This is a genomic window from uncultured Shewanella sp., from assembly GCF_947497935.1.
GTDB lineage: Bacteria > Pseudomonadota > Gammaproteobacteria > Enterobacterales > Shewanellaceae > Shewanella.
In genome coordinates this window covers 1-57,671 of record NZ_CANMIO010000020.1, presented here as the reverse complement: position 1 = coordinate 57,671, position 57,671 = coordinate 1, and the positions used below count along the sequence as shown (strand labels likewise).

The following is a 57,671-nucleotide window of genomic DNA, read 5'->3' as shown; positions in this document are numbered from 1 at the left end:
ATAAAGTAGCGCAGGTAAGCTTGATAGCTTTCACCTTGCCACCAAGGTAACGGTTCAAATTCGGCAATTTTTACTGGGGCAAAATTGAAGCTACTAATGCTGAACTGATCACCACGAGCTGCTGAGAAACCAATAGCATCCTGTACCATACTGCTCATCTGATCGAGTTGAGGTTGACTCCAACCCGTTTCGCCTGCCGCTTGGTTATTGAGTAGTACTGAGATAGACAGGTTTTCTAATTGCATCTGCTGATAGCGGGTGTGTTTGACTGAGCGACCGACCTCGAATTGACGGCTCTCTTGTTGGTTTAGGTTGCTTGTGCTGTTGTTTGTAGCCGGATCAGCTACTGGAGGCTGGTTACTGAGAGCCCCTGGGATCCCAAGAGCCATATCGCCACTGGTTTGATTGGTGCTTTGTTTCTCTTGGCTAACAACAGTTTGTGGATCGAGTGATTCGCGTGTCTCTTCCACCTGATTAAAGTTCACCAATGCCGCTACTTGTACTTGAAAGTTGTCTCTTCCAAGGATAGGTAGCAGCATGCTAGAGGCTCTACTAATAAGGCTTTGCTCTAGTTCATGGGTATATTTGAGCTGCTTATCTCGTGACTGACTCATGTCTTGGCTAGCATTGATTTCAGAGCTTAAATGATTACCTTCTTGATCGACGATTTGCACGCGTGCAGGTGTCATTCCGGTTACGCTGCCTGCGACTAAATTAGCGATTGAGGTGATTTGCTCTGGCTGTAGGTGTTGTCCAGCGTAGAGATCTAGCATCACAGAGGCTGAAGGTAATTCAGGTTGCTGACGAATAAATAGTGTTTTCTTCGGGATAGCTAAGTGGACTCGAGCGGTTTTTACCGCTTTTAGTGCCATGATGGTGCGAGATAGCTCACCTTCTAGGCTATAGCGATACTTGGCCTGTTCCATGAACTGGCTAGTACCTATGGTTGATGCATCGAGCGATTCCATCCCAGAGGGGACTTTGGCTTTGACACCACGAGCGGCCAGTACCATGCGAGCATTACCGACTTTATCTTCAGGAACAAGTACTAGGCCTGAGGTTGGATCGAGGCGGTAACTAATGCCCTCGGCTTCGAGAACCTCAATAATTTGCGAAGTCTCAACATTTTCTTGGTTGCCATATAACGGGCTATAACCTTGGCCAGTGCTCCAAAGCATCAACACTATCACGCAGGCTGCGACTATTGCGAGAATGCCCAGGGTTGCTGCATGTCGGTCTCCTCGACTGAACTGGTGCCATTTCTGCTTCAACGAGTTAAGACGATCATTCTTGCCATTTACATCTGTCATGACAGGGCTGGTTTGAGTCAATGTGGTTGACATGCTTTCGTTATCCTTGCTCAAAGGCTTATTAGTTTTTGGGCGTAATTACAATAGTGGTTGATGGGTATGGCATGATTTAGATCGGCATCTTCATTACGTCATCGAACGCTTGCACTAGACGGTTTCGAATTTGGATCATGGCCGAGAAAGACAAGCTCGCTTTTTGAGAGGCGACCATGGCTCCGACTAAGTCGTCACTCTGCCCGCTATCGACTGCACGTACTAATGCCGATGAGGCATTCTGGTCTGCATTGATGCTGGCGACTTTATGCTTCATTAATTCTGTGAATGAGGCGGGTTGTAGGCCAAAGTCTCTCGGATTCGGACCGACTTTAATTGCTCCCTTTGCCATCTCAGAATGAATATTAAGTTGCTGGATCATCGACTGGGCGCTGGCGATATTGGCATTTGACATATTTGCTCCTTATTTATCTTAAAGCTGGTTATGCAGCATGTCCCGATTGCGACAGGATCTGCTCGATATCAATGCCTTCTTCACGCATCTGTACTAGCTTGTATCTAAGTGCTCTGGTGGTCATTCCTAGAGCCTTTGCTGTGTTGTTACGATGGCCGTTATGACGTTTAAGAGTTTCAATTATGTATTGGAACTCCGCTTGGCGTTTTGACGCCTTAAGCCCCAACTCACTTTGCTCTACTAATGCAGAACCGTCTTGATTGACAAGACCCAATTCCTCGGCTTGTAACGCTTGACCACGTCGCATAACCAGCGCTCGTTGAATGGTATTTTCTAACTCGCGCACGTTACCGGGCCAGTCGTGGCTTAAGAGTAAGTTTTGTGCCTGTTCGCTGAAGTAGCATTGCTGATTAGCAGCGAGGATTTTATAGCGTTGTAGAAAATGCTCGGCGATGGGCAAAATATCTTCACGTCTCTGGCGCAGTGGCAATATCTTGATCGGTAATACATCCAAGCGGTAGAAGAGATCTTCTCTGAATTTGCCATCTTGAACCGCTTGCCGTAGATCTTTGTTGGTGGCGGCAATGACCCGAATATCTAACGCAATTGATTTGTGACAACCTAATCGCTCAACCTCTCTCTCTTGTAGTACTCGCAGCAACTTGGCTTGTAATAGCAGCGGCATCTCTCCGATTTCATCGAGTAGTAGGGTTCCGCCATTAGCAAGTTCGAATTTACCGGGCTGGTCTGTTGTGGCACCGGTAAATGCGCCCTTGATGTGGCCAAACAGGATGGACTCTAAAATGCTTTCAGGGATCGCTGCGCAGTTGATTGCGATAAAGGCTTTATCTGCACGATTAGAATGACGATGAATATAGCGAGCCAGCGGTTCTTTACCTGTTCCGCTTTCTCCCGATAGTAGTACTGTGGCTTCGGTATTTGCTGCGCGATGGGCCAACATAAGTAATTGGCGGCTGACAGGGGCTGCACAAATTAATTCATTATTGGGCAATTCTAAACGGCGCAGTCTTTGTAGAAGTGAACACAGTTGCTCTTCATCTATCGGCAGTAACAAATAGTCTTGTACGCCGCACTGCATGGCGATACTGGCAAGCTCAGTTTGTTCTGGATCGAGTAGGGCGACTTGGTGCTTACCTGGATATTGACGGAGACGTCCAGCCACATCCTGACTCGTGCAATGAGAAAGATTGATTAAGCTTAACCAAGGGCAGTCTTTGTCTTCGGACTGCCATAAATTAAAGCCCTGCTGTTTCAGTCTATTCTGGCTAGATTGGCTTAGATCTGCGCCGATAAATCTTAAACTAGAAGGATTCATTTTTTGCTCTCGAAGCAGAGGTTTTCGTGGCGTTTTGTACCGTTTTTACTAGGCGTAAGGTGACTCGACGGTTTAGCTCTCGGCCTTCGGTGCTGTTGTTGCTAGCGACTGGCGTTCGGGTACCGTGGTGTCGTGTTTGGATCATCTTTGCCGATACCCCAAGTTCTATTAATCGAGATACCACTTCATCGGAGCGCTCTTTACTCAGTACTAAGTTAGCTAAGTGGTCACCAGAAGCATCGGCATGACCGTCGACCAAGACTTCAACAATACTAGGATCGGCTTGAATGTAGCGATAGACGGCATAGAGATCTTGTTCATGAGAGGCATTTAAAAGACTTGAGTTAGGAGCAAACTTGAGCTCTAAGCGTCGTAAGTAGGTGAAAGGTTTTGGCAGTAATTGCTGGCGACAGAGCCTAAATTGATTCGCTACTGAACGGGTTGATACTGGGCTGGCATTGATTAGGTACTGACTGTCAGGGCTAGTGATAGCGACTTGCCAGGTGTGTCCCTGCTCAAGGGCTTCTAAAAAAGCTGCAGTACTTTTCTGGCTAATTGCCTTGGATCCAAACCAATTTAATGAGGTCTCGGCAAGTGGATGCTGTGTCTTTTCCTGCCAAGAGGCGGGGACAACCCAAGCTTGGCTCTGGGTATTATTTAGTGAGAGCCAGTCAGCTTGCAGAGACAGGGCGAGAGGTTCACCAGGAGCCGCGCTGAGTTGTAATGTGCCGAAGCTCTGAACTCTATGGGTAATTTCACAGCCAAACTGATCTCCTGAAAACTGCCAATGAGCTTTTTCAAAAGGAGTTTGATAGCTAACAGGCACAGCGAGTGCGTTATTTGTGATGTTTGTACAAATAAAAATTAAACAGATTAATATATAAACTGACAGTTTCAATTGTTAACAACCCTTAAGTTTAGATGCTTGAACTTTATTATTTTGGTTTTAAATTTTTTAAGGTTGCCAATTAAACACGTAATACTAAAATATGTAAAACTTTTTATTTCTGTTTTACGTGTCAATCAAGGTTTTAAAACTTATCTTAAAGTTGAGTGTATTTGTTGTAGATGTGATGTAAGCTTGCGATTATTAATTTCCAGTGTAGAACTGTTTGTTTTTAATACGGCTGAAGACTGTTCAGCCTTGGCTTTAGTCACTATTTTAATTGTATCTTGTTGATTTTAGCTGTTATTTCTGTAACCCTTAAAATAATTGAAAATAAATTAAAGTTTTTCTTAAAACTGTCGCTTTATAGGGATTTCTATTTTTTAATTCGGCACTGTTTATTTTGAGTGGTTGATTAATATTGCCTTGCAATATGTTTTGTTATATTTGTTGCGCGATTTATTTATTTAGTCATTATTTTGTCGTTCGTCATTTTAATTGCTTATTTAATTTCGCGTCGAATATTTGACGATCTTTTTGTGTGAGATTTAGGATGAAAACAACTGCTAAAGCCAATCTAATTAAATCTAGTCAGGTGGGAGAGGTTAGACCTGTTGTCTTGATTAAAGAGAAGTTGGCTAGAAGTCGATTATTGATGCAATTAGAGTCATGCCAGCGGCCAATGATCGATGCTGTTAATGAGCTGCTGACACCGATTACTCGGCAGGGTCACTATGCGCTGTCAAAAGTTTCGCTAACAGCGAAAACTCAACCCGTCACCCCTCAATTGCATCATGCTTGGTTTTTACTTAGTTATAACCGAGTGGAGCTGGGCTGGTGGCTAATCGATAAATGCACACTGGATCAACTTGCTAGTGGTTATTACGGGAGTTTTGCTAGTGCGTTGCATTCTCCCTTAAGAGCTCCGAGCCAGTCAGAGTTTCGTCTGGTTAAACGCTTAATGATGGCGGTGATAAGGACATTCCCGATCATCGAAATCGATGAGGATAAATTAGAGCTTGAGCTAGTAATGAATACAGCTCCTATCAAGGCTCCTGTCTGTTGCGAACTGAGCTTTCCAGCCGCTCACAGTGGTCCCGCTCTGTGTTTTTATATGGCTGAACACCTATTGGAATTGATGGCTGAGCAGCCTAGCCAATATCAAGCCGACCCCGCTTTAGCCGAAAAGTTGGCTGGCAGACTGAAGCAGATCCCGCTTAGAACGCTACTCGAGTTAGGACATCAGAGCATGCCAGTGACATCACTGCAGAAATTAGCCGTAGGCGATATTTTACCTATGAACCTGCACTCTCGCTGTCCTGTTACCGTCGGTAAACGCCCACTTTTTTACGCCACAGTTCATACCCATGAGGGGCAGATGGTGGCCAAATTGACCCAAGAAGCCTTTCAAATGGAGGAACAATCCAATGGCTGAACATAATATTTTGCAAGATGAAGACTTTTTACTCGATGATGATTTTTTTGCTGAAGAGCCGATCCGCGAACCTAAGGCTCAAGCTAAGCCTGTAAAAGATATATCATTTTTTCATCAGCTTCCCGTTCATGTGACGTTAGAGCTCGCCAGTGTAGAAATGTCGTTAGGTGAATTGGCGCAAATGGGCGAAGGTGATGTCGTTGCGCTAGATCGTATGGTGGGTGAACCTCTAGATATCCGTGTCAATGGTGCATTGCTTGGACGTGGCGAAGTCGTTGAAGTTAATGGTCGCTACGGCGTGCGCTTGCTCGAAGTGGAAGCGACCAGCCTAACTGGAGCTGCTGACTAACTATGTGGCGAGTGTTGCTGGTTCTTGTGTTGAGTTTTTCATCGGCGGCTTATGCAAGTGATGGGTTGACGTTATTTTCTCTGGCCGATGGTGATAAGACACAGGCTGTGAGTGTAAAACTAGAAATCTTAGCCTTAATGACAGTGCTGAGCTTTCTTCCCGCATTGTTGATGATGCTCACCAGTTTCACTCGAATAATTGTCGTGTTAGCTATTTTGCGTCAAGCCTTAGGCTTACAGCAAAGCCCGCCAAACAAGGTGTTAATCGGTATCGCCTTAGTTATGACTATTTTTATTATGCGTCCTGTCGGGCAGGCAATCTATGACGATGCATTTCTACCCTATGACATGGGGCAGATAGAGCTTCCGGAGGCAGTTGCACGTGGCGAAGTGCCATTGCGTCAATTTATGTTGGCGCAAACTCGTGAAACGGATCTTGAGCAGATGCTGAAGATTGCCGGTGAACCCGTAACGTTGACTGCCGATGAAATCCCATTTTTTGTGCTGATGCCTGCCTTCGTATTGAGCGAATTAAAGACCGCATTTCAGATTGGTTTCTTGTTGTTTCTGCCGTTTTTGGTCATCGATTTGGTAGTCGCAAGTGTGTTGATGTCTATGGGGATGATGATGTTGTCACCACTGATTATCTCATTGCCGTTTAAATTAATGGTGTTTGTGTTAGTCGATGGCTGGTCGATGACGGTGAGCACCTTGGTGGCCAGCTATGGTTAGCCTAGATTCTGTTGCACGATTAGGAAGGTATTTTAATGAGTATTAAGCTGCAGGATGAGCAGGAATTAGCTGTTTCCATCGCCGATATTATTCATCTGTTTCTTGGCTTGATGATGACCGTTTTAGTGGTATTAAATGATTGGCCAGCCGTTATCTCTATGCTCATAGCTGGGGTGTTTTAGCCATATGGATGTTAATGAATTAACGTCGATGTTTTCTGAAGCCATCTTTCTGGTGGTTGCTATGGTTGGCGTCTTAGTGGTTCCAGGCTTGTTAGTCGGCCTGCTGATCGCTGTGTTTCAGGCCGCAACTCAGGTGAATGAGCAAACCTTAAGCTTCTTACCAAGATTAATTTTGACCCTATTGATGGTGGTCTTTGCGGGTGAATGGTTATTGCAGCAGATTGGCGACTTCTTCAATCGTTTGTTTATGAATATTCCCCATATCATAGGTTGAGGACTTACTGATTGCTTTCGTTTTCCTCAATTCAGATCAGCACCTTTATCGGTACCTTCTGGTGGCCTTTTTGCCGCATTATGGGGGCATTTATGGTGATGCCTTTCTTAGGTAATAACTATATTCCTGCCACAGTGCGGATCCTGTTAGCTATCAGCATATCCGCTATGATTGCCCCTATACTTCCTCCCTTTCCAGAAGTCGATGCCATCTCGTTTCATGCGCTGTTCTTGGCCGTCGAGCAGTTATTGATTGGTTTCATGCTGGCACTCTTTTTATCGATAATGATCCATGTGATGACGATGTTTGGCGCCATGATGTCGATGCAGATGGGGTTGTCGATGGCCGTGATGAATGACCCCTCAAGTGGTGGTGCTAATCCTCTTTTGGGTTTGTGGTTTATGCTCTATGGAACCTTGCTGTTTCTGGCTTTAGATGGCCATTTGGTGGCGATTGGCATCTTGGTGGATAGTTTCAGATTATGGCCTATCGGAATGGGAGTGTTTGATCTTCCACTAATGGGACTTATCGGTCGGATCTCTTGGATTTTTGCCGCTTCATTTATGCTGGCTTTGCCAGCGATCCTTGCCATGTTAGTCGTGAATATCACTTTCGGCGTATTGAGTCGCTCGGCTCCATCATTAAACGTGTTTGCCCTAGGCTTTCCTATGTCTATGTTAATGGGGCTACTGTGTGTGTTCTTCTCCTTTAGCGGTCTACCGACCCGCTATAGCGACCTCTGTTTAGATGCTTTGTCTGCCATGTATCAATTTATTGGTGGTATATAGTGAGCGGTAAGGACTCGGGCCAGAGTAAAACGGAAAAAGCGACACCGCAAAAATTAAGGAAGGCTAAGGAGCAGGGGCAGGTACCGCGCTCTAAAGACTTAGCCTCCTCGGCGCTTATTATTGGTTGTTCCTTATTGCTGACGACGACTGCAGACTGGATTGCCGTTAGGGTCGCAGAGCTAACTAGAACCAATATGTTATTTACTAAGGCGCAGTTAGATGAGCCGGGGATGATGACTCGCCATCTTGCGCATTCTCTATTAGAAGTGCTGAATATTCTGGGGCCACTCTTTTTGACGGTGGCCTTGATAGCCATCATTGCCGGAGCTATGCCTGGTGGTCCGGTGTTTAACTTTAAAAATGCAGGCTTTAAATACAGCCGAATCGATCCGATAGCAGGCCTTGGCAGAATGGCCTCGGTAAAGTCTTTAGTCGAGCTGATTAAGTCGATTCTTAAGATTGTGCTGCTGGTCAGCATCATGCTGGTTTTTTTACAGAAGAACCTACAGACCTTGATGAACATCAGCCAATTGCCAGTTGATGAGGCGGTTATGCGTGGTATAGATATGCTGAGTCTAGCCATGCTTTATCTTGGTTTGGGGCTACTATTGATCACCTTTATCGATGTGCCTTACCAGTATTGGCATCATCATAAAGAGCTGAGAATGTCGCTTCAAGAAGTGAAGGATGAACATAAACAGCAGGATGGTAAGCCAGAGATTAAGGCTAAGATCCGTCAAATGCAGCAACGGATAAGCCGCTCTAGAGCCGATGTCTCAGTACCTAAAGCCGATGTGTTATTGGTCAACCCAAGTCATTACGCCGTGGCCCTCAAATATGACATGAATAAGGCGGATGCCCCCTATGTGCTGGCGAAGGGAACCGATGAGTTAGCGCTCTACATGCGTGATATCGCTAAGCGTAATGGGGTCGAGGTACTTGAGCTACCGCCATTGACACGAGCCATCTACTATTCGACTCAGGTCGAGCAGCAGATCCCATCGGGTTTATTCGTCGCTATCGCCCACGTTTTGAGTTATGTGATGCAGCTCAGGGCTGCAAGACAAGGCAAGCAGGCTAAGCCTGAGCCTTTACCCCACTTCTATATTCCGAAGAATTTACAACATGATTAAAGGTTATTTGCATTAATGAACTGGTTTAAGCGTACTTTTGCCGGTAGCCCAGGCTATATCGGCATTCCAATCATGCTACTCGCCGTATTGGCCATGGTGATCTTGCCTTTACCACCATGGCTATTAGATATCTTGTTTACCTTCAACATAGTACTAGCCGTGATGGTGCTATTGGTTGGCGTATCGATCCGTAGACCGTTGGAGTTCTCAGTATTCCCTACTGTTCTGCTGCTCGCTACCCTACTGCGTTTAACTCTAAACGTGGCCTCGACTCGTGTGGTGCTTATTGAAGGCCATGAAGGTGGCGATTCCGCTGGTAAGGTGATCCAAGCTTTTGGTGAGGTGGTGATCGGCGGTAACTATGTCGTCGGTGGGGTGATCTTCTTAATCTTAATGATCATTAACTTCGTGGTGATCACTAAAGGTGGCGAACGAATTTCCGAGGTTTCAGCACGTTTTACCCTAGATGCCTTGCCCGGTAAGCAGATGGCAATCGATGCCGATCTCAATGCGGGGGTCTTGACTCAAGATCAGGCGAGAGAGAGGCGCCAAGAGGTGGCACGTGAGGCCGACTTCTATGGTTCTATGGATGGTGCCTCTAAGTTTGTCCGTGGTGACGCCATTGCCAGCATGTTGATCTTAGCCATCAACATGCTGGGTGGTCTAGCGATCGGTATCTTCATGCATGACTTGAGTGCGGGTGAAGCGTTTAAGACCTATGCATTGCTGACTATCGGTGACGGCTTAGTCGCACAGATCCCGTCGTTATTACTTGCGACTGCGGCGGCGATCATTGTAACTCGTGTATCCGATGCCGAAGAGATGCCTGAGCAGTTGCGTCAGCAACTACTGGCGAATCCAAAGACGCTAGCGACATCTGCACTGGTTATGTTTGTCTTAGGCATAGTGCCCGGGATGCCAACCTTTGTATTCTTATCGTTTGCAGCCCTACTGGGGTTTGTGGCTTGGAAGCAGAGCCAAACAGAACCTAAGGTTGCCGAGTCTAAGGTTGAGGAGCTAAGGGAAAGCAGCTTTAGCGAGCCCTCGGCGCCGAGTTGGGATGCGCTGCCTTATACGGATCTGATTGAAGTGCGTTTAGGCTATCGCTTGGTGCACTTGGTTGAGCGTAGTAAGGGGGCTGAGTTGCAGAAACGATTAACAGGTATTCGTCGAACTCTGTCTGAGCAGGCGGGATTTTTGCTGTCAGAGGTGAGAGTAAGGGATAACCTATCTTTGGCCCCCAATGCATATCAAATCAATATGATGGGTAACCCCGTGGTCACAGCAGAATTAGAGCCAGAGCGTTTAATGGCGATCAAGAGTGGTCCTGTGTTTGGCGAGATCGATGGTATTATTACTAAAGAGCCCGCTTATCAGATGGATGCTATCTGGATTGAGCAAGACCATAAAGCGAAAGCGTTAAACTTGGGATATTCGGTGGTGGATAATGCCACGGTTATCGCGACTCATGTCAGTAAGCTTATTAGAGAGTCGCTACCGGATATGTTGCAGCATGACGACGTATTGGCGTTGAGTGATAGACTCGCGAAGCAGTCACCTAAATTGGCTGAGTCGCTCAATGCTGCCTTGACGCCTATCTTGCAGCTCAAGGTGTATCGTTTACTGCTTAAGGAGCAAGTATCACTGAAAGATATCCGTACCATTGCCACAACCTTGCTTGATTGCAGTGAAAACAGTAAAGACCCTGTATTGCTTGCAGCCGATGTGCGTTGTGCGCTGCGCAACACCATCTTACACTCTATTGTTGGTGCAGAGCCTAAGCTTAATGTGATGACACTGGCGCCGGAACTTGAGCAGACATTGATGGTGGCGCTCAATCAATCTCAGCAGCAGGGCAAGGGGTCCTTGGATAGTTTCCCTGTCGACCCTCAACTGCTGGCACAGTTACAACAACGGATGCCGCAGCTGCTCGCACAAGCGAAGGAGCATGGTCATAGCCCGCTGTTGTTGGTTTCGCCACAACTAAGGCCGATATTGGCTCGCTACGCCTTGGCGTTTGCTCGCGGCTTGCATGTACTGTCTTACAATGAGATCCCGGAGACGCGGGAGCTGATGGTGGCAGGGCAGTTAGGTTAATTGAAAACAGAAAGGGATAGCTCGCTATCCCTTTTTACTTTTTGTAAGCTCATGAATTTACTTGTTTTAAGAAGTTGCATAGCGCCTTGAGTGCTAGGTTGCGTGCTTTGTCTCGCTCCATAAAGATCTCGTGACGCGCATAGGGGATTTTAATTAAGCGGCACTGGCCATTTACGGCGCGGTTCTGTGCGGCGTTAGCGACTATGGTGTCTTCCTCTGCCTGCAAAATAAGTAGCGGAATAGGGCTATTTCGAGCGGCAGCTACCGCCTGCTCGGCTGCATCAATTGACTCGATTAACCAATGGTTGGTTGGCGAGCCCAGCTGTAATTGTGGCTGCTGGCGGTAAAGCTCGCGATAATCCTCATAGCGAAGCTTACTGTGGGTCAGGTCGTTTTTATCGAACGGGTCGGCATGGTAGTCTTTACCGCCCAATATATACTTAGGCTGCTTAGCGGTATTGAGTAAAGATGCTAGGCCTCGGATAAAGGCTTTGGGAAGCGGGAGCTTGATACCATACATAGGTGCCGAGAAAACCGCAGCCTTAAAGGTCGACGGGTACTGATCTAGATAAAGCGTACCGATTGCTCCTCCCATCGAATGACCAACCAGATAATAGTTTTCCATGGCATGCGGTTTGACAATTCTAGTGACAAACTCGGCGAAGTCGTCGACATAGCGCTGGAACTTGTCGATATGTCCCTGATGAGGATTCGCAGTCGTGCGTGCCGATAAACCTTGGCCGCGATGATCGATAGCAAACAAGCTGTAGCCTTGCTGATAAAGGTCGAACATCAGCTCTTTATATTTCAGATAAGACTCAACCCGACCACTGCTGATCACTATGGTACCTATACTATTTGGATGCGTGATACGGGCATAGGCTAAACTGATATTGTCACGGGTCTTGAAACTCGATTGCGTCACTTGCTGCCAAAAGACTTTCTGCTCTGGGCTATTAAGGTGGTGCTCAGATGAAAAGCTGACAGGAGTAGTGGTGTTCATATAGGGCTCGGTAGCAATCGACATGGAGTAGTTCTATTGAGTGATCTTGCATGCAGTGTAGCAAACTTATTTAGCCAGACTCTAGCGAAACATAAGCGATTAAATCGCGCTCATTAAAAAGGCCGCTAATGCGGCCTTTTGCTGTTCTAACCGTCTAGATAAGTGATTAGATTTCCGCTTTTTGGGCTGCGATAAAGTCTTTTATCTGCTGTTCTAATACCGACATAGGTACAGAACCATTGGCTAGAATGGCATCATGGAAGGCGCGAATATCGAAGTTCTCACCTAGCTCATCTTCCGCTTGTGCGCGCAAACGTTTGATTGTCAGCTCACCAATCTTGTATGACAGGGCTTGTCCTGGCCAGTTGATGTAACGGTCTATTTCAGTATTAACGTTATGCATCGACAGTGCGGTGTTGCTGGCCATAAAGTCTATAGCCTGCTGGCGCGACCAACCTTTGGCGTGCATGCCTGTATCGACGACTAGACGCGCTGCACGCCACATCTCATAGGTTAGGCGGCCAAAGTTACTATAGGGATCTTGGTAAAAACCAGCCTCTAAGCCTAGATATTCCGAGTAGAGTCCCCAGCCCTCGCCGAAGGCTGAAATATAGCTGTAGCGACGAAAGTTTGGTAGGTCGGTTAGCTCCTGATTGAGTGCTATCTGTAGGTGATGGCCAGGTACGGCTTCATGCAGCGTGAGCGCTTCCATCTCATAAAGTGGACGTTTGTCTAGGGCGTAAGTATTGACCCAGTAATAGCCTGGCTCGTCTGCGCGATTCGAGCCAGAGTAACGCCCGGTGGTGTATTTAGGTGCAATTTCGGCAGGTACCGGCTCGATACCATAAGGTTGGCGTGGCAACTTGCCAAAATACTTAGGTAGCATGGCGTCGGCTTGCTTGGCGATATAGGCCGCTTCCTTGAGTAACTCTTCCGCTGTCTCGGGATAAAATTGTGGGTCGGTTCTTAAAAAGTGTAAGAACTCGGCAAAGCTACCATTGAACTCCACTTCTTTAATGATCTGCTGCATCTCAGCGCGGATCCGTTTAACTTCTTGTAAGCCCAGTTGGTGTACTTCATCTGAGGTCATATCTAAGGTGGTGTAATAGCGCACGCGGTTCTCATAGAAGGCCTCACCATCAGGAAGGTCATAAGTGGCAATGCTTTCTCGGGTATTAGGAATATATTCAGTGGTGATGAAGTCGAAGAAGGCTTGATACTGAGGAAGCACAGTGTCTTGCACTAAAGTACGGCCCTGTTCGGTCAGGTGTAGTTTATCAGCCTCACTGAAGTGCGATGGGTACTGAGTGAATGGCTTGAAGTATCCACTTTCCTCTACCGGCACGATAAAGGCGGTGATGCTGGTTTCAAAACCTTTGAGTGTCGCCTTAGCTGGGGTGATCCCAGCGGCTAAACCTTGCTGCAGCCAATAGGTCTGCTGTTCGAAGTAGTCCGGCATTGCTTGCAGCTGCTTTATATAGTTTTGGTAGTCTTCGACCTTGGCGAAGCGGCCTTTGGCTATTGAAGCAATATAAGCATGAAAACCGCCTTCGGCAGAGATAGGCATGTAGTGGTCTTTATAGCGGTATTGGTCAACATCGTTCTGTAGTTGAGCTTGCAGTATCTGTGCGTTAATCGCGTCTTCTTTGCTGTAACTGCTGCTGTCTATTTGCTGCAATCGTTTGAGTAGCTGTTGTTTGCGCTGGTCGAGTGCATCGAGTGCCGCTGGCGACAGGTCCTGCAGTTTACCTGCGGCAGTTTTATCCCCAAGTGAATAGGCAAAGCTTGGGCTGGCGTCTAAGGAAATCTGCCAAGCGGCATCAATAATGGACTGCAGTTGACTATGGGTTACAACTTGCTGAGTGGTGACATCTGGCGTAGTGGGTGTAGTGGTTTGGCAGGCGCTGAGCCCCAAGACGAGTACCGAGGGAAGTAGGTATTTATACATAGATATGTCCATTATTGTTTTAATTATCAGCTTGATTATGCCGTTACAGGCCGCAAAGGTCACGGATGAAAATTAAACTAAATGTGACAAAAGGATTCCCTCTGAAATGGAGAGCTTTGCTGGAAAGTGCAGCTTGCTGGTGGTACTTATATTTTTTCAGGTACAAAAAAACCGGCTAAGGCCGGTTTTTTGAGGTTCTAATCGTGCTTTAACTGCGGATTAGATAACGCGAGAGAACTGTTGTTGCCTTGCTTTCTCACGGTAGTAAACATCGAAACAGATACAGATGTTACGGATCAGCAGACGGCCAGTTGGGCTGATAGTGATCTTGCGGTCAGTGATGTCGACTAGCTTATCATCGATAAAGGTTTGCAGCAGTTTTAAGTCTTCTGCGAAGTACTCTTCAAAGTTGATGTTTAACTTTTCTTCGATCTTCGCCATATCTAGGTCGAAGTGGCAGATAAGCTGCTTAATCACTACGCGGCGAATTTCGTCGTCACGGTTTAAGCTACAACCTTTCCAAAGCGCATGGCCATTAGCATCGATTGATTCGAAGTAAGGGCGAATGTCTTTCTGGTTCTGTGCGTAGCAATCGCCAATCTGGCTGATTGAAGACACACCTAGACCCAATAGATCACACTCTTCTTGAGTGGTGTAACCTTGGAAGTTACGGTGTAGACGGCCTTCGTTCTGCAGAATAGATAGCTCATCGTCTGGCTTAGCAAAGTGGTCCATACCAATGTATTGGTAACCCGCACCCGTTAGGGTCTCGATAGTTTGATGCAACATATCAAGTTTTTGCTGTGGCGATGCAAGATCTTCATCTTTAATCTTACGCTGGGCTGCAAAACGTGATGGCAAATGAGCGTAGTTAAATACTGATAGACGGTCTGGGTTTAAGTCCAGTACGCGCTGCATGGTTTCAGCAAAGGTCTCAGGTGTCTGATGAGGCAAGCCGTAGATTAAGTCGATGTTAGTCGAAACAAAGCCTAGCTCTTTAGCGCGTGCCATTAAGTCGAAGATGAACTGCTCGTCTTGCTCGCGGTTTACTGCAACTTGAACCTTTTTATTGAAGTCTTGAACACCGATAGAGATGCGGTTGAAGCCCGCTTCTTTTAGGGTGTCTAGCATCGAAAGTTCGATTTCACGCGGATCGACTTCGATTGAGTATTCACCTACATCGGCAACCTTGAAGTTAGCCTTGATGAGTGCTGATAGCTTAAGAATTTGCTCAGGTGTTAGGAATGTCGGTGTACCGCCACCCCAGTGAATTTGGGTTACGAGATAATCTTTAAACAGCGGTGCGCGCTTAACGATTTCTGCTGCTAAGTACTCAATGTACTGATCGGCTTTATGTTGGTGACGAGTGATAACTTTATTGCAGCCACAGTAGTAACAAAGCTTGGCGCAGAAAGGAATATGGATATAAAGAGAAAGTTTGTCACTCTTGCTGTTCTTGATAGAGGTCAGCAATTTTTCCTCGGTAAACGAGTCATCGAACTCCAAGGCCGTCGGATAAGAAGTATAACGTGGACCGCTATAATTGTACTTTTCGATCATTGACTGATCCCAACTAATTGGGGTGGGCTGCTTCAAGGCGTGTCCTCCGGCGTGTAGTTTAGCAACATGTGAAGTATGCACGGTTATTTGTTGAATAACCTTGATCCATGTTGTAAAAATTTAATATGGGTAGCAAAGTGTGACTGAATATCGCTGAAAATGAGGTGCATGTCTGTGGTCTTGGGAAAATTTTGTGCACAGACTCACCCTATATGAGCAAAATATGTCATATCTGCGATTTTGATGCTGCCCTTTTAAAAGTCAGTTACCTCTATCGCATCGAATATTAGTGTAGTGACTCAGAGTTTAGTTCACTAAGCCGCTTGGCTTCTTCTAATATTTTGACTTCTAGCTCACTTTCAGAACGCATGCGAGCGAAGTCGAGTTTCATACGCTGTTGTTTTTCTAAGGCCTTACGCTGCTCTTTGATGGGGTGCGCTTTAATTACTTCAAAGTGCTGAAAAGTGGCGGGATACTGACTGGCGATGAGTTCAGAGAGTCCGACTAACTGAGACAGCTTAACAATTCGCATTACGCCTTCTGACAGCTCGCAGCGCTCTTCTAGCATCGCAGTAGCGATATAGCGAATATTGTCGAGCAGTTCATTAGCCTTGGCTTTGGCTGCATCGGCTTGCTCTTGCTTCAGTTTGGCCTGGAGTTGTTCTTGCTTACGTACTTTAATCAGTAAATAGCCTGCGTAGGCTGCCAATGCTACTACGATAATGATGGCGAGGAGAATAAAGGCTGTAGTCATGCAAAACCCTAACTGTGAGTGAGAGAAAGAGACGATTATGGATAAAAATATGGCATCAATAAAGATGCCATAGGGTTTTACACATTAAGAATTAATCTTTGTGTTGGTAGTCTTTTAGCAGATCTGCGCCAGACTCAAACTTATCAAATAAGTCATCATCGCTAACGGCTTTTCTGCTTTGTGGCTCATCGTCTTCTTCGTCGGTGATGCCCAGTCTTACCATTAGTGCTTCAATTTGGTTTAACTGCTTGTCTAACCATTTCTGATCTTCTTGGTTCAGGTTTTTACCTTCTTCAAGCATATCTAGCAGACCGTTTAGTCTTGGGTCTTCCTCAAGCTTCAACAACTTCTGCTCGTCGGTTAGTTTCGGCCCTTGAGGCTTTTTCTCAACCTTAGCTTCGGTATTGATGTGCAGTTGAACAGGCTTTTTACTGCCGTGACGTGGGTCAGCGCTCTTAGCCTTACCACCGTTAGCCTGGCTCTCAATCATCGAAGCGTTATGACGGCTTCCCGCTTTGTTGCCAGCAACTTGTTTTTTGCCTGAAAGAACTCGCTCTTTCTTCTTGGTTCTTGGGGCTAATTTTGGAGCATTCTCGTTGCTCTTACGCGTTTTCTTACTACGGGACATGATCGCTTATCTCGATAACTTAAATGACTCTACTTGTTGAAAAGCGCTTAGGCTCCTACAACAACTGAAGTTTGGTCGCGTGTTATATCAGATCCTGATGGTTTTTGCACCAGAATGAGATCGTTTGCTGCAAATAATAGCTTAAAACCGACTTTGTTTGCTAGAAACTCAAAAGTCTGCCGTTGGTAAAAGCTGACGTGGGTGAGGTTATTCTTGTGGTGCCATTTATCAAATGCACTTAGATCGCTGAGCAGGGGGGTGCAGATTGCAATCCAACCACCGGGTTTTACGAGCTCGCTGAGCAGCGCCCATTCTCTATAGGGAAAGCGAAAGTGTTCAAACACTCGGTAGCAGCAGATAAAGTCGTATTCTTGCTTCAGTTGGCCAGTCCATGGTGCGATGCTTGGGTCATACTGATTAAGCTGGTGGCCTCTGGTGGTGATCTTTTGCAAGGTATCTGCATCTAGGGTGCGGCCAAAGTTAAGTCCTAGCAATGGTGTTTGCCCGTCTTCACATTGGTCGATGAGCTCCAACATAAACCGTGCTAATGGTTTTTGTTTATTATTGGCTTGGCGATATTTTTGCTGTTCTACCGAAGGGGGAAGGTGAGAGTTAGCGTCGGCAAAAACTAATCGGCATAGATGACAATGATACAAGCAGCGTTTTTTATTGGCGTAAAACCGAGTTGTATTGTCACTATGACAAAGAGGGCATCTGCGCATATATTAGTAAAACCAACAAGTTAGACTTTTTTTAGTATAAGACGAGAAATAAAAAAAGGCGACAGATTATCTGTCGCCTCTATAAAGTGTCAATCGACACCAATTCTGATTTCAAGTATCCATACTTGCTATGTGACTATCCCGGTCAATATCCATCTTATTTTTTGTCAGCTTTCCATGCATGTCTTGTAGTTTATGGTCTTCCAGACACTTTATTTTTAGACCTGTCGTCTTCCCGACAACAGTTTCCGTAGATGGTCTTTAAAGACACATCACAATTTTTATTCGTCCATCCAATGACGCCTAAGTAACCATCCCTGTATATTTTTTTAAGTATCTTCCAGTGATAACAAGCTTCCCGCAAGTGCATCCAAAGCATCAGCTTCCTATGCCATGTCTGTATCCTACAAACATTTTCCTATTGGTAGATGTTTCTCTGAATGTAAGGGTGAATGCTAAATAGCGTTTTGGCCTTCCTAACCAAATCCTTACTAAATTCTTGCGACCTGGACTTCAAACTGAAATCTCGACTCTTATTATTTTTAGTGAGTGGTCTCAATATTATTATTATTTTTTTGTTACTTTATTCTTATATCTTAAATGTATATATACCGAAATCTGAGAGTTATTATTAACTAATTTTTGTACTAACAGTTGGGTTCATCTCGGTACGGGGCTTATTTAAACCTAAATCTGTGATCTCTGTCAAGCAGGTTTTTGCCTTAAGTTTACGTAAACGTAAACAAGATGATATAAAAAAGACGGTCAAACCGTCTTTTTTATATCTTGCTAATATTTACTTAAGGCTTGATATATATTTAGATAATGCGTCGATGTCGGCTGCATTTAACTTTTTCGCGACGTCTTGCATCATGCCATTTAAGTCGTTGTTACGATTTGTATCGTGGAACTTATTTAGCTGGATCTTGATGTAGTTGGCATGTTGGCTGTTGATAGCTGGGAAGCCCGCAAGCTCAGTTCCTTTACCTTCAGGACCATGACAAGCGATACAAGCGGTGATGCCTCGAGCCGAGTCACCCGTTTTATATAGTTGCTCACCTAGCTCAGGGATATCTTTAACTTCGATACCTTGATTGGTTTGGCTAGCATAAAATGCAGCAAGGTCAGCGATGTCTTGATCGCTAAGGGCGACAGACATACCGCCCATGATAGGGTCCATACGACCTTCTTTGCCGGCAGTTTGTGCTGCACTGCGGAAATCATGTAATTGCTTTTCTAGGTACGTACTGTGTTGACCTGCAAGTTTTGGGTACATGTCTATCATGCTGTTGCCGTCAACACCGTGACAAGCAGAGCAAACGATGGCTTTAGTTTTTCCGGCTTCAGCATTTCCTTCTGCCATAGCAGGTGAAGATATTGTGGCTAAAACAGACAGCGCAAGAGCTAACTTTTTCATGGCGTTCCAACTTCTTATTAAAATATTTGTCATGAGCTTACTAGGAAGACCCGCAAGCGTGATAAAATGTATTTTATGTGATCGGGGTAATATTTTACACGAAATTGTGAAAATGTAAGCAACTCTTCGATATTTAGCTAAGCAAGTTGATAAAATTTTGGAGTTAATTGTGAGTGAATCTCGTATCGATTTCCGTAAAGCAGAGTTTTTAATTAGTGCGCCAGATATTGCGCACTTGAATGAATATCTCCCTGGTGACGTTGGGGTAGAAATTGCGTTTGCGGGTCGTTCTAACGCGGGTAAGTCGAGTGCACTGAATTTACTGACAGAGCAGAAAATTGCTCGAACCAGTAAAACACCAGGGCGTACGCAGTTAATTAACGTTTTTAGGTTGGATAAACATCGCCGTTTAGTCGACTTACCAGGTTATGGTTTTGCTCAAGTACCTTTGGCGCTTAAGTTGAAGTGGCAGCAATCACTCGGTGAGTACCTGCTTAAGCGTGATTGCCTGAGCGGTGTTGTTGTACTAATGGACATACGTCATCCGCTAAAAGATCTTGATATGCAGATGATCGAGTGGGCAGTAGAAAGCCATATTCCTGTTTTAGCACTATTAACCAAGGCTGATAAGCTAGGGCAAAGTGATAGAATGAAGATGGTTAATTCTGTACGCAAGAAATTAAGCGAATTTGATGATGCGGTAAAGGTTGAGCCTTTTTCTTCATTAAAGGGAATTGGTAAAAGTAAGGTGCTGGGCATTCTCGATAGCTGGTGTAAGCCTGAGTGGCTGATGCAGCAAATTGAAGCCGATGCGATAGCGGCTCAAGCGGAAGCTGATAAAAAGTAACCTATTACCACTAAGCAAACTAATAAATAACGCTCCTTTTTAGGGGCGTTTTTTTTGTCTTTTTCGCTGGGAATTAGAAATTTAGGCAAAAAAAACCGACGGTATAAACCATCGGCATAAATTAGCTCTTTTGGGGAGAAGCTAAATTCAACAAGACTCAAGTTCAATCAAACATAGGTTGATATCGCTCAATGAACACAGCATAACTCGAATTTTGTTCAATTTAAAGTAATTACTCTAAAAAATATTTCAGACGAAAAAAAGCCCCAGCAAATTAGATTTGCTGGGGCGCCATAATTTGGCCATTTACTACAGAGTAGCAAACGTAAAAAAAGGTCTGAAAGATAGAACATCTTAACCTCTGTACCCTACGCAGAGAATATTACTCCATTAACCGTTATATGAAAAACTGTTTTTGTAAAAAACAAACAATAATGTGATGGATATCCCAAAGTGTGCTCAATAAAAATACACCCTTTGATCGCAAAGTTTCAGTTTAACAGCTGCATATCAATTATTTATATTGCGATATCCGCTTTTGGTCTCAGTGTGGTGTTTTGTCGTTATTTACTTTTTTGCGAATGGACGCGGTAGGGGCTTATTTATACGGTAAGCTAATTGAAGCGTTTGCAGAGCGATTAGTTGAGATGGATCGTTATAGTTTAGTGGCAATAAAAAGGGCGCTAATTAGCGCCCTTTTTAAGTTGAGATAAACTAGTGAGCTTGTTCCCAGTTGTCACCCAGTCCAGCTTCTGCCAGCAGTTCTACATCGAGTTTTGCCGCCGCGGCCATTAACTCGCACACCTTAGCTTGTAACTGCTCAGCCTTGGCTTCGTCGACTTCAAACACCAATTCATCGTGTACCTGCATAATCATGATGATTTCGCCGTCGGTTTCAGTTTCAATCCACTGTGCGATATTGATCATCGCCTTCTTGATGATATCTGCTGCCGTACCTTGCATCGGCGCGTTAATCGCAGCGCGCTCAGCAGCCTGACGGCGCATCGCGTTTCTGTCTTTAATCGCTGGTAAGTAGAGACGGCGACCAAATAGCGTCGATACATAACCAAGATCGGCGGCAATCGCACGAGTCTCTTCCATATACTTAAGCACACCAGGGTAGCGCTTAAAGTAAGTATCGATATAGCTTTGTGCTTCGGCTCTTGGGATATCTAGCTGCTTGGCTAGACCAAATGCTGACATACCGTAGATTAAGCCGAAGTTAACCGCTTTCGCACGGCGACGTTGATCTGAGGTGACTTCACTAAAGTCGACATCGAAGACTTCTGCTGCAGTCGCTTTATGAATATCTTTTCCTTCGGCAAAGGCGGTCAGTAAGCCCTTATCTTGTGAAAGGTGCGCCATAATTCTTAATTCGATTTGCGAGTAATCGGCTGCGAGGATTTTTTTACCCTCTGGTGCGATAAACGCGTGACGAATACGGCGGCCTTCTTCGGTGCGAATTGGAATATTCTGTAGGTTAGGCTCGCTTGATGATAAACGTCCTGTAGCGGCATTCGCTTGATGATAGCTAGTGTGAACACGGCCTGTTAGAGCATTAACCATTAATGGGAGTTTGTCGGTATAGGTGCTTTTTAGCTTAGCGAGACTACGATGCTCTAAGATGATCTTAGGCAGTGGGTAATCCAATGCTAGCTCTACTAGCACTTCTTCTGCCGTCGATGGTGCGCCTTTTGGTGTTTTCTTGATAACTGGGTAGCCGAGCTTTTCAAAAAACAGTTCTTGCAGTTGCTTTGGTGAGCTAAGGTTGAAAGGTTGCTCAGCAATCTCATGGGCTTTATGTTCTAGCTCATCAATCTTGCGCGCGAGTTCTTCACTCTGCTGACCAAGCAACATGCTATCGATTAAAACGCCTTGGCGCTCAATATCAGACAGAATGTTGACCAGTGGTAATTCAATATCTGTAAATACACTAGCAAGCTCAGTGTGCTTTTCTAGTCGTCCCCAAAGGTGCTGATGTAAACGTAGAGTAATATCTGCATCTTCTGCGGCATAAGGGGCTGCAGTGTCGAGTGGAATTTGGTTAAAGGTGAGCTGTTTAGCCCCTTTTCCTGCAATTTCTTCGAAACTAATGTTCTTGTGGCCTAGGTACTTAAGCGCTAAATCGTCCATGTTGTGCTTTGAAGCGACCGAGTTAAATACGTAAGACTCAAGCATGGTGTCAAATTGTACGCCACGTAGAGTAATACCAGCATTCGCAAAAATACTGATGTCGTACTTGAGGTTTTGGCCAACTTTTTTAACGGCCTCATCTTCTAGTAGTGGTTGTAGCTTTTCAAATACAATGGCTTTATCTAGTTGCTCTGGTGCACCGACATAGTCATGAGCGATAGGTAGATAAGCGGCTTTGCCAGCTTCAACTGCAAAAGAGATCCCGACTAGCTTAGCTTCCATATAGTTGAGGCTAGTGGTTTCGGTGTCGATGGCGATAAGCTCGGCAGCAGTTAATTTTTCAATCCAGCTATCGAGTTGCTCTAGGGTCAGAATAGTATCGTATTCAACTTCGATATCTAGCTTTGCTACCGGCGCGTCATCTTCTGATTCAGTGGTTGCAGCGGCTTGATCGCCCTTGTTGTCGAGCACTTCCGCTAGCCAGCGCTTAAACTCCATTTCGCCATAACACTTAACTAGCTCATCTTTATCTGCAGGTAAGATAGATAGCTGGTGCCAATCTTGCTCAAGCTCCACGTCTAACTTGATGGTTGCTAAATCATAACTTAACTTGAGCATGTCAGAGTGTTCAATAATTTTAGCTGGCATGGTCTTAGAGCCTCGGAATCCGAGCTCAGGCATTTTCTCAGGCGCCGCGAGGATCTGTTCAACACCACCTACACCAATTAGCATGGCTAGTGCCGTTTTTTCTCCTACTCCAGGTAAGCCTGGAATGTTATCGGCTTTATCACCCTGCAAGGCTAGCAGATCGATGATTAATTCTGGGCCCACGCCAAACTTTTCGGTGACCTCTGCAGGCCCCATGATGGTGTTAGTCATGGTGTTGATTAGCGTGACATTGTCATCAACCAATTGCGCCATGTCTTTATCGCCAGTACTGATAAGAACCGCGCGGCCTTCTTTACTAGCTTGAGTGGCGATAGTGCCAATTACGTCATCGGCTTCGACACCTGGAATGCACACCAGCGGTAAACCGAGCGCCTTAATGATTCGGTGTAGCGGCTCAATTTGCGTACGCAAATCATCTGGCATAGCTGGACGATGTGCCTTGTATTCTGAATACATATCGTTGCGGAATGTTTTGCCTTTTGCATCAAACACAACAGCCATTTGTGATGGCTTATATTGGTTAAGCAAGCTGCGAAGCATATTGATCACGCCGTAGACGGCACCGGTTGCTTCTCCCTTAGAATTCGTTAGGTGAGGTGGTGCATAGTAAGCGCGGTAAAGGTATGAAGAACCATCCACAAGAATTAAGGGGTTGTCGGCAATTTTTGGCATAGTTTAGTATTCGTTTATCGGTATTCGATGATGGCGCTAGCATGCCATATTAGGGCAATTTCGGCCACGTAAAAATAAGATACAGGTTGTGGATAACTCTGTGAATGGAACAGGGTAACTCGATCTTGATAAAAAAGAGGAATAAATGCGCGACAGGCTAAGTCTTTGATAAATAGCTAATAAAATTAAATGTGTGAAGTGAGTTTTATTTTTGCTATTTGAATTAATTATGTGGACTTTTTATTTTTATGCGTATTTCAAATCCATTCCTTGGTTAAATATTGGTCACTTGATAAAGTGTTGACCTAACTTAGCATGATAAATAATCTGATCAAGCAGTTTATTACGATTTTGTTAAAACAATATGATATATAAAGAGGCTTTTTAATGAAAAAAGTAGCAGTTCTTTTGAGTGGTAGCGGTGTTTATGATGGTACCGAGTTACATGAGTCGGTTTTAGCGCTACTGGAGATCACTAAAGCCGGTGCTAGTTACCAATGTTTCGCGCCAAATATCCCTCAATACCATGTCGTAAACCATTTAACTGGCGAGGTTGCGGAGAACGAAATCCGCAATGTATTGGTTGAATCAGCAAGAATTGCTCGTGGTGAAGTTAAAGCCGTTGATGAACTGAATATTGCCGATTTTGATGCTTTAGTGATCCCTGGCGGCTTTGGCGCTGCTAAAAATTTATGTGACTTTGCGGTGGCAGGCGCTGAACATTCGGTCGAACCCAGTGTTGAGCGCTTTATTTCACAGTTTGCCAGCACCCATAAGCCAGTAGGCTTTATCTGTATTTCGCCGATTATGATCCCTAAGCTTTATGGTCAGGGCGTTAGCGGCACGATAGGAGCTGATGAAGGCACTGCAGCGGCCTTTGAGTTGCAAGGTGGCCAGCATCACGCGGTCTCTGTTCACGATATTATGGTCGATGAACAGCATAAAGTGGTGAGCACGCCAGCCTATATGCTGGCGGATAACATTGTAGAAGCACATTCAGGGATTAGTAAGCTAGTCAGTAAAGTGTTAGAGATGGCGTAATCGTTATTCCATTTATTGTGAGCCTGCAGAGAGCGGGCTTATTATGGGACTTATACTAAAAGTGCTGAACAGATAAGCCTAGTTATCCTTGGTATGGATATTAGAGTGAGCAGCTAAAGCTTACGAGTTTTACTGTCGATAAAGCCTTGGATAACCCCAACGAGTAAACCACCAAGGTGAGCTCCGTTAGCGATAGATAAGCCAAACATATCGGTGAAACCAAAGACTAACCATAAAAGCATAAAGCCGATATAGGCTGGTGGCAGGCCGATGCCAGATTCGGGCCGTTTTACGCCCATGATCCATGTATAACCCACAACCGCATAGACCACGCCAGATAGACCACCAAAGCCAGGCCCCGCCATGTAGTACTGCAAGATATTGGGTAGCGTACCGCCAACGATTAACAAGATAAATAGTGGCGTAAAGCCGAGTTTATTCTCAATTTTACCGCCTAGATACCACCACCAGAGTAAGTTAAAGATGATGTGCATGGCTGAAAAGTGCAGCAGGCTAGGAGTAAATATCCGCCAGAATTCACTCAGTGTGGCAGAGGACGTAGCACCAAAAAAAGACAGGTGCTCGAAGATCGGGTTCGCAAAGCCAAGATTCATCGCTGCGTAGATAGCAGCGCAGGTGAAGAATACTAACAGGGTAAGCGGACCTGCCCCCGTTATAAACTGGCTGACCAATTGTAGACTCGGGTTACCATAATCGAGTTTGGTTTGAGTATTACCATTCTCCCAAGATGCTGCGAGATACTTTTCATCATAAGGGTTATGAATAAAGGCTTGGAATTCGCGGTGGGCTCTGTCGAAGTGATGCTGATCATGGATCATAACAGCTACACCTTGCTCGGTTGGCACCAGTTCACAGTCTATGTGTAGCCCTTTAAGGTAGTCAATGAGAGCCTGCGCTGCTCGGCTATTGGGGAGCCTGCCAATCTCAATCATTCGATTACCCTCACACTAGTTTAAAGGTTTGCTTGGTGCCAAGCGCTGTATCCACCGTCTAAACTGTAGACGTCATCAAAGCCTTGCTCATTGAGATAGGTGGCCGCACTTTGGCTGCTTATCCCATGATAGCAAACTACGATCAATGGTAAATCCATATCGGCGTCGCTAATATAGTGAGCTAAGTTTTCATTGTTTAGATTAAAGGCGCCGTCGATATGGCCCGCTTCAAAGCTTGCCGCATCTCTGATATCAATAATTTGCAGTTCTGCTGACTCTGCTTGCATCTGGATAAGTTGATTAACACTAAGGTGTTGAAACGCTGACATAGGAAACCTGTATTATTTGATAAGGGGAGATTGTGGCTGCAATACCAAAGATTGATGTATTACAGCCGCTCTTAGGAGCCAATAGTCACTGCTAAAACACAGTGGCTACAATCTAATCCCAGTTTAAGATAACTTTACCTGATTGGCCCGAACGCATTGCGTCAAAACCTTGCTGGAACTCATCGATACTATAGTGGTGAGTGATGATTGGTGAGATATCTAGCCCCGATTGTATAAGGCTTGCCATCTTATACCAAGTTTCAAACATCTCACGACCGTAAATGCCCTTAATGATAAGGCCTTTGAAGATCACCTTGCTCCAGTCGATCGCCATGTCGCCACCAGGAATACCTAGCATAGCAATCTTGCCGCCGTGGTTCATGGTATCGAGCATAGAGTGGAAAGCGCTTGGCACACCTGACATCTCTAGCCCCACATCGAAGCCTTCCGTCATACCAAGTTCTTGCATCACATCTTCAAGCTTCTCTTTGGCTACGTTAACAGCGCGAGTTGCACCCATTTTCTCGGCTAGCTCTAGACGATATTCGTTAACGTCAGTAATCACAACGTGGCGTGCGCCAACATGACGGCAAACGGCAGCAGCCATGATACCTATAGGGCCAGCACCCGTGATCAGAACGTCTTCACCGACGAGATCAAATGACAGCGCAGTATGCACCGCGTTACCGAATGGATCGAAAATAGAGGCTAAGTCATCAGAGATATCATCTGGGATCTTAAAGGCATTAAATGCAGGGATAACTAAGTATTCGGCAAAGGCACCTTCACGGTTTACCCCGACGCCAGAGGTATTACGGCATAGGTGAGTGCGTCCGCCACGACAGTTACGGCAATGCCCGCAAGTGATATGACCTTCACCAGATACGCGGTCACCAATAGTGAAGCCACGAACTTCTTGACCCATACCCACGACTTCGCCAACATACTCATGACCAACAACCATAGGCACTGGAATGGTGTTTTGTGACCACTCGTCCCAGTTGTAGATATGAACGTCAGTACCACAGATAGCGGTCTTACGAATTTTAATCAGTAGATCGTTGTGGCCCACCTCTGGCTTAGGCGCATCAACCATCCAGATGCCTTCTTCAGGCTTTAGCTTGCTAAGTGCTTTCATTTTATAACCTATTACAAGCCGGCTTAGCAGCTTGTTTAATGTCATGCAAAAAAGGGCTATACCTAGCCCTTATTGATTTTAGCTGATAATACCCATCTCTTTAGCGATACGGGTAAAGGCTTCAATTGCTTTGTCGATCTGCTCTTTGGTGTGGGCTGCAGACATTTGCGTACGAATACGCGCTTGGCCTTTTGGTACCACAGGGAAAGAGAAGCCGATGACATAGATGTTTTCAGTTAATAGGCGGTTAGCAAAATCACCTGCCAACTTGGCATCGCCAATCATCACAGGAATAATTGCATGATCGGCACCGCCAAGGGTGAAGCCTGCCGCTGACATCTTTTCACGGAAGTAACGGCTGTTTTCCCAAACCGCTTCACGCAGTGCTTGGCCGGACTTGAGCATCTCAAGTACATGGATTGATGCCGTCACAATTGATGGAGCTAATGAGTTTGAGAATAGGTAAGGGCGAGAGCGTTGACGTAACCAGTCGATGACTTCTTTTTTACCAGAAGTGAATCCACCCGATGCACCACCCAGTGCTTTACCTAATGTGCCAGTGATGATATCGACACGATCCATCACTTCGCAATACTCGTGAGTACCACGACCTTCTTGGCCAACGAAGCCCACAGCGTGTGAGTCATCGACCATCACTAGAGCGCCGTACTTGTCAGCAAGATCACACACACCTTTTAGGTTGGCGATAACGCCGTCCATTGAGAACACGCCATCGGTGGCGATCATGATGTTACGAGCCCCCGCTTCTTTAGCGGCAATAAGTTGCGCCTCTAGATCAGCCATATCGTTGTTAGCGTAACGGAAGCGCTTAGCCTTACATAAACGCACACCATCGATAATCGATGCGTGGTTTAGTGCGTCAGAGATAATCGCATCTTCTGCGCTTAATAAGGTTTCGAAAAGGCCTGCGTTAGCATCGAAGCATGAAGAGTAAAGAATAGTGTCTTCCATGCCTAAAAATTCGCTAAGGCTCGCTTCTAGTTGCTTATGGATATCTTGGGTGCCGCAGATAAAACGTACCGACGCCATACCAAAGCCGTGGGCATCAAGACCAGCTTGCGCTGCCTTGATAAGCTCTGGGTGGTTAGCTAAACCTAGGTAGTTGTTGGCACAAAAATTAATAACTTGGTCGCCATTAACTTCAATTGCAGTTTGTTGAGGAGAAACAATTACCCGCTCACTTTTATACAAGCCTTCGGCTTTTACGTCGTCAAGCTGTTGATTTATTTGGTCGTAGAATGAGGTTTTAGGCACCTTTATTCTCCTTAATTAGCATTATTTTGAGTATTGGAGTGCTGGCATTTTAACCCTAATTCGCGCGCCTCTACAGCCTTTTTTTAAGACTAAAATCGGGATTAATTAGATTAGGGAATACCTAGATTTTACATTAGTTAAACTAATGGTTAACTTCTGAGGTTTTAGTCGAGATAAAGGAAGGTGATGGCAACAGACGCTATAGTGAGCGCATGAAAGCTTGCTCATGCGCTTAGACTAAATGAAGCTGTTATTGCATTTGTGAGCGGTAGTGCTCTTCTAGTCTCACAAATGTGGCTTGTGAACTCGGTGTCGCGTAGGATTTAAACAACATGATTACCCGTAACAGGCCTTCATATAGCGACTCTTTGGTGATTGAGCCGATGTTTGACTGAGTTTGCGTTAGCTTATAGCTGATCCAAAAGCTGACTAGCATTTTTATGGTGTCGGCTAGAGGTTTAATATCTTCAGGATTAACTGCTAAGAAGCCATCTTGAGTCAACTTTTCTAGTACGCCGCTTGAGCGTTCAAGCACATCTTGTTGGGCCTTAAGGTAGCGGTTTTTTAAGGTTTCATCGCGGCTGAGAATATCGGCAAGATTGGCATACATGAAGCGGAACTGCCAAAGGGTATAAAACATCGCATCGAAATAGCCGACTAATAGATCAACATCGACCTCTTTATCGACATAAGGCTGAAAACCAGACTCGAGATGTTGCTCATAAAGGCCGAAAATCGAACGTATGATGTCTTCTTTATTGCGGAAGTGGTAATAGAGGTTTCCAGGGCTAATATTTAGGTGGGCGGCAATATGATTGGTTGTGATTGTTCTTTCGCCATGTTCATTGAACAGCTCTAAACTGGCTTGTACGATTCTGTCACGGGTCTTCATATTCATCCTAAATGATTAATATCCGGTATAATTAGCTCGGCAAATAATTGACCGCTTAATTGCCTTTATTATGCCTATTCCGTTTGAATTACACCTGTGTAATTACGTTAAGGCCTGACTATCATGTTAGCATTAACGCAATTGTTCAAGTAAAACGCAAGAAAGTAGCAAATTTGATGAATCGTACCCTCTATTCGATAGTTTTATATTTAATTACTCCGCTGTTGCTGGTGTATCTTGCGATGCGCGCCTTTAAAAGCAAAGATTATCGTGGCCGCTGGAATGAGCGTTTTGGTTTTAAATCATTAAAGCAAACCGACCTCTTGGTGCATTCGGTGTCTATGGGGGAAACCTTAGCGGCGATTCCCTTAATCAAACAGATCCAGCAGCAATATCCCAAGCTGAGTATTACCATCACCACCACTAGCCCTACAGGTTCAGCTGAAGTTGTTCGTGCTTTTGGCACCAGTGTGCAGCACTGCTATTTACCATTCGACTTGATGTGGTGTGCACTGCGCTTTGTTAAACAGTTGACCCCTAAATACTGCATTATTATGGAAACAGAGCTTTGGCCAAACTTGATCCATTATCTTAAACAGGCTGATGCTAAGGTGTTATTGGCAAATGCGCGCTTATCGCAAAAGTCAGCCGATTCATACCGTAAGCATCAAAAGCTGACGGCACCTATGCTAAAGCAACTCGATGGTATTGCGGCGCAGTCACTGCAGGCTGCTGAGCGTTTTATCGCTTTAGGTGTGGCAAGTGAGCGAGTAACGGTTTGTGGTAGTTTGAAGTTTGATATCTCAATTGATCAGCAGCGAATTGAAACCGCAAAAGCACTTAGGGCTCAGTGGCAGGCAACGGATAAGCCCGTTTGGGTGGCGGGTTCTGTCCATCCTGGTGAATTTGATTTGTTGATTCAGGCGCATCAACAGTTGTTGGTCAGCTACCCTGATGCGCTAATGGTTATGGTGCCACGACATCCAGAGCAGTTTGATGCCGCGGCGCAAGCAATTAAGTCCGCAGGCTTGAGCCTCGCTAGGCGCAGTAAAAGCGACGCGGTATCAGGCGATACGCAAGTTGTATTGGGTGATACTATGGGGGAGTTGCTGACCTTTTATGGCGCCGCCGATCAAGCTTTTGTTGGCGGTTCATTAATTGTACACGGTGGTCATAACCCACTTGAACCGGCTGCTATGGGATTACCTGTGATGATGGGACCTAACTATCGAGACTTTATTGAAATAACAGGATTACTGGAGTCGGCAGGTGGTTTACAGGTTGTCGATTCGGCTCAAGCGCTGGCGCAAAATTTGATTCGGTTGTTTGATGATAAGCTGGCTTATCGCCAAGCGAGTGAAGCGGCAAAAGCTGTGGTTGAGCAGAACCGTGGCTCGCTAGTTAAGCAGTTGGCGGTGGTGGCTTCGTTTATTAAGAGTTAGTGCGGCGTGCCACAGATAAAAGCACAAAAAAGGTCTGCATTGATGCAGACCTTTTTGATTCAGTTTAACTCAAAAGTCACTGATTGAGTTTGGCTTGATAAGCCTGATGCAGTTGCTGCCACTTCTCTTCGGTAAATGCTAAATCTGGCTGTTTACCCAGCTCCTTTCTAAATGAGCGTAGTAGGCGACTCATGTTAGCTTGCTGCCACTGACTATTGGGTTTCCTTAGCTCGCCGCGATCAAAGTCAATCAGGTAAAACTTATCGTCACAGATAAGAATATTCTTCGCATTAAGATCGGCATGATAAACGCCATGATTATGAAACTCGGCAATCGCTTCACCGAGAGTTTGCCACTGCTCTGTCGACATAGTGGCTTTACTCAGTCTAGCGACTAAGTCTTCTGCGCCTTCAACCCGCTCAATGATTAAGTCTGCTCGATAAAATAGACCTGAGCGTTCAACATTGGCCGCGATGGGCTTAGGCACCGCAAAGCCTTGCTCATACAAGGCTTCTAATAAAGCGAGCTCAGCTATTGCGCGGGTTTTCTCTAAACCGGTAAATAGATATTGATCACGGCTGACTTTTTCTATCAAACCACCACGATAGTAGTGGCGAAGTACCCATTGATTTTGTTCGCTAGCAACACTGTTAGCATCGACGAACCAAGTGGTATAGCGCCCCTTTGATGAACCAGTTATTGCAGATTTCTCACGCCAAAAGTCAGCGCCGAACCAAGTTGGTTCGATGTCGGATGGCGTATATTGGCAATAAGCGATGCTGCCTTTGGCGGTTTTTTTAAACTTCATAGATAGAATTGTAAGCTAAAGCGTGGAACCTGCAGGCATTCTACATTAAGATCGGTGAATTGCGCTAAATAACCTTCGAGCACTAATGAGCTTATCAACTTCAAGTGACAATCAGAACTTAAAATCAAGCAGCTTAGACTTAAGTCAGGCTGAGTCTTTATGCCTTCTGAGGCTATCAGCAATAGGCGATGTTTGCCATGCGGTGGCTATGGTGCAAGCGATACAGCGTCGTTACCCGCAGCTTAAGATCACTTGGATCTTAGGTAAGGTAGAGTATCAGCTGCTTAAACATCTTGAGGGCGTGGAGTTTGTGATTTTTGATAAGTCACAGGGCTGGCGCAGTTATTTCAACTTAAAGCGAGCGCTCAAAGGTCGTAAATTTGATGTATTACTGCATATGCAGATTGCTTTGCGAGCGACGATCGCATCGCTAGCTATATCGGCAAAAGTGCGTATTGGCTTCGATCGTTTCAGAGCGAAAGAAGGGCAGTGGTTAGTGACTAATCATCATATCGAGCCACAGGCGACCCCTCATGTTTTAGACGGTTTTATGGGCTTTGCTAAGGCTGTCGGGGTAACTGATTTGTCTCCACGCTGGAATATTCCGGTTCCTGCAGGCGATAGTGAGTTTGCCGAAGCGCTAATTCCCACAGGCACGCCTGTGTTGGTTGTTTGCGCTGCCGCCAGTAAAGCTGAGCGAAACTGGTTACCTGAGCGGTATGCTGCAATTGCAGATCATGCAGTAGCGAAAGGTTATCGAGTGATTTTATGTGGTGGTCCAACACCACTTGAAAAGGAACTGGCTGAAAATATCCAGAGCGCGACTAAATCTGTATTAGAAAATCAAGTGGGTAAAACCTCCTTGCCACAGTTACTGGCAATACTTAAACAAGCGAGTGTGGTGTTAGCGCCTGATACTGGTCCTGCACACATGGCTGTTACCCAAGGCACACCAGTGATTGGTTTATATGCGCATTCAAATCCTGGACGAACCGGCCCATATACCTGTTTAGGTTCAGTGGTTAGCGTTTACGATAAGGTCATTGCCGAGCAGCATCCTGGTAGATCTATTCCTTGGGGCACTCGTGCTAAGGGGAGTGATTTGATGGAGAGAATCGATGTTGATAGTGTTATTGCTCAGCTAGATGGCTTGTTAGAACAACCATAAGCATAAATTTTTGCTAGTATGCCCGTAGCATAATGCTTCTTCGTAGTTTGATGAGTTGACTCAATGCCCTTAAGATCTCCAAAATTTCTATTTGTACCAGTATCCTCTTCTGAGGGGGTGGGTGAGTACATGCGATCATTGATTGTTGCTAACGAAGTTAAGCGTCGCTGGCCCGATGCGACGATTCAGTTTATCTTAAGTCGTCATGCACCTTATGCTTCAAGCTGCCCCTTTCCTGCAGCGCTTTTAGACGATACTCCAACAAAAAATATTAAAGCGGTGAATGACTTTATGTCTTTCTTCCTGCCAGACTTTGTCATCTTTGATGCATCTGGTCGACGCTCTCAATTGGTGCATGCGAATAAGCTAGGCGCAAAAGTGATTTTTATAAGTCAGCATAAGCGCAAGCGCAGTAGAGGAATGAAGGTACTACGAGCGCGGGTAACTGATAGCCATTGGGTGGTACAGCCTGAATTTGTTATCGGTCCAATTAATTGGCTAGACAGACAAAAATTGAGGTTAATCGAAAAGCCAGAGCCAAAGGTGATTGGGCCTATTTTCGTTAATCCTAACCCCATAAATCAAGCCGCTCTTCTAAGCGAGTATGGCCTAACTGCCGGCGAGTTCATCTTACTCAACGCAGGCTCGGGAGGGCACACAAATAGTCGAGGCTTTATTGTTGAAGAGTTTGCGCTAGCGGCTGCGAGTATTTATCAAGCTACGCAGCTCCCCTGCGTGATCGTCTATGGGCCTAACTATCCTAATGATATGGTTGAGGCTGAAGGGGTTACAGCGATAAAAGAGTTGAATCATGGTGAGTTAATCGATCTGCTCGATGCTGCCAAAGTCGCTGTGCTGAGTGGGGGAGATACTTTACTGCAGGCAATCGCGCTGAAGAAGCCAAGCTTATCGGTTGCGGTATCGAAAGATCAACATTATCGGCTAAAGGTCTGTAAAGATAGTGGATTAACCGTCTCTAGTGACAGTAAGGCACAGCGGATATCGGATGGACTAGTAAAGTTGATTGAAGCTGAAAACCTGTTGAAATTAGAAACGGCTTTGGCAAGTTGTGAGTGTATTAACGGCCTAGATATGGGGATGAATATCATCACGGAGTTATTCCATAAAAAATTCGGAGACTAGTAATGAGGATTGCAATCGCGATTGATAGTTTGGCTGGTGGTGGTGCTGAGAAAGTGATGCTAACACTGGCTAAAGAGTTTACTGAGATGGGACATGAAGCCCATTTTTTAGTGATGATTGATAGCGTTGCATTTGATATCCCTCCGAGTTTGCCTGTTCATGTCTGTTTTACGAAAGAAGATAAAGATTTTGATCGTGCTTTCCGATTCAAATTTGCAGTTTCTAGGTTGAGAAAGAAGATTGATAATATTGAAGCTGAATTTGGAAAGTTTGATCTATTTTTATCCAACTTAGATAAAACTAACCGCTTGATGGTGAAAACTGAGGTTTCACCATTGTTTGTGGTGGTGCATGCCTCTGTAGAGGAGGAGCTAATACGGCACGCTAAGCTGGGCCCTTTTGCTTATTTAAATAAGTTTTGGGCTAAAAAAGCATTAAATGGGCAGCATCTGGTGACGGTGTCAGAAGGGATTGCCAATGAAATTGTACGGACTAAGCGTATTGAGCCCGCTTCGATAAGGTGTATCTATAATCCGTTTGAGTTCGATGATATTACTGCGCTATCACAGCAGAAAGCTCAAGAGATCCCCGATAGCGATTATTTGATACACATTGGGCGATATGTAAAGCAGAAGCGTCATGATGTGCTGTTTCAGTCAATGGCTAAAATGAAGAGCCAGATCCCAGTAGTGCTTTTGTGCCATAAGCCTAAAAAGGCGCTTAAAGCTGCTAAGAAGTTTGGTGTGGAGCATAGGGTGATTATTCCAGGGTTTCAGTTAAATCCATTTCCTTGGATTAAAAATGCCAGAGCCTTGGTGTTGAGTTCTGACTTTGAGGGCCTACCGACCGTTTTAATTGAGTCATTAGCCTGTGGCACTCCTGTGGTCAGTACCGATTGCCCTCATGGGCCGCGCGAAATTATGAGCGGAGAGTTGGCAAGGTTTTTAGTTCCTCGTCGCGATCCAAATGCCTTGGCAAGTAAATTAGATGAAGTATTAGTAGGGCCACCAAAATTGGTAGAAGTCGATATTTTAGCAAAAGTACAAGCAGCACGGATTGCTCAAGAATATTTGGCGTTGGTTAAATAAACATTGAAGAGTTTGTGAGGGGAATTGTTGTGAGTGCGAACAACAAACGTTATCTATTATATATAGCGCAGAATTATTCATACGCCATGTTGAGGCCTCTGCAAGCCGTTATTCTGGCTAGAGGCGATGAAGTTTGCTGGTTTTTAGAAGGGAATGAGGTCGATCCTGACTTCTTAAAGCCAACAGAGAAACGACTCTTAACCATTGAGCAGGTCAAATCTTGGAAGCCTGACGCGGTGTTCGTTCCTGGTAATGTTGTGCCGCGTTTTATTCCTGGTGTTAAAGTGGGTGTATTCCATGGCTTTAATGCAGGCAAGATGAATCATAGAGGTCGTGAAGATCACTTTGAAATACGTGACTGTTTCGATCTCTACTGTACTCAAGGGCCAGCAACAACCTTACCTTTTGAGGAACTTGCCGACAAATTTGGAACCTTTAAAGTGGTTGAAACCGGCTGGCCGACACTTGATCCTATGTTTAAGGAGGGTTTAGAGCGACCTTATGATGTGGAGGGTGATGACAGGCCAGTTGTTCTATTTTGTTCGACATTCTCTCGTAGTTTATCCTGTGCACCAGTAGTTTATGAGCAAATCAAGACATTATCTCAACAAGGAGATTGGCGTTGGTTGGTACAGTTCCATCCTAAGATGGGTCAAGAGATCGTTGATAAGTATAAGGCGCTTGAAAACGAAAATCTGACATTTGTTGAAACGGATAATGTGTTGCCGTTATTGAAAGCAGCAGATGTGATGCTGTGTGATACTTCATCGATTTTGATTATGTTTTTACTACAGGGTAAGCCTGTAGTGACCTTTAATAATCAAACTCATAGTTCACACCTAGTCAATGTAGAAGAACTGGATGAAATCCAGCCAGCGATAGAGAAAGTACTGGGACGACCTACAGAGTTGATGGCTGAGATAGAACGCTATTGTGGTGACATCCACCCTTTTCGAGATGGACTATCTAGTGAGCGTGTTTTAGCGGCTACTGATAAGTTAGTTGAAAATGGTACAGATGATCTTAAACCTAAGCCTATGAACTTGTTGCGTCATCTTAAGATGCGTAAGAAGCTAGGTTATTGGAAATTGTAAATAATGAATGTCTTGGAAAAAATAGGTGTAAGTACAGATCGAGTGTTGGTATTTGAAAGTACCTATTACAGTTTATTTCTGTATCTTTTATGTGATCCAAACTGGAGAGAGAAAGACTTTCTAATCTTCGGTGATCGAATTTCAATTGAGTTTATTGAAAGATTGAAAAATTTTACTAAGGTTTTGGAGGATAGTTACCAATTTATACCAAAGCCTATGCCAAAAATACTCAATAATCCATATAACTATATTTCACGAAAAATTGCTCAAAAGAAACTTTTTTCGCAGTATGACATCTGCATTGGACATGCTCGACAAATTAATAATTGGTTAATCGACATTAAGCGAATTCAAATTGAAGACGGTACTGCCACACACTATGAATTGGCACATGGTGACAAGAAACGTGGGCTTGTTGATATATTGTGTTTAAAAGAGCCCAATAAAGTCAGTCGGATCGATCATTTCGTCGTCTCGAAACCAATTCATTTACTACCAGCATTTGAAGGGAAAGTTGTTGTTATCGACTTCTTCAAGTTGTGGGCTGGTAAGGATTTTAAGCAACAGTCAGAAATATTAGATATTTTCAATGTGGCAGCCTCGGATTTTAGCTTAATAGATCAAACATGCAGCATATTGTTCACCCAACCTTGGAGTGAGTCTAATAATTACACAGAGATTAAAAAAGTAAATGGTTACAGAAGGTTGGTGCAGGAGCTTGGAGTTGATCCATCAAAGCTTGTGATAAAGCCACACCCACGTGAGGTCACTGACTACCAGCATCATTTTCCAGAAGCTATAATATTGAAATCTAGTTTCCCCTGCGAGTTGATGCCTATTTTAAATGTTCGCGTGAACAAAGTGATATCCTTAAGTTCTACGGCCGGTAATTGTTTTGATGGTTTTTGCGAAGAGATTATCTATGCTGGGGCACCTGATTACTTTGAGATGCCTCCGAAGCTAAGACATTCTATTACGAAATTAGGCTTGTAAGCCTAATTGTAATTCTGATAAATACGAATGAAAGTATAATGAATATAGCATTGATTACGGCAAGAGGTGGCTCCAAGGGGCTGCCAAGAAAAAATGTGCTCCAGTTAGGCGGCAAGCCACTTATCGGTTGGACAATTCAAGCTGCCATTCATTCCTCTGGAATTGATATGGTATTTGTATCGACTGAAGATGAAGAAATAGCTGAAATAAGTAAGCATTTTGGAGCATTAATAATTCCAAGACCTCAAGACCTTGCTAAAGACACTTCTACCAGTGAGTCAGTTATTGAGCATGCAATTGGTTATCTCTCGGAGCAAGGTGTTCAGATGGATACAATGACTTTGTTGCAACCAACATCACCCTTAAGAACATCTATGCATATAGATAATGCATTTCAATTGTATAAAGACAAAGCAGCTAATCTTGTACTAGGGGCCTTTGAGCCTGCACATACGCCAATAAAAGCTTATAGGCAAATGGAGGACGGCTCAATTACGGGCTTATTTAGTCCTGGAGCTCCATATATGAGGCGACAAGATTTACCAAAAGCATATCAACCGAATGGTTCGCTTTATATTTTTGATATAAAAGAGTTTATGAAGAACAAGCAAATACCTAGAGATAATGTGTTTCCATTCGTAATGTCTGAAAAAGAATCTGCAGATATTGATACAATTGATGATCTGCTAAAAGTTGAACAAATTTTGAGAGAAGTAATATGAACAATCCAGTATTTGATATTTGTGGACGTAAAGTTGGTTTAGATTACGACCCTTTAGTGATTGCAGAAATTGGTATTAACCATGAGGGCTCTTTACAAGTGGCTTTTGAGATGGTTGATGCTGCTGTTGAAGCTGGAGCAGAAGTTATCAAGCACCAGACTCATGTTGTTGAAGATGAAATGAGTAGTGAAGCTAAGAGTGTAATTCCTGGCAATGCCGATGTATCAATTTACGAGATTATGGCTAGATGTGCTTTAAATGAAGATGATGAAACAAAACTTAAGCTGTATGTTGAATCAAAGGGCGCGATTTTCATTAGCACTCCTTTCTCTCGAGCTGCAGTCTTAAGGTTAGAGCGGATGGGTGTTCCTGCTTATAAAATTGGTTCTGGTGAGTGTAATAATTACCCACTATTAGAACTTATCGCGAGTTTGGGGAAACCAGTTATCTTAAGTACTGGGATGAATGACATTGCGTCAATTTCTAAAGCTGTCAACATTTTCAGAAAGCATAAAACACCATTTTGCCTATTGCATACGACAAATTTATACCCAACTCCCGATCAGCTTATTCGTATAGGAGCAATGGAAGAGTTGCAACGTGAATTCCCTGATTCGGTAGTGGGGTTGTCTGATCATAGTGTTGATAACCTAGCATGTTTGGGAGCTGTTGCTTGTGGAGCGTCGGTGCTGGAAAGGCACTTCACCGATAGCAAAGATCGCTCTGGTCCGGATATCTGTTGCTCTATGGATATACAAGAGTGTAAAGAGTTAATTACCCTGTCTAAACGAATGAAGCAGATGCGAGGTGGTCAAAAAGAGGCTGCAAAAGAAGAGCAGGTAACGATCGATTTTGCTTATGCAAGTGTTGTATCTATAGCAGAAATTAAGGCTGGTGAAAGCTTTTCAACTGAAAATATTTGGGTAAAAAGGCCTGGGACTGGTGATTTTTTAGCTGAAGATTATGAATCTTTACTTGGTAAAATTGCGAAACAAGATATCAAGTTTGATACTCAAATAAAGAAAGAGTCGATAGAGTAATGCAGTGTAAATCAATCCTTTTCTTAACAGGTACCCGTGCGGACTTTGGAAAGTTAAAGAGCTTGATCCAGAAAACAGAATCGATGAAAGGTATGGAAGCTCATCTATTCGTTACTGGCATGCACATGCTTGCAAAGTACGGAATGACTGCTATTGAGGTCGAGAAGTCAGGTTTCAAATCTATTTATAAATATATAAATCAGAATAATGAAGATTCAATGGATATTGTTTTATCAAAAACAATTCATGGTCTATCTGATTATGTAAAAGAATTGAAGCCTGACATGATAGTAGTACATGGAGATAGGGTTGAAGCATTAGCTGGAGCCATTGTTGGGGCGTTGAATAACATTCTGGTTGCTCATATTGAAGGGGGCGAGGTTTCAGGTACTATTGATGAGCTTATACGGCACTCTGTATCTAAAATGGCTCATTTGCATTTTGTATCAAATCAAAGTGCAAAATCTAGGTTGTTGCAGTTAGGTGAGAAATCAGATTCTATTTTTATCATTGGTTCTCCAGACTTAGATATTATGAAATCTGATACTTTGCCAGACTTAGAGGAAGTAAAACAATATTACGAAGTGCCTTTTGATGACTATGCTATTGTTATGTTTCACCCCGTAACAACTGAAGTCGACCAACTGAAGGAGCACGTTTCGTCTTTAAGGCAAGCGTTAGAGTCAACTAACAAGAATTTGATTATTATCTATCCGAATAATGACCATGGATCTAGCATCATTATTGATGAGTTACTTCCATTAGCGGAACAGCCTAATGTGAGGATGTTTCCTAGTATTCGATTTGAGAGTTTTTTGACTTTATTAAAGTATTCTAGATGTATTATTGGTAACTCTAGTGCGGGTGTCAGAGAGGCGCCTTTCTACGGATTACCTTCTATTAATATAGGAAGCCGTCAAAATGGTCGCTCGGCTGCGAAGTCTATTTTTAATGTTTCAACAGAGGCTGATGAAATTTCAAAGGCCATAGAGTTAGCTTACCAAAGTGATTTTGAACCTGAAACGGAGTTTGGTATTGGTGATAGTGATGTGATGTTCGTGAGTGCTCTAACCTCTGAAGGCTTCTGGGAAACGAGTAAGCAAAAATTATTTGTTGATATTAGTTAATCAAGGCCCTTCTTATAAAATTAGATCGTGAGCAGCTTTTAGGTCAAGGTAGGCCACTAACGGATCCTTAACTTAGCTGCTTTTTTGAGGCTCGCCTGTTAATGATAACTAGCAACTAATTTGTTTTATAAAAATGCGTCGAAACAACTATAATCAAGCTGCCTATTTCGTATTTATGTAGAAAGTAACAATGAACCGCACTAAAAAAATCACCTTAAAACACATGAGCAAGCTAAAAAAAGCCAATGCTAAGCTGCAAAATAGCAACAAGCCTAAGTACATTTCTAAGGCAGAAAGAGCTAGATTGGAGGCTGTAGAAGCGGAAAAACTTGAACAAATAGACAGCGAATAGAGTGTTTGTTGCGCAAAAAGTCACTTTTCATGATCCAGATGCCATAATTCCGACACGGCTAATATTATTTACCCTAATGAATATGACAGAATAGCCGGCTAATTTTGGTTTTGTAGGTTGTTTACTACAAAACCTAACGGATAGGAGTTTCATGAATACTGTATATTCAATCGGAGAACTAGAATCATTTTTGGTCGCCATCTTGGTATTGTTTATCGGCCACTCAGTTAATCGCCACGTTCCTTTTTTCAAAAAGTACAATATCCCAGAGCCCATTATCGGCGGCCTGGTCGTTGCAGCAGTTATCACTGTTCTTCATTTTCAGAACATTACACTAGCCTTTTCTTTGCCTATGCAAAATACGCTAATGCTGATGTTTTTCAGCACCGTGGGTCTTGCTGCCAGTTATAGACTGCTCGCCCGAGGTGGTAAAAAAGTCTTCATTTTTCTTGGTATCGCCTCGATTTACATCATATTGCAAAATGCGGTAGGCGTTAGTTTGGCGGCGGCGCTAGGCTTGGAACCATTGATGGGCTTAGTTGCAGGTTCTATTACTCTTTCAGGCGGACACGGTACCGGTGCGGCTTGGTCGCAGACGTTTGCCGAGCAGTACAATATGAACACCCTAGAGTTCGCCATGGCTGCAGCAACATTTGGCCTGGTGATGGGCGGTATCATTGGTGGCCCCGTGGCACAAAGGCTCATTGATAAGCACAAACTGGAATCTTCCTACGGTATTGGTGGTAACCATCATAAGGACCATCCAGACCTAGTCACCTATGATCAGTTGGAAATTGATAATGTTACCGCGAAGAGTGTGTTAGAAACTCTGTTTATCATCATGCTATGCGTGGCAGGAGCTAAATGGGTTAGCTACTTGGTGGCCAGTTTCGATATAAGCTGGTTGAAGATGCCTGACTTTGTTTATGCACTATTTCTGGGGGTAATGATCACTAACCTCACCGAGATGACTCGCGGTTATAAGATGAATAATGAGTGTGTCGACATCTTAGGTACGGTGGCGTTATCTCTGTTCCTGGCTATGGCGTTAATGAGCTTAAAGCTATGGGAAATCTTTGATCTAGCGATTCCACTACTGATTATTTTAATCGTACAGACTGTCGTGTTAGCTTGTTTTGCCTATTTTGTGACATTCAGAGTAATGGGATCGAATTACGATGCGGCAGTAATGGCAGGCGGGCATTGTGGTTTTGGTATGGGCGCTACGCCGACAGCGGTTATGAATATGGGAGCGCTTGTTTCCCGTAATGGTCCTTCACCTCAAGCCTTTATGGTGGTGCCCATTGTTGGTGCTTTCTTTATCGATATTGTTAACTTAGTCGTTCTACAAGGCTATATCAGTTTTATCTTGTAGATATTTGACACCGTCTATTCCAAAAACAGGGTAACTGACAAGGCACGCATTAGCGTGCCTTTTTTATTGACAGCCAATAGGCAATGGTGTTGCTAGCCTATACGTAAGGCCGATCGCAAACCTCATCTATACATTCATAAAGGCGAGAGTGGCTCAGCCCGACGTTAGTTTTCTATTCGACTAGAATTAATTTTGACCATGATGCAATCAATAACGATTTTGATTCGTTATAGCTATTGAACATCTTATCAATCAAAAGGACATTCAGATATGAAATCGACAAAAACTGCCGTAGGTGTAACTGTCGCAGGTATTCTTGCTGCCAGCCTTTCGTTAGGCGCACAAGCGGTACCAGAACAACCAAAAGAGTGGGAAAAGTGTGCTGGCGTAGCAAAAGCCGGGGCCAATGATTGTGGCGCCTTAGATGGCAGCCATGGCTGCGCAGGCCAAGCTAAAGAAGACAATATGCCTACCGAATGGATTTATGTACCAGCAGGGACTTGCGACAAGATCACTGGTGGTAAAGTCAAAGCGGTCAAACCGGCTAAAAGCTAGTGACTTCGTCAAGCATAATGGGCGCAGGCATAGGTCTGCGTATTCCCCATGTCCAGCAGTTATTGGCAGATGAGTCCATCGAGATCCCTTGGCTTGAAGTACTCGTAGATAACTGGCTGGTCGATGGTGGATTAAATCAGCATCTGCTCAAGGTTGTCAGTGAGCGCTTTGAGTTAGTTTTTCATAGCGTGGGGTTATCTCTTGGTGGCCCAAGTCCCCTCGACTTTAACTACCTTAGTCAGATAAAAGCGTTAAAAGAGCAGTGTGGCGCGCATTGGTATTCTGAGCATGCCAGCTTCTCTGGCAATGACGACTTTAAGGTGGCCGATCTGCTACCACTGCCATACACCCAGGAGGCGGTGATGCATATCAGCCAGCGTATTAAGCAGGCTCAAGATTTTTTGGGTGAAAGGATTCTGCTAGAAAACGTATCTACCTATATGAGCTGTCGTCATAACGAATTGAGCGAGGGGGAGTTTATTGCAGCCATAGCTGAAGAAGCCGATTGTTACCTGTTACTCGATATTAATAATGCCTTCGTGACTAGCGTTAACCTCAATCAATCAATGCAATCATTTATGGATTCTATTCCGGTTGAGCGAGTTAAGCAGATCCATCTTGCCGGTTTTCACGATAAGGGGGATTACCTGCTCGATGCCCATAACCATCCTGTTGCGCCTAGTGTCTGGGCTGCATTCAAATCATACATTAATAAACATGGCGCCATTCCCAGCATGATTGAATGGGATAACGAATTACCAACGCTGGAGCGTTTGCTGCAAGAGCGGCAGATTGCAGCCGATATATTACGAGAACCATCACTAGTTGGTGCTAGTGACGATGCGGGTGACGAGCGATGCGCTTAGCAGATTGGCAATCGGCCTTTATCCTTGCTCTTGAGCCGCAAGGTAGTGCGGATAGGCTTACCCTGCTAGTCAATGAGCGCGAGCGGAGTCGGCTAGATATATACCGTAATAATGCTTTTCAAGCGATATTGAGTGCACTGCAGTTAGTGTTTCCTGTCTGCCAAACGGTAGTGGGGGAAACCTGTTTTACACAATTGGTAAAAGGCTATGCTCGGCAATACCCATTAAATGACAGTAACTTGAATCGATACGGACAGAACTTTGCTCACTGGCTAGCAGTAGAGGTTCGTCAGCATCAAGGCTTTAAAGAACTGCAGTACTTACCTGAACTGGCTCAATTGGAATGGCTATTAAACCAGAGCTATTACGCGATGGATGTAGAAGTGATGATGCAGCCACCCAATTGCAAACTAGAGCAATTAGCCGAGCTAAACGAGCAGGAGCAACAACAGGCGGTGTTATTGCTGCGACCGGATCTCGCCCTGCTCACTTGTCATTACCCTGTACAGCAAATTTGGCATCGACATAAACAGAGTGCGCAAAACAATGTTGCTGAAGATATTGGGAATGATACCGGTTATCTAGTGATCCATAGAAATGGTTATAAGGCGCAGTTTAGTCTAGTCATACAGCCCATGATGCAGTTGCTGCAAGCAATATCCGCAGGTCAAACACTCGCGCAAATTACTGCCTCGGCTTTAGATCTTAGCTTGCTGAGTGACTTGATTGAGCGGCAATGGATCTGTGGCTTTAGGCTCGTTGCCGAGGTGGACTAGAACTTATGGGTAGGGAGCTTATGGATAGAGAGCTGCTACAGAGTTTGTATCGATACTGTTTTTGCCTTACCGGCAATAACTCTCAGGCCGAAGATCTACTACAAACCGCCGTAGAGAGCTGGCTAAAGACGAGTAGTCGACCGCTTCAGTTAAGAGCTTATCTAAGAAAAGTGATCCGTAATCAGTTTATCGACGACTGCCGTAGGCTCAAAATCGTGGACTTTGAACCGCTAGATGACAATGCTCCCGTGCTGCTCGATGAAATATGCCTCGAAGAGGTAGAAATTCAACACAACCTGATTGAGCACCTATTTGAGCTGCTTAATCCTGCCGAGAGAGAGGTGTTATACCTGTGGGCCATAGAGGGCTATAGCGCGGCTGAGATAGCCGAAGATCTGCAGCAGCCCCGTGGCACTATCTTGTCACGTTTACACCGTATTAAACTGAAAATAGCCGATCTCGCACTCGATGATGCGGCGCAAACTATTGGAGGGCTGTAAAAATGACAAAGAAGACAGATGCCGCCGATATGAGCTTTAAAGCCTTAGTTAAACAGCATATTGAAACACAAACCTTGAGTGAACAAGGGTTGGTAAGGTTGGAGAACCTATTGGTTGGCGTAGAGGCAACCCAAGGCAATGCTATTCAAGTTGAAGGTGAGTCGTCACCTTTGCATACGGGATCAGCTTCTACGCAGTATAGCGAAGGCATTCGACAGAGTAATAATGGTTTAGCCGCTGGGCAGGAGTTGAGTGATGATAGCCCGACGCGGTATAAAAGTATGCTGGCGTTAGCTGCCAGTGTATTACTACTAGTACTTAGTCTGAATTGGTATCCAGAGATAGGTTGGCAAGGAGAGCCGAGCAGTACTCCACAGTTAGGCGTTAGTGATATGAGCATAAAGATTGCTGTTGAAGTGGCTAAAAACCATATCAAGATGAAGCCACTCGAAGTGCAAACCGCCGAGCTGTCACAGTTAAGAGATTATTTCACAGAGCTTGATTTTACACTGGTGAGCTCCAGTCGTATTGGTGAGGCTAAACAGATGATAGGCGGCCGATACTGCTCAATTCAAGGGTTGACGGCTGCGCAGATAAGGTTTGTTGATAAGCAGCCTTTAACTTTATACCAAGTCCAATACGATAAGACATTATATGGAGAGCTTCCTCGTGTTGACTTAGGTCAAAAGCCTGTAGAGCTGGTGGAGAGAGGCGTAGCGGTATCTATCTGGGTTGAAAAAGGGTTATTAATGGCGACTGCTCACTCAATTGAATAACCCAAAATAAGATTAAGGATTGTGACTCGTTATTCAGTGACCTTATTATCACGACGATACAGTTGCCACTGCTCTATTTGCTCACCACTAGGCAGTGTACAAATGCTGGTGGTCAGATCGACACTACCGCCTTGAGCGATACAATTTTGTGTCGCAGGGTTAGGCTTACCGACTTGAGGCTTAATTAACTTAGATGTTGTATCAGATTCATTGGCGTCTGACGGGTGATCTCGTCGATACAAGCTCCACTCCTCTATACGCTCTCCATTGGGTAAGCTGCAATAACCGACTTCGCCTTCAGCTTGTTTTTCAATTTCTAGTTCGCCGCCAAGAGACACACAATAAGTTGAAGCTGGGTTAGCTAGCTGAACGGGTTTTGCTGGATCTTCAGTTTTCTGAGCTTGGTTTTCAGCTGAAGGGTTGCAGCCTGCGAGCAGTATTATTGTCGCAGCGAGAGCGGTGACTTTTGTGCAGTTACTTAGAGAGAAAAGCGTATTCATTAGTGACTCCGTTACACTCTTTATCAAGCTTGGGATTAGGTTAGTGACTTTACTAACGTAATAGCAGCTGAAAAGGGTTATTCCATTTGAGTTCTAATTTACGGAAGCTTTCAGTCGAGTACAAGTGGCAAATGACATCTGCTAAATAGCGAGGTGATAGATGCTGTGTTGTGAATAAAAAAGTGGCCACAGCGGGCCACATTTAAGCATTCTTTATCAGATTGATAAGTCTTAACTACAGACGGAACAACCTGGAAGTTTCGGTAGTTTCATCTCTCTAAACTCCATCGTCATCGCATCTATCATCAAGATGCGTCCAGCTAGAGTCTGCCCCATACTAGCAATGACCTTGATGGCTTCTACAGCTTGTAAGCAACCTATCATGCCGACAACTGGTGCCAGAATACCTGATTCCACACAGCTTAACTGTTGCTCACCGAATAGCTTACTAAAGCAGTGATAACAAGGTGTGTTTTCTTGATAGTCAAATACAGTGACCATGCCTTCCATACGGATAGCGGCTGCGGAGATCAGTGGCTTCTTGTGCTTAAAGCAACTCTGGTTGAGCTGCTCGCGCACGGCCACATTATCGGTACAATCCATGATGATAGAGTGTTGCTCAACTAGGGTATCGATTTCATGGTCATCTAAAACAGCATTGATAGTCTCAATCTGAATATGCGGATTGAGCGCGGTAAGACTTTGCTTGGCAGAATCGACCTTAGCTTGGCCGACGTTGGCATCTTGGTGTAAGACTTGTCTCTGTAAGTTTGAGATCTCGACGGTATCGAAATCAACTAATGTCATTGAGCCCGCGCCAGCCACAGCAAGATATTGGCTCGCCGCACAGCCTAAGCCGCCAGCTCCAATGATCAATATCTTGGCTTGTTTAAGCTTTTCTTGGCCCTCAAAGTCCATCGATTTGATCGATATTTGGCGGCTATAACGTAATATTTCCGCATCAGATAAGATTTCATCTGTTGCTGTTTGTTCGGTAGACATCAAATTGATCTCATAAGTTTACGCTGTGCTCGTTTTAGCAAAGCACGCTATTAAAAGGCTCTACAGTCACTTGACTGCCATCGCTTAAGCCATCGCAATCTTGAGCTAAGATAATAAAGCAATTTGCCAGAGTCATTGAGGTCAGCATGCCTGAACCTTGGCCGCCAGTGACTTCAACTTCGGCTTCACCTTCAGCGTTATAGCTTAAGATGGCACGCTGGTATTCAACTCGTCCTGGGAACTTACGAATTTCCCCTTTTAGTGTCGCTTTTAGGGTGACCGGTTTAACTTGAGCTAAACCTTGTATCTTATTGAGCAACGGCCACACAAGCTTGTAGAAGGTCACCATAGAGGAAACTGGGTTACCCGGTAGTCCGCAGAAAATGGCATCGCCAAGATGGCCAAAGGCAAAAGGTTTACCCGGTTTAATGGCTAGCTTCCAGAACGTGATTTGACCTTCTTCATCTAAGATCTGCTTAGTGTAATCGGCATCGCCTACAGAGACGCCACCCGAGGTTAGCACCATATCGGCGCATTCTGATGCGGTTTTAAAGGCTTGGCGAATGGCTTCTTTATCATCTTCGATGACGCCAAGATCGATCCATTCGATATTCGCGCGGCTGAGTAAACCTTGAATGCTATAACGATTCGAATCATAGATCTGGCCTGGGCCTAATTCGCTACCTACTGGGCGCAGTTCGTCACCTGTAGAGAAAAATGCCACCTTAACAATGCGCTTAACACGTAACTGACTCACACCGATTGTAGCCAGTACGCCCATTTCAGCCGCGCCGATTAAGGTACCTGTAGTTAATACTTTGGTACCGCTTGTGAGCTCTTCAGCACGACGACGAACATTCGCGCCAAGCTCTTTAGGCGCTTCAATGGTGATCTGCTCGCCGTCAGCGGAGACCTTTTCCTGCATCTGTACCGTGTCGTAACCGTTAGGCACTGGGGCCCCGGTCATGATACGAATACAGGCACCCTTAAGGCATTCACCTTTAAAAGGATGACCCGCGAAAGATTGACCGATTAATTTCAGCGGCGTGCCAGCACTTAAGTCGGCAAAATTGAAGGCGTAGCCATCCATCGCCGAATTGTCGAATGGTGGGAGATCGATATGAGAGGCGAGATCTTCAGCAAGTACTCGACCTAATGCTTGTGGCAGTGTCACGACTTCTGAGTCTGTGATTGGCTTAACTTGCTCTAGTAATTTAACAATAGCCTGATCGGGATGCATTAGGCTAGGTTGAGAACATGGATCTGCATGAGTCTGCATCTATCTATCCTTGAGAGGTAAATCGGAACGTTAAGTAAAAACGAATATAGTGCATTATGCCACGGTGAATGCAGATGGCTATGATCTGCGCGGCAGTTTTTAAACAGAGTTAAAATTGAATCGTAATTTATGCAAACAATTTAGCTTGTATCACTTTGAGGCAGAATAAGAGCCTTAACTCTGATTTTATTCGTTATTTTGTTAAATCTAATCGCAACCAAGGTAACGTAAAGTGCTGTAAATGAAAACCATTATTATTTAATTAACAATCACTTAAGTAAATTTTATTGCAATTAATAGCTAGCTTGATAACAATAACCGCCATAAACAGAAAGTCCTAAGGAATAGATATGCTAGCCCAGAAGATGATTGACCAGTTAAATGACCAGATCAACATGGAGTTCTTCTCCTCAAACCTGTATCTACAGATGAGTGCATGGTGTGAAGATAAAGGCTTTGAAGGGGCGGCTCAGTTTATGCGTGCTCATGCCGAGGAAGAGATGGGCCACATGCAGCGTTTATTCACTTACGTGAGTGAAACGGGTGGAATGCCATTGTTAGGGACTATCGAAGCGCCACAAGCCGAGTTTCCTTCATTGTTGGCTCTATTCGAATACACCTATGAGCACGAGCAATTGATCACTAAGAAGATTAATGAGTTGGCCCATGCTGCATTCACTAATCAAGACTACTCTACCTTCAACTTCCTGCAGTGGTATGTGTCTGAGCAGCATGAAGAAGAGAAGCTATTCAAGTCAATCGTCGATAAAATTCGCTTGGTAGGTGAAGATGGTAAAGCTCTATTCTTCGTTGATAAAGATTTGGCGCAGATGGCAGTAGAAGAGTCTGCAAGCGTGATGACTAGCGCCGCTGTATAAGTCGCTTGGTTAAAAACAAAAAAAAAGAGCAGCTAAGCTGCTCTTTTTTTATGTCCATTACTTCTATAGCGACTCAACTGCGCTGAGTTCAGCTGCTCGGTTGAGGTATTGAAATGGCTGAGCTTGCCGTAAAAATTCAACTAATTGTGCCTTAGGTAGAGGTTTAGACATCAAGAAGCCTTGGGCGTAATCACAGCCTAAGCCGCGTAAGAAGTGCCATTGCTCTATAGTTTCAATCCCTTCAGCCACAAGCGGCATCTCTAAACTTTGCGCCATCATCACAATCGCCTTAATTAATTTAGCATCAGATGGATTGTCTAATACATTATCGATAAAGCTCTTATCGATCTTAATGACAGAAATAGGGCATTGAGTCAGATAGCTAAGTGCCGAGTAACCTGTACCAAAGTCATCGAGATAGATATCGACACCTAGTTGTTTAATCGATTCTAAAGTTTGTAAGCATTGCGGCTTATCTTCTATCAACATGCTTTCGGTGATTTCGATGTGTAAATTTTCGGCGGCGATGTCATGTTTGGCTAATGTCTGTTTGAGTATGTCTAAAAAGCTAATGTCTCTGGAGTGAATACATTGGCGTGCCGAGACATTAATGGCCATCTTGAGCATTAATCCTTGGGCGTGCCACTGTGCAAGGTCTGACAGCGCCTGATGTAAGATCCATTCGCCTAAAGGTTCAATTAATCCAGCCTCTTCGGCGATAGGGATGAAGGCCTGTGGTGAGATGACGCCGTAATCTGGATCTCGCCAACGGACAAGCGCCTCAACACTGGTTACCTTGCCGCTACGCATATCGATAACAGGCTGATACTCAAGGTAGAACTCTGACTGTTTAACAGCTTTACGTAGTCTCTGCTCAAGGTGCATGCGTTCAAGCATTTCAACGTTCATCTCGGGGGAGAAATATTGAAAATGTGCTCGGCCATCGCGCTTGGCCTGATACATGGCTGTTTCAGAGTTATGCAGTAGCGTTTCAATATCTTGACCATCTTCTGGGTAGAAGGCGATACCGAAGCTGGAGGAAATAAGGGTTTCTTTATTGTCGAACAAGTAAGGCTTAGATAGTGCATCACTGAGCTTCTGCGCCAGTTGTTCGGTGCCAACATTGCCTGTTTGTGGCGCTATAACAGCAAACTCATCGCCACCTATACGGGCGATAGAATCATCAGGTCCAAGCACGGCTTCGAGCCGTGTCGCCGATTGCTTAAGCACCTTGTTACCTGCAGCGTGGCCGTGGAGCTCGTTAATAAACTTAAACCTGTCTAGGTCGATGAAGAAGATGGCAACTTGGCTATCAGTTTTTTGTGCAGTATCGATAGCTTGCTGCAGCCTAGAAGAAAATAGGTGGCGATTAGGCTGTTTCGTTAAGGAGTCGAAGTTGGTCTTATACCAGATATCCTGCTCATACTGCTTGTTGTTACTGATATCTAAGAACAAGCCAATATGCTGAACGGTCTCATTCTTATTGTTCTTCACTGCGGTGATCTTTAGGTATTCAGGATAGATCTTGCCATCTTTGCGTTTATTCCAGATCTCTCCCTCCCAGCTATTTTTACTCGATAAGGATTGCCACAGCTTTTGGTAAAAATCTTCTTGGTGATGGGCAGAGCTTAAGATATTGGGACTCTTGCCTTTAACATCTTCAAGGGTATAACCAGTTATCTTGGTGAAGGCGGGGTTAACCAGCTCGATACGGTTGCTGGCATCGGTGACGATAATGCCTTCGGCAGAATGCCTGAATACGGCAGAGGCTTGGTGTAGCGCGCGTCTTGACTTCATGCGCTCTGATACCATTTGATTTACGGCCAGTGCTATTTGTGCCAGCTCATCTTTACCCTTAACTTCTAGATCGAGTACTAGGCTTGGATCTTTTGCCAGTTTCTCAACATCATCAACTATGCCTCTCACCGAGTCGATAAGGTTGTTGGCTATATTTCTCCCCACTAGATAGACGATATAGAAGAAGAGCAAACCAGCAAAGAGGCTGATATAGAGATAAGAGAGGATCTGTTGTTTTTCCACCTCATTTTGATGGGCGATTTTAGCCGTCAGCTGAGTATTAATCTGATGAAGGGCGTCAATGCCTGCTGTTGCGGCATTCCACCATGACTCGCTATCGATCGCTGGCTTCTGCTTTTGTAGTTGATAAAGGTTGTCATGTAAGGCGATGTCTTGTGCGAGTAACTCTAATGTTGCTCCAGGGGTAGGTAACTGGGTTAACTCTGCTTTGGTTACGTGCTCTTGGTAGCCATCCGCAGTTTGCTTAATCGCCTTAATCAAGCCTTGTTGCTCTGGAGTGAGGGGGTAGTTATTAGTTAAATGAGTTAGTACGGTTTTTAAGGCGAAGTAGTTTTCTCGAAATTTAGTTAGATAAGCTGGGTTTAATGTAGTTAGGTATCCATTAAGGTTATAGCTAAGTCCACGATAACCAATCAAGTCATTGATAATTTCAGCCTGCTCTATCAGGCTAACTTGTTGCTGGACCTGTATACGGTAACTAGAGATAAGTTGCTGTTCCTGGCTATCCATCAACAGGTCAAAGCTGGCTCGATTATCGAGTGTCATGACCGAAATAGCATTGGTAATGGCATTGTCGAGTTGAGTTCTAATCTGCGCGATCTGCTTGAAAGCGCCAGCCTCTAACACCGGTGCCGAAAGTAGTTGATTGATTAAGCCGCGTTCTTGGCCAGATAGTTCCTGAATCTTCAGCATGTTGACTAAATCGGCCTGCACTAACACCTGATAGGAATTATCACTCTTGAAGCGTAGTTGCGAGACAAAGTTTATAAGCTTTTGGGTGAGTCTGGAGTAAAAACTGAAGTATTCGGGTGTATTTAATTCGATGATTTTTTGGCGGGCGATACTGAGTTGTTGTCGTGCTAAGCTGGCTTTACTGAGTTGTTCTTGCAGTGTATTAAAAAGTTCGGTGTCACTTTTCACTGTATTGATGGTTTTATCGAGCGCGGAGTTGAACACTAACTCTTGAAACATCTTGTCGGTCGTCAGCCATTGTTGCTCTAGTTCTTGTTTAAATAAGCGACCGTCACTACTTAGGTAGCCAGCCGAGAGGCCGCGCTCTTTCTGTAGTTCATAGATGACATTTTCTATGCCTAAAGTGACTTTAGTGGTGAGCACATTTGCTGAAGCATGTTGGTACTGCTTAATGAGTGTTGATGCGCTTAGCACTGCAAGTAATACCAATATAAACATAGGTAAAGATGCAGATAGAAATAATTTCTGTTTCAAGCTTAATCGGCTTAACACGGGTTGCATTCGGCGATGGCCCTCCGCAGGAGATAATTTTGTCTTAGTAAGGCAGTGGAGCTATACGAAGTAAAAAATAGCGCCAAATAATAACCATAGAAATGAATGTGCGCCTTAGCGTGTCTATTAAAGTCCAGTCTAGGTCACGAATTTAACAAAATACTTCAAACATCTGCCAAATCAAAGGTTTTGCTGAACAGTTTGTTATACATAATGAATATAAGTAAGTGGTTATATAAATGAAAGCGGCATAAGAAAACAGCCGCATAGACTGCGGCTGTTAACTGTAAACTTAATTATTGAGTATTACGATAAGCAACAATGTCCTCGATGGTGAGTACTGGCATATCATGTTGCTGACCAAATTCGACAATTTCAGGTAAGCGGGCCATGGTGCCGTTTGGCAGTGTCACTTCGCATAGCACCCCAAAAGGCTTGAGGCCGGCAAGCTTCATAAGATCGACCGTGCCTTCTGTATGGCCACGGCGCTCTAACACACCACCAGGACGAGCCCGCAGTGGGTACACATGACCTGGGCGTGCTAAGTCATCGGGCTGAGCATTGTCGGCTATAGCGGTCTTGATGGTCGTTACGCGATCGGCAGCTGAAACACCTGTAGTGACACCATGTTTAGCTTCGATACTCACGGTAAAGGCTGTGCCATATTGGCTGTTGTTGTCACTCACCATAGGGGGGAGTTGCAGCTGCTCAATACGTTCATCGGTTAGACATAGACAAACGATTCCGCTGCATTCACGAATGAGTAGTGCCATCTGTTCATTGGTGAGAGTCTCTGCTGCATAGATTAGATCGCCTTCATTTTCACGATCTTCATCATCGACAACTAACACACCTTTGCCTTGGCGAAGTGCGTTTAGCGCAGCATTAACACGTTCGATTGGGTTGCCATATGGGGCAAGTAAAGACTGATTCATGGATAACATCCTTAAAATACGACATTGGGTTGGCCAGAATCAGGGCGTACAGAAAATGACACATACCATCAGCCAAAAACTTTGGCTAATAGTTATATGCATAATAAGAGCGACAAAGAGCACCACAAAGCTAACAGTAGCTTACGGTTCCCTCGTTTTTTCTTATATTCTCTTTCATCCGGACTTAGCGTACTCACTTAGTTAGTACTCATTACCGTCGGCTCTGGAGTAGGTACAACCTTATTGATGACGGGTGTCTTTGATAAGGTCTGTTTACCAGATCTGCTGACCCTAGTTAATATTGACTGCTATTGATATTTAATAGCGTAAACTAGGCGCTCGCGGGCTTTTATACTGTGATTGATATACTCAGCATAATTTACCGCCGGTGGGGAATTACACCCCGCCCTGAGAATTATTTTTGGCTGATTATTAATGAATTGATTAACAAACTAGCCAAGTGGCGCTATGTTGCCCCTATTTAAATAAAATGACAAGCTGGGCTGTTAAAATAGCGCGATAGCGCAAAAAACTATCGATACTGCGATTCAGGAATCGCCCCAGTCAATGTACGGAACATTTTGACTGAGATTAGAAAGGGATGTTAGATGAAAACTGCTCCGCTCATACTCAGCGCTGTATTGCTATTTGGATGTAATAATATGACCACCACCCAAGCTGTAAAACCACCTAAAGCCGATAAAGTTCCACATAGCATGACTCTCCATGGTGTAACCCGTGTCGATGACTATTACTGGATGCGAGATGACGAGCGTAAAGATGACAAGGTAATTGCGTATTTAAACGCAGAGAATGTCTATACCAAACAAGAGTTCAAACCCTTTAGTGAGCTTAAGCAAGGTTTGTTTGATGAGCTGGTGGGCCGTTTAGATAAAGATGAGTCGAGTGTGCCTTATTTCTGGCATAAGCATTGGTACTACCGTTATTACAAACAGGGTTTTGAATACCCAGTTATAGCCCGTAAAACCGCGTTGGAAAGTGAACAGGAGCAAGTGCTGCTAGATGTGAATGAACGCGCGGAAGGTAAAGATTTTTATGGTTTAGGTGGCGTATCGGTAAGCCCTGATGAAACCAAGCTGGTGTTCGGTGAAGATCTTGTTAGTCGACGGATATACACCTTGTACTTTAAAGATCTTACAACCGGTGAGCTGATGGGTGACAAGCTCGAAGGGACCGACGGTGGTGTCGTATGGTCTAACGATAACCAGCATCTGTTCTATATCGCCAAAGATCCGCAGACACTGCTCGGTTATCAAGTGTTTCGTCATAAGTTAGGCACGGCGCAATCAGCAGATGTGCTTGTGTATGAAGAACAAGATGACGCCTTCTATATCAGCTTAGGCAAATCCTTGGATGAGTCGGTTATCGTCTTGCATGCAGAAAGTACGGTAACAAGCGAAGTTCGCATGTTGGATGCCAATACATCTTTGGGTAAGTTTGAGCCTGTGTTAGCAAGAGAAGAAGGGCATGAGTACTCGGTGTCTAAGCTAGGCGACACTTATTACATATTGACTAACTGGCAAGCGAGTAACTTCCGCTTAATGAAAGTGGCGATTAGTCAGGCGGCAGACAAGAGTGCTTGGCAAGATGTGATAGCCCACGATCTCAACTCACGCATAGAAGATGTATTGCTGCTGAGTGACTATATGGTGGTGCAAACTCGCGAGCGAGGCATCAGCCGTATTCGCGTGTATCCGTTTAATGAGCAAGCTGAGTTTGAGCTGGTCTTTAATGATCCCGCCTATGTTGTTGGTTTCGATATTAACGCCAGCCAGCAAAGCAACAAGCTCCGCATTTATTACTCAAGCCCAACGACCCCTGAGTCTGTGTATGAGTATGCACTGGCTAAGCCAAACGAGAGAGAACTGCTTAAACAGGAGCAAGTCCTCGGTGAGTTTAATGCCGATGACTATCAAGCAGAGCGTCTGTTTATTGCTGCCCGTGACGGTAAAGAGGTACCGGTGACCTTGGTCTACCGCAAAGACTGCTTTAACAAAGACGGTACTAACCCACTGTATCAGTATGGTTATGGTTCTTATGGTTATACCGTCGAGCCGGACTTTAGCTCATCGGTCTTAAGCTTATTGGATCGCGGTGTGGTTTACGCCATCGCTCATGTACGAGGTTCAGAAATGCTAGGTCGTGGATGGTATGACGACGGTAGAATGCTCAATAAGCAAAACAGCTTTAACGATTTCGTCGATGTGACTAAGGCGCTGACAGAGCAAGGTTACGGCGCAAAAGACAAGGTAGTTGCCGCAGGTGGTAGTGCTGGTGGCCTACTAATGGGTGGGGTGATTAATCAGGCGCCAGAGCGTTACTTTGCCGTGGCAGCGCATGTGCCGTTTGTCGATGTGGTCACCACCATGCTAGATGAGTCGATCCCTCTTACAACCAACGAGTATGACGAGTGGGGTAATCCTAATGAGAAGGTCTATTTTGACTATATGCTCAGCTACGCCCCCTATGACAACGTCAGTGCTCAAGATTACCCACATCTGCTAGTGACCACTGGCTTGCATGACTCGCAAGTACAGTACTTTGAGCCTGCTAAGTGGGTTGCTAAGCTGCGTGATGTAAAGACAGACACTAATATGCTGCTGTTCGATACCGATATGGAAGCGGGACACGGTGGCAAGAGTGGCCGCTATCGCCAGTATGATGATACCGCTAAAGAGTATGCCTTCTTCCTCGGTTTGCTAGGTTTAGATGCTGGCACGACTAAAGAATAGTACTAAGGGGTAATGTGGCTAAAGTGATTGAACCAGCTGAGCAATGCATCGAGGGAAAAAAGCCTGCCAAGCTGCAGCATAAAGTAAGTACAACATTGTGGTACCTGTATATGGTGCGCTGTGCAAACGGCCACCTCTATACCGGGATAACAACAGATGTGGCTCGTCGCTTTAGCGAACATCAAGGTGGTAGTGCTAAATCGGCTAAGTTTCTACGGGGAAAAGGCCCGCTGACTCTAGCTTACTCTGAAACCGTGGGTAGTCACTCCGATGCGCTTAAGCGAGAGATAGCATTAAAGAAGTACTCGAGAGCCAAGAAGCTGGCCTTGATTGCCACAGTTGGTTAAGCATATCGGTATAACGGCGTAACCACTGATAGAGGTTACGCCTTTTCTGGCCAGAGCTAACTGTGTTTAGTTGTTATAAAGGCTGGTGAAAAAACGATTTTCACGGGGGCGGTAGTGGTCTTCATAATCGAGGGAGAAGGCGACTTTGGTTGCTTTACCCATTATTTCATCCCGAGGGACAAAGCCATATACCCGTGAGTCGGCGCTGTTACGGCGGTTATCGCCCATCACTAAATAATGCCCTTCGGGTACGGTTACCGTTTCGAAACTGCTTAACTGATCGCTGGCATCCTTTTCAATCCGGATGTTATGGGATAAGCCATTGAGATCTTCCTTAGCAATTAATTCCTGAACATTGTTGGATACCACAGCGTAAGCCAACGCCTTACCATTAATGAATAGGGCTTCATTGCTTAAGCTAATCTTATCGCCAGGTAAGCCAATGACCCGCTTGATTAAGCGTTTATCCGCAGCTTTTGATTCGAACACAACAATTTCGCCGCGTTCAGGCTCATCTGTTATGGCTAAAGATATTTGAGTAAAGGGCACACGTAAGTTGTAGGCCATTTTATTTACCACAATGCGGTCGCCTTCTTTAATCGTAGGCTGCATAGAGCCTGTCGGTACCGTGTACCAGTCGGCGATAGCACTTCTACAAATAGACATTAAAACAATGAATAGCACTAACTGACGATTATCTTTCCAAAGCTGTTTCATTTTATTCATAAAGCACTCTCATTCAATTAGTTGGGCAGGGCACTGCTGACGTTAGTGGTCTTGTGGTCAGTATCACTGACCGCGAGGTGCACTAATGGACAACAAGCCCTGCGCCGGGAAGTCGTTTACCTTGATGGTCGCAGTGGTATTGGTTAGTGCATGCTGACTGAGCCATTGATGTTATCTACGCTTAAGTCACCAGAGCCTGACTCGATAATGCTTAACCCAAGCGTGTTTTCGACATTGATATCGCCTGAGCCATCATCAATCACGACATGACCATTAACATTTTCCACACTTAAGTCGCCCGAACCATCATCGATATGGGTATCACCACCAATGCCGGAGAGAGTAATAGAGCCCGAGCCATCTTCAAGAGTGAGTTTGCCTGTGGTGTTGCTGACTTCAACTGAGCCAGAGCCGTCTTGGATATTGAGGTCGTTGCCGCCTTTGATCCATACATCACCAGAGCCATCATCAAGCTTAATGTTTGCTGAGAGGCCTTTGATCTCGATATCCCCCGAGCCATCATCGATATCTAACATCATGCTGCTAGGAACTTGTATGTTTAGGTCGATATAGGGTGAGCGCTGAAAGTTAATGCTGCTGTCGAATTCTGCAACTAAGGTCGCTTTTGAGCCGCTTTGCTTGAGGCTGAGATTACTTTCAATATCACCGTAGGTATAAATATCCGCAGTCACCATGATCTGTGAAAGCCCGTCGACACCTTGGATCTTGAGATCGCCTGCGCCAGTTTCGGCCACTAAGGTGTCGATATCGTTAGCATCAATTTGAAGTTGTTTCTTTTGGTGATTAAGGGGCCCTGCATTGGCACCATTAACATTGATGATGCAGCCTGAAAGTGACACGCTAATTAGGGCGGCAAGCAAGGTCGCAGTAGATTTCATTAGTTAACTTCCTTTTATTATTTTTGGTTGGCAGCATTTACAAGCTGCTGTCATTTTAATATCGATCAATAAGCAGAAATTGTGCCAACAGGTTATCTATTTGTTTTAACTATGTTATCTTTGGTTTGCAGTTGGTGGTAATGGCTAATTCACTCAATAACTACCATTAAAGTTTAATTATTAGTGAATTTACTCAAAGACTTGGCTAAAAATACTGAAGAACCTAGAACCTAGAACCTAGAACCTAGAACCTAGAACCTAGAACCTAGAACCTAGAACCTAGAACCTAGAACCT

The 57,671-nt window shown here is 44.6% G+C and carries 54 protein-coding genes, 1 pseudogene and 1 riboswitch (1 of these 56 running past the window's edge); of the genes and pseudogenes, 29 read left to right on the top strand and 26 right to left on the bottom strand.

Features of this window, described 5'->3' with window-relative positions; translation table 11 throughout:
- From fliF to Q1A86_RS17915, 4 genes are all read right to left on the bottom strand, one after another.
- Positions 1 to 1,343: the 5' portion of a flagellar basal-body MS-ring/collar protein FliF gene (gene fliF / locus Q1A86_RS17930; RefSeq protein WP_299809659.1), read on the bottom strand. 373 nt of this gene lie to the left of the window's left edge; only the first 1,343 of its 1,716 coding nucleotides appear in the window; the start codon lies at positions 1,341 to 1,343; its stop codon lies beyond the left edge, outside the window.
- A gap of 76 nt (positions 1,344 to 1,419) precedes the next feature.
- On the bottom strand, positions 1,420 to 1,758 hold the full coding sequence (fliE, locus tag Q1A86_RS17925; RefSeq protein WP_299809656.1) for a flagellar hook-basal body complex protein FliE: 339 nt from the start codon (positions 1,756 to 1,758) through the stop codon (positions 1,420 to 1,422).
- 28 nt (positions 1,759 to 1,786) lie between these two features.
- Positions 1,787 to 3,094, bottom strand: a complete 1,308-nt coding sequence (locus tag Q1A86_RS17920) for a sigma-54-dependent Fis family transcriptional regulator (RefSeq protein ID WP_299809653.1) — start codon at positions 3,092 to 3,094, stop codon at positions 1,787 to 1,789.
- Positions 3,081 to 3,920: an OmpA family protein gene (locus Q1A86_RS17915; protein WP_299809650.1), complete on the bottom strand. Its 840-nt coding sequence runs from the start codon at positions 3,918 to 3,920 to the stop codon at positions 3,081 to 3,083. Before Q1A86_RS17915 ends, Q1A86_RS17920 begins: the two co-directional genes overlap by 14 nt.
- Before the next feature lie 613 nt (positions 3,921 to 4,533).
- On the opposite strand from Q1A86_RS17915, the gene Q1A86_RS17910 reads away from it, so the two are divergent.
- The 8 genes from Q1A86_RS17910 to flhA are packed head-to-tail and all read left to right on the top strand — an operon-like array spanning position 4,534 to position 10,969.
- Positions 4,534 to 5,415 carry a FliM/FliN family flagellar motor switch protein gene (locus tag Q1A86_RS17910; protein ID WP_299809648.1) on the top strand — a complete coding sequence of 294 codons (882 nt, stop codon included), beginning with the start codon at positions 4,534 to 4,536 and terminating at the stop codon, positions 5,413 to 5,415.
- Positions 5,408 to 5,764, top strand: a complete 357-nt coding sequence (gene fliN, locus Q1A86_RS17905) for a flagellar motor switch protein FliN (RefSeq protein ID WP_299809646.1) — start codon at positions 5,408 to 5,410, stop codon at positions 5,762 to 5,764. Before Q1A86_RS17910 ends, fliN begins: the two co-directional genes overlap by 8 nt.
- Before the next feature lie 2 nt (positions 5,765 to 5,766).
- The gene (gene fliP, locus Q1A86_RS17900; RefSeq protein WP_299809644.1) at positions 5,767 to 6,495 is read left to right on the top strand and encodes a flagellar type III secretion system pore protein FliP; all 729 of its coding nucleotides are present in this window, start codon (positions 5,767 to 5,769) and stop codon (positions 6,493 to 6,495) included.
- 35 nt (positions 6,496 to 6,530) lie between these two features.
- On the top strand, positions 6,531 to 6,677 hold the full coding sequence (locus Q1A86_RS17895; protein WP_299809642.1) for a hypothetical protein: 147 nt from the start codon (positions 6,531 to 6,533) through the stop codon (positions 6,675 to 6,677).
- 4 nt (positions 6,678 to 6,681) lie between these two features.
- A complete protein-coding gene (gene fliQ, locus Q1A86_RS17890; protein WP_202723511.1) occupies positions 6,682 to 6,951 on the top strand; it encodes a flagellar biosynthesis protein FliQ in 270 nt (89 codons plus the stop codon).
- Between the two features lie 11 nt (positions 6,952 to 6,962).
- Positions 6,963 to 7,739 carry a flagellar biosynthetic protein FliR gene (fliR, locus tag Q1A86_RS17885; RefSeq protein ID WP_299809636.1) on the top strand — a complete coding sequence of 259 codons (777 nt, stop codon included), beginning with the start codon at positions 6,963 to 6,965 and terminating at the stop codon, positions 7,737 to 7,739.
- Positions 7,739 to 8,872: a flagellar biosynthesis protein FlhB gene (gene flhB / locus Q1A86_RS17880; RefSeq protein ID WP_299809633.1), complete on the top strand. Its 1,134-nt coding sequence runs from the start codon at positions 7,739 to 7,741 to the stop codon at positions 8,870 to 8,872. The genes fliR and flhB overlap by 1 nt, the downstream gene beginning before the upstream one ends.
- A gap of 15 nt (positions 8,873 to 8,887) precedes the next feature.
- Positions 8,888 to 10,969 (top strand): flagellar biosynthesis protein FlhA, encoded by a 2,082-nt coding sequence (gene flhA, locus Q1A86_RS17875; protein WP_299809630.1) that lies wholly within the window; start codon positions 8,888 to 8,890, stop codon positions 10,967 to 10,969.
- A 49-nt stretch (positions 10,970 to 11,018) separates the two neighbouring features.
- Here flhA and Q1A86_RS17870 read toward each other — a convergent pair whose 3' ends face one another.
- The 7 genes from Q1A86_RS17870 to Q1A86_RS17840 form a co-directional block, all read right to left on the bottom strand.
- Positions 11,019 to 11,996, bottom strand: coding sequence for an alpha/beta fold hydrolase (locus Q1A86_RS17870; protein ID WP_299809628.1), 978 nt, complete (start codon positions 11,994 to 11,996; stop codon positions 11,019 to 11,021).
- A gap of 142 nt (positions 11,997 to 12,138) precedes the next feature.
- A complete protein-coding gene (locus Q1A86_RS17865) occupies positions 12,139 to 13,920 on the bottom strand; it encodes a DUF885 family protein (protein WP_299809625.1) in 1,782 nt (593 codons plus the stop codon).
- A gap of 219 nt (positions 13,921 to 14,139) precedes the next feature.
- Entirely contained in the window at positions 14,140 to 15,516 is a 1,377-nt protein-coding gene (gene hemN / locus Q1A86_RS17860; RefSeq protein ID WP_299809622.1) for an oxygen-independent coproporphyrinogen III oxidase, read from the bottom strand.
- A gap of 250 nt (positions 15,517 to 15,766) precedes the next feature.
- Positions 15,767 to 16,234 carry a DUF2489 domain-containing protein gene (locus Q1A86_RS17855; protein WP_299809619.1) on the bottom strand — a complete coding sequence of 156 codons (468 nt, stop codon included), beginning with the start codon at positions 16,232 to 16,234 and terminating at the stop codon, positions 15,767 to 15,769.
- Between the two features lie 91 nt (positions 16,235 to 16,325).
- Positions 16,326 to 16,862, bottom strand: a complete 537-nt coding sequence (gene yihI / locus Q1A86_RS17850) for a Der GTPase-activating protein YihI (RefSeq protein WP_299809616.1) — start codon at positions 16,860 to 16,862, stop codon at positions 16,326 to 16,328.
- A gap of 47 nt (positions 16,863 to 16,909) precedes the next feature.
- The gene (locus Q1A86_RS17845; RefSeq protein WP_299809613.1) at positions 16,910 to 17,584 is read right to left on the bottom strand and encodes a class I SAM-dependent methyltransferase; all 675 of its coding nucleotides are present in this window, start codon (positions 17,582 to 17,584) and stop codon (positions 16,910 to 16,912) included.
- Between the two features lie 796 nt (positions 17,585 to 18,380).
- The gene (locus tag Q1A86_RS17840) at positions 18,381 to 19,001 is read right to left on the bottom strand and encodes a cytochrome c4 (RefSeq protein WP_299809610.1); all 621 of its coding nucleotides are present in this window, start codon (positions 18,999 to 19,001) and stop codon (positions 18,381 to 18,383) included.
- A 169-nt stretch (positions 19,002 to 19,170) separates the two neighbouring features.
- Here Q1A86_RS17840 and yihA point away from each other — a divergent pair, with 169 nt between their 5' ends.
- Entirely contained in the window at positions 19,171 to 19,848 is a 678-nt protein-coding gene (gene yihA, locus Q1A86_RS17835; protein WP_299809607.1) for a ribosome biogenesis GTP-binding protein YihA/YsxC, read from the top strand.
- A 714-nt stretch (positions 19,849 to 20,562) separates the two neighbouring features.
- On the opposite strand, the gene polA is transcribed toward yihA, so the two are convergent.
- Positions 20,563 to 23,322: a DNA polymerase I gene (gene polA / locus Q1A86_RS17830; protein WP_299809604.1), complete on the bottom strand. Its 2,760-nt coding sequence runs from the start codon at positions 23,320 to 23,322 to the stop codon at positions 20,563 to 20,565.
- 387 nt (positions 23,323 to 23,709) lie between these two features.
- On the opposite strand from polA, the gene elbB reads away from it, so the two are divergent.
- Positions 23,710 to 24,363 (top strand): isoprenoid biosynthesis glyoxalase ElbB, encoded by a 654-nt coding sequence (gene elbB / locus Q1A86_RS17825; RefSeq protein ID WP_299809601.1) that lies wholly within the window; start codon positions 23,710 to 23,712, stop codon positions 24,361 to 24,363.
- 113 nt (positions 24,364 to 24,476) lie between these two features.
- Here the strand turns inward: elbB and glpG are convergent, their stop codons facing one another.
- The 5 genes from glpG to Q1A86_RS17800 all read right to left on the bottom strand — a co-directional run bounded on the left by glpG (position 24,477) and on the right by Q1A86_RS17800 (position 28,950).
- Positions 24,477 to 25,316 (bottom strand): rhomboid family intramembrane serine protease GlpG, encoded by an 840-nt coding sequence (gene glpG / locus Q1A86_RS17820; protein ID WP_299809598.1) that lies wholly within the window; start codon positions 25,314 to 25,316, stop codon positions 24,477 to 24,479.
- A gap of 20 nt (positions 25,317 to 25,336) precedes the next feature.
- Entirely contained in the window at positions 25,337 to 25,645 is a 309-nt protein-coding gene (glpE, locus tag Q1A86_RS17815; RefSeq protein WP_299809595.1) for a thiosulfate sulfurtransferase GlpE, read from the bottom strand.
- Between the two features lie 112 nt (positions 25,646 to 25,757).
- Entirely contained in the window at positions 25,758 to 26,783 is a 1,026-nt protein-coding gene (tdh, locus tag Q1A86_RS17810; protein WP_299809592.1) for an L-threonine 3-dehydrogenase, read from the bottom strand.
- A gap of 78 nt (positions 26,784 to 26,861) precedes the next feature.
- Positions 26,862 to 28,058 (bottom strand): glycine C-acetyltransferase, encoded by a 1,197-nt coding sequence (locus Q1A86_RS17805; protein WP_299809590.1) that lies wholly within the window; start codon positions 28,056 to 28,058, stop codon positions 26,862 to 26,864.
- A 250-nt stretch (positions 28,059 to 28,308) separates the two neighbouring features.
- The gene (locus Q1A86_RS17800) at positions 28,309 to 28,950 is read right to left on the bottom strand and encodes a TetR/AcrR family transcriptional regulator (protein ID WP_299809587.1); all 642 of its coding nucleotides are present in this window, start codon (positions 28,948 to 28,950) and stop codon (positions 28,309 to 28,311) included.
- Positions 28,951 to 29,126: 176 nt separating this feature from the next.
- Between Q1A86_RS17800 and waaA the strand changes: the two genes are divergently transcribed.
- Positions 29,127 to 30,392, top strand: coding sequence for a lipid IV(A) 3-deoxy-D-manno-octulosonic acid transferase (gene waaA, locus Q1A86_RS17795; RefSeq protein WP_299809585.1), 1,266 nt, complete (start codon positions 29,127 to 29,129; stop codon positions 30,390 to 30,392).
- A 76-nt stretch (positions 30,393 to 30,468) separates the two neighbouring features.
- Here waaA and Q1A86_RS17790 read toward each other — a convergent pair whose 3' ends face one another.
- Positions 30,469 to 31,200: a 3-deoxy-D-manno-octulosonic acid kinase gene (locus tag Q1A86_RS17790; protein WP_299809582.1), complete on the bottom strand. Its 732-nt coding sequence runs from the start codon at positions 31,198 to 31,200 to the stop codon at positions 30,469 to 30,471.
- An 85-nt stretch (positions 31,201 to 31,285) separates the two neighbouring features.
- On the opposite strand from Q1A86_RS17790, the gene Q1A86_RS17785 reads away from it, so the two are divergent.
- The 15 genes from Q1A86_RS17785 to Q1A86_RS17715 all read left to right on the top strand — a co-directional run bounded on the left by Q1A86_RS17785 (position 31,286) and on the right by Q1A86_RS17715 (position 44,775).
- Positions 31,286 to 32,368 carry a glycosyltransferase family 9 protein gene (locus Q1A86_RS17785; RefSeq protein ID WP_299809579.1) on the top strand — a complete coding sequence of 361 codons (1,083 nt, stop codon included), beginning with the start codon at positions 31,286 to 31,288 and terminating at the stop codon, positions 32,366 to 32,368.
- 129 nt (positions 32,369 to 32,497) lie between these two features.
- Positions 32,498 to 33,511, top strand: a complete 1,014-nt coding sequence (locus Q1A86_RS17780) for a hypothetical protein (RefSeq protein ID WP_367277932.1) — start codon at positions 32,498 to 32,500, stop codon at positions 33,509 to 33,511.
- Between the two features lie 2 nt (positions 33,512 to 33,513).
- A complete protein-coding gene (locus tag Q1A86_RS17775; protein ID WP_299809573.1) occupies positions 33,514 to 34,599 on the top strand; it encodes a glycosyltransferase in 1,086 nt (361 codons plus the stop codon).
- An 86-nt stretch (positions 34,600 to 34,685) separates the two neighbouring features.
- A complete protein-coding gene (locus tag Q1A86_RS17770) occupies positions 34,686 to 35,693 on the top strand; it encodes a CDP-glycerol glycerophosphotransferase family protein (protein ID WP_299809745.1) in 1,008 nt (335 codons plus the stop codon).
- Between the two features lie 3 nt (positions 35,694 to 35,696).
- Entirely contained in the window at positions 35,697 to 36,686 is a 990-nt protein-coding gene (locus Q1A86_RS17765) for a glycosyltransferase family 52 (protein ID WP_299809570.1), read from the top strand.
- A gap of 38 nt (positions 36,687 to 36,724) precedes the next feature.
- Positions 36,725 to 37,408, top strand: coding sequence for an acylneuraminate cytidylyltransferase family protein (locus Q1A86_RS17760; protein ID WP_299809567.1), 684 nt, complete (start codon positions 36,725 to 36,727; stop codon positions 37,406 to 37,408).
- A complete protein-coding gene (locus tag Q1A86_RS17755) occupies positions 37,405 to 38,448 on the top strand; it encodes an N-acetylneuraminate synthase family protein (protein ID WP_299809564.1) in 1,044 nt (347 codons plus the stop codon). Before Q1A86_RS17760 ends, Q1A86_RS17755 begins: the two co-directional genes overlap by 4 nt.
- A complete protein-coding gene (neuC, locus tag Q1A86_RS17750; RefSeq protein ID WP_299809561.1) occupies positions 38,448 to 39,575 on the top strand; it encodes a UDP-N-acetylglucosamine 2-epimerase in 1,128 nt (375 codons plus the stop codon). The genes Q1A86_RS17755 and neuC overlap by 1 nt, the downstream gene beginning before the upstream one ends.
- Before the next feature lie 190 nt (positions 39,576 to 39,765).
- A complete protein-coding gene (locus Q1A86_RS17745) occupies positions 39,766 to 39,927 on the top strand; it encodes a DUF2986 domain-containing protein (protein WP_299809558.1) in 162 nt (53 codons plus the stop codon).
- 151 nt (positions 39,928 to 40,078) lie between these two features.
- Positions 40,079 to 41,302, top strand: coding sequence for a sodium/glutamate symporter (gene gltS / locus Q1A86_RS17740; protein ID WP_299809556.1), 1,224 nt, complete (start codon positions 40,079 to 40,081; stop codon positions 41,300 to 41,302).
- A 270-nt stretch (positions 41,303 to 41,572) separates the two neighbouring features.
- Positions 41,573 to 41,857, top strand: coding sequence for a DUF2282 domain-containing protein (locus tag Q1A86_RS17735; RefSeq protein WP_299809554.1), 285 nt, complete (start codon positions 41,573 to 41,575; stop codon positions 41,855 to 41,857).
- Positions 41,857 to 42,723: a DUF692 domain-containing protein gene (locus Q1A86_RS17730; RefSeq protein WP_299809549.1), complete on the top strand. Its 867-nt coding sequence runs from the start codon at positions 41,857 to 41,859 to the stop codon at positions 42,721 to 42,723. The genes Q1A86_RS17735 and Q1A86_RS17730 overlap by 1 nt, the downstream gene beginning before the upstream one ends.
- Positions 42,714 to 43,499, top strand: coding sequence for a DNA-binding domain-containing protein (locus Q1A86_RS17725; RefSeq protein WP_299809546.1), 786 nt, complete (start codon positions 42,714 to 42,716; stop codon positions 43,497 to 43,499). Before Q1A86_RS17730 ends, Q1A86_RS17725 begins: the two co-directional genes overlap by 10 nt.
- 20 nt (positions 43,500 to 43,519) lie before the next feature.
- Complete coding sequence (locus Q1A86_RS17720; protein WP_299809543.1) at positions 43,520 to 43,999, top strand: RNA polymerase sigma factor; 480 nt, start codon at positions 43,520 to 43,522, stop codon at positions 43,997 to 43,999.
- Positions 44,000 to 44,001: 2 nt separating this feature from the next.
- A complete protein-coding gene (locus Q1A86_RS17715; RefSeq protein ID WP_299809540.1) occupies positions 44,002 to 44,775 on the top strand; it encodes a hypothetical protein in 774 nt (257 codons plus the stop codon).
- 29 nt (positions 44,776 to 44,804) lie between these two features.
- Here Q1A86_RS17715 and Q1A86_RS17710 read toward each other — a convergent pair whose 3' ends face one another.
- The 4 genes and pseudogenes from Q1A86_RS17710 to glp all read right to left on the bottom strand — a co-directional run bounded on the left by Q1A86_RS17710 (position 44,805) and on the right by glp (position 47,556).
- Complete coding sequence (locus Q1A86_RS17710) at positions 44,805 to 45,017, bottom strand: DUF333 domain-containing protein (RefSeq protein WP_299809743.1); 213 nt, start codon at positions 45,015 to 45,017, stop codon at positions 44,805 to 44,807.
- A pseudogene (locus Q1A86_RS17705) lies at positions 45,000 to 45,218 on the bottom strand (DUF333 domain-containing protein); the annotation flags it as partial. The gene Q1A86_RS17710 and the pseudogene Q1A86_RS17705, both read right to left, overlap by 18 nt.
- Positions 45,219 to 45,506: 288 nt before the next feature.
- Positions 45,507 to 46,277, bottom strand: a complete 771-nt coding sequence (gene moeB, locus Q1A86_RS17700) for a molybdopterin-synthase adenylyltransferase MoeB (protein ID WP_299809537.1) — start codon at positions 46,275 to 46,277, stop codon at positions 45,507 to 45,509.
- Positions 46,278 to 46,311: 34 nt separating this feature from the next.
- Positions 46,312 to 47,556: a gephyrin-like molybdotransferase Glp gene (gene glp / locus Q1A86_RS17695; RefSeq protein ID WP_299809535.1), complete on the bottom strand. Its 1,245-nt coding sequence runs from the start codon at positions 47,554 to 47,556 to the stop codon at positions 46,312 to 46,314.
- Between the two features lie 350 nt (positions 47,557 to 47,906).
- Here glp and ftnA point away from each other — a divergent pair, with 350 nt between their 5' ends.
- Positions 47,907 to 48,434, top strand: a complete 528-nt coding sequence (ftnA, locus tag Q1A86_RS17690) for a non-heme ferritin (RefSeq protein WP_299809532.1) — start codon at positions 47,907 to 47,909, stop codon at positions 48,432 to 48,434.
- A 63-nt stretch (positions 48,435 to 48,497) separates the two neighbouring features.
- On the opposite strand, the gene Q1A86_RS17685 is transcribed toward ftnA, so the two are convergent.
- Together Q1A86_RS17685 and ribB are read right to left on the bottom strand one after the other, a co-directional pair.
- On the bottom strand, positions 48,498 to 51,698 hold the full coding sequence (locus Q1A86_RS17685; RefSeq protein WP_299809529.1) for an EAL domain-containing protein: 3,201 nt from the start codon (positions 51,696 to 51,698) through the stop codon (positions 48,498 to 48,500).
- Between the two features lie 314 nt (positions 51,699 to 52,012).
- The gene (gene ribB, locus Q1A86_RS17680) at positions 52,013 to 52,651 is read right to left on the bottom strand and encodes a 3,4-dihydroxy-2-butanone-4-phosphate synthase (RefSeq protein WP_299809526.1); all 639 of its coding nucleotides are present in this window, start codon (positions 52,649 to 52,651) and stop codon (positions 52,013 to 52,015) included.
- A 162-nt stretch (positions 52,652 to 52,813) separates the two neighbouring features.
- A riboswitch (FMN riboswitch) is annotated at positions 52,814 to 53,071 on the bottom strand.
- Positions 53,072 to 53,259: 188 nt separating this feature from the next.
- Between ribB and Q1A86_RS17675 the strand changes: the two genes are divergently transcribed.
- Together Q1A86_RS17675 and Q1A86_RS17670 are read left to right on the top strand one after the other, a co-directional pair.
- Entirely contained in the window at positions 53,260 to 55,404 is a 2,145-nt protein-coding gene (locus Q1A86_RS17675) for a S9 family peptidase (RefSeq protein ID WP_299809523.1), read from the top strand.
- Positions 55,405 to 55,451: 47 nt separating this feature from the next.
- On the top strand, positions 55,452 to 55,751 hold the full coding sequence (locus Q1A86_RS17670; RefSeq protein WP_299809741.1) for a GIY-YIG nuclease family protein: 300 nt from the start codon (positions 55,452 to 55,454) through the stop codon (positions 55,749 to 55,751).
- A 66-nt stretch (positions 55,752 to 55,817) separates the two neighbouring features.
- Here Q1A86_RS17670 and lepB read toward each other — a convergent pair whose 3' ends face one another.
- Both lepB and Q1A86_RS17660 read right to left on the bottom strand, forming a co-directional pair.
- Positions 55,818 to 56,477, bottom strand: a complete 660-nt coding sequence (gene lepB, locus Q1A86_RS17665) for a signal peptidase I (protein WP_299809520.1) — start codon at positions 56,475 to 56,477, stop codon at positions 55,818 to 55,820.
- 143 nt (positions 56,478 to 56,620) lie between these two features.
- Positions 56,621 to 57,376, bottom strand: coding sequence for a hypothetical protein (locus Q1A86_RS17660; protein ID WP_299809517.1), 756 nt, complete (start codon positions 57,374 to 57,376; stop codon positions 56,621 to 56,623).
- Positions 57,377 to 57,671: the final 295 nt, after the last annotated feature.

Coding starts and splice junctions, on each gene's coding strand:
- Q1A86_RS17715 (WP_299809540.1), top strand. CDS start 44,002: ATGACAAAGAAGACAGATGCCGCCGATATGAGCTTTAAAGCCTTAGTT.
- fliN (WP_299809646.1), top strand. CDS start 5,408: ATGGCTGAACATAATATTTTGCAAGATGAAGACTTTTTACTCGATGAT.
- ftnA (WP_299809532.1), top strand. CDS start 47,907: ATGCTAGCCCAGAAGATGATTGACCAGTTAAATGACCAGATCAACATG.
- Q1A86_RS17775 (WP_299809573.1), top strand. CDS start 33,514: ATGAGGATTGCAATCGCGATTGATAGTTTGGCTGGTGGTGGTGCTGAG.
- gltS (WP_299809556.1), top strand. CDS start 40,079: ATGAATACTGTATATTCAATCGGAGAACTAGAATCATTTTTGGTCGCC.
- neuC (WP_299809561.1), top strand. CDS start 38,448: ATGCAGTGTAAATCAATCCTTTTCTTAACAGGTACCCGTGCGGACTTT.
- moeB (WP_299809537.1), bottom strand. CDS start 46,277: ATGTCTACCGAACAAACAGCAACAGATGAAATCTTATCTGATGCGGAA.
- Q1A86_RS17735 (WP_299809554.1), top strand. CDS start 41,573: ATGAAATCGACAAAAACTGCCGTAGGTGTAACTGTCGCAGGTATTCTT.
- glpE (WP_299809595.1), bottom strand. CDS start 25,645: ATGTCAGCGTTTCAACACCTTAGTGTTAATCAACTTATCCAGATGCAA.
- Q1A86_RS17865 (WP_299809625.1), bottom strand. CDS start 13,920: ATGTATAAATACCTACTTCCCTCGGTACTCGTCTTGGGGCTCAGCGCC.
- Q1A86_RS17855 (WP_299809619.1), bottom strand. CDS start 16,234: ATGACTACAGCCTTTATTCTCCTCGCCATCATTATCGTAGTAGCATTG.
- ribB (WP_299809526.1), bottom strand. CDS start 52,651: ATGAATCAGTCTTTACTTGCCCCATATGGCAACCCAATCGAACGTGTT.
- lepB (WP_299809520.1), bottom strand. CDS start 56,477: ATGAATAAAATGAAACAGCTTTGGAAAGATAATCGTCAGTTAGTGCTA.
- flhA (WP_299809630.1), top strand. CDS start 8,888: ATGAACTGGTTTAAGCGTACTTTTGCCGGTAGCCCAGGCTATATCGGC.
- Q1A86_RS17755 (WP_299809564.1), top strand. CDS start 37,405: ATGAACAATCCAGTATTTGATATTTGTGGACGTAAAGTTGGTTTAGAT.
- Q1A86_RS17725 (WP_299809546.1), top strand. CDS start 42,714: ATGCGCTTAGCAGATTGGCAATCGGCCTTTATCCTTGCTCTTGAGCCG.
- Q1A86_RS17675 (WP_299809523.1), top strand. CDS start 53,260: ATGAAAACTGCTCCGCTCATACTCAGCGCTGTATTGCTATTTGGATGT.
- glpG (WP_299809598.1), bottom strand. CDS start 25,316: ATGATTGAGATTGGCAGGCTCCCCAATAGCCGAGCAGCGCAGGCTCTC.
- yihI (WP_299809616.1), bottom strand. CDS start 16,862: ATGTCCCGTAGTAAGAAAACGCGTAAGAGCAACGAGAATGCTCCAAAA.
- fliE (WP_299809656.1), bottom strand. CDS start 1,758: ATGTCAAATGCCAATATCGCCAGCGCCCAGTCGATGATCCAGCAACTT.
- Q1A86_RS17895 (WP_299809642.1), top strand. CDS start 6,531: ATGAGTATTAAGCTGCAGGATGAGCAGGAATTAGCTGTTTCCATCGCC.
- Q1A86_RS17800 (WP_299809587.1), bottom strand. CDS start 28,950: ATGAAGACCCGTGACAGAATCGTACAAGCCAGTTTAGAGCTGTTCAAT.
- Q1A86_RS17770 (WP_299809745.1), top strand. CDS start 34,686: ATGTTGAGGCCTCTGCAAGCCGTTATTCTGGCTAGAGGCGATGAAGTT.
- Q1A86_RS17840 (WP_299809610.1), bottom strand. CDS start 19,001: ATGAAAAAGTTAGCTCTTGCGCTGTCTGTTTTAGCCACAATATCTTCA.
- Q1A86_RS17660 (WP_299809517.1), bottom strand. CDS start 57,376: ATGAAATCTACTGCGACCTTGCTTGCCGCCCTAATTAGCGTGTCACTT.
- Q1A86_RS17845 (WP_299809613.1), bottom strand. CDS start 17,584: ATGCGCAGATGCCCTCTTTGTCATAGTGACAATACAACTCGGTTTTAC.
- Q1A86_RS17785 (WP_299809579.1), top strand. CDS start 31,286: ATGAGCTTATCAACTTCAAGTGACAATCAGAACTTAAAATCAAGCAGC.
- Q1A86_RS17745 (WP_299809558.1), top strand. CDS start 39,766: ATGAACCGCACTAAAAAAATCACCTTAAAACACATGAGCAAGCTAAAA.
- Q1A86_RS17780 (WP_367277932.1), top strand. CDS start 32,498: ATGCGATCATTGATTGTTGCTAACGAAGTTAAGCGTCGCTGGCCCGAT.
- polA (WP_299809604.1), bottom strand. CDS start 23,322: ATGCCAAAAATTGCCGACAACCCCTTAATTCTTGTGGATGGTTCTTCA.
- Q1A86_RS17765 (WP_299809570.1), top strand. CDS start 35,697: ATGAATGTCTTGGAAAAAATAGGTGTAAGTACAGATCGAGTGTTGGTA.
- waaA (WP_299809585.1), top strand. CDS start 29,127: ATGAATCGTACCCTCTATTCGATAGTTTTATATTTAATTACTCCGCTG.
- Q1A86_RS17910 (WP_299809648.1), top strand. CDS start 4,534: ATGAAAACAACTGCTAAAGCCAATCTAATTAAATCTAGTCAGGTGGGA.
- fliQ (WP_202723511.1), top strand. CDS start 6,682: ATGGATGTTAATGAATTAACGTCGATGTTTTCTGAAGCCATCTTTCTG.
- Q1A86_RS17790 (WP_299809582.1), bottom strand. CDS start 31,200: ATGAAGTTTAAAAAAACCGCCAAAGGCAGCATCGCTTATTGCCAATAT.
- glp (WP_299809535.1), bottom strand. CDS start 47,556: ATGCAGACTCATGCAGATCCATGTTCTCAACCTAGCCTAATGCATCCC.
- Q1A86_RS17870 (WP_299809628.1), bottom strand. CDS start 11,996: ATGTCGATTGCTACCGAGCCCTATATGAACACCACTACTCCTGTCAGC.
- tdh (WP_299809592.1), bottom strand. CDS start 26,783: ATGAAAGCACTTAGCAAGCTAAAGCCTGAAGAAGGCATCTGGATGGTT.
- Q1A86_RS17720 (WP_299809543.1), top strand. CDS start 43,520: ATGGATAGAGAGCTGCTACAGAGTTTGTATCGATACTGTTTTTGCCTT.
- Q1A86_RS17760 (WP_299809567.1), top strand. CDS start 36,725: ATGAATATAGCATTGATTACGGCAAGAGGTGGCTCCAAGGGGCTGCCA.
- fliP (WP_299809644.1), top strand. CDS start 5,767: ATGTGGCGAGTGTTGCTGGTTCTTGTGTTGAGTTTTTCATCGGCGGCT.
- Q1A86_RS17920 (WP_299809653.1), bottom strand. CDS start 3,094: ATGAATCCTTCTAGTTTAAGATTTATCGGCGCAGATCTAAGCCAATCT.
- elbB (WP_299809601.1), top strand. CDS start 23,710: ATGAAAAAAGTAGCAGTTCTTTTGAGTGGTAGCGGTGTTTATGATGGT.